We start from the raw sequence: 57,671 nt of genomic DNA on the forward strand, positions 1-57,671 counted from the left end.
CTTTAGGTATTTTAGCTACTTGTACGCAAGAGCGTGCCGGAAATGCCGCATTGTTCTCAGTAAAAAATGACTCATAAATAGCATTCACTGCGGCAAAATCATTCATATCTGCTAAAAATATAGTTGTCTTGACAATATTATTGATCTGATAACCCGCAGCTGTCACAATTGCTTTAACATTAGCTAAACTTTGTTTGGTTTGCTCCTCAATAGACGTTGCCATTTGACCAGTAACAGGATCGAGTGGAATTTGCCCAGATGCAAATAACATATTACCTAAATCAACCCCTTGAACATATGGACCAATTGCAGCAGGCGCTTTATCGGTACTAATCACTTTTTTTACCATGTTTGATTTTCTCCTTTTTCATCTTGTCTGGTTAATCATTCATCTCAATACATTCATTTATATTGTCTATTGCCATTTCAACAGTAACCTAATTTACTGTCAAGTTTGTACTTGATTATGATCGTGGGACTTCTGACAAATTTCTGCTATGATAAACATAATTTTTCTATTTATTGAGAGTTAACATGTTTGAGAATTTAACCGACCGTTTATCACAGACATTTCGCAATATCAGTGGGCGTGGGCGTCTGTCTGAAGATAATATTAAAGAAGCACTACGTGATGTGCGCATGGCATTACTTGAGGCCGATGTTGCTTTGCCTGTTGTTCGTGAGTTTATAAATCAAGTTAAACAAAAAGCTGTCGGCTTAGATGTTAGTAAAAGTCTAACACCAGGCCAAGAGTTTATCAAAATAGTCCAAGATGAACTCACTAGTGCCATGGGCGAAGTCAATAGCTCACTGAATTTGGCAACCCAACCCCCAGCTGTGATTTTAATGGCGGGTTTACAAGGTGCAGGTAAAACGACCAGCGTCGCGAAATTAGCGAAGTTTTTAAAAGAAAAACAGAAAAAGAAAGTACTCGTCGTTTCTGCCGATGTCTATCGTCCTGCTGCGATTAAACAATTAGAAACCTTAGCTAAAGCGATTGATGTTGAATTTTTTCCTTCCGATATTAACGAAAAACCAGTCAATATTGTTAATAAAGCAATTAACCATGCTAAATTACAATTCTTTGATGTGCTGATTGTCGATACCGCAGGCCGTTTACATGTCGATAATGACATGATGGACGAAATCAAAGCACTACATCAAGCAATTAATCCAATTGAAACCCTATTTGTGGTTGATGCGATGACGGGTCAAGATGCCGCTAATACAGCTAAAGCTTTTGATGAGGCTCTACCGTTAACCGGTGTTATTTTAACCAAAGTCGATGGTGACGCACGTGGCGGTGCTGCATTATCAATTCGGCATATTACAGGTAAACCAATTAAATTCTTAGGCATGGGTGAAAAAACTGATGCTTTAGAACCATTTTATCCTGACCGTATTGCCTCTCGAATTTTAGGCATGGGCGATGTGATTTCTCTGATTGAAGAGTTACAAAGCAATGTCGATCGAGAAAAAGCAGAAAAAATTGCTAAAAAACTCAAAAAGGGTGACAAATTCGATTTTAACGACTTCCAAGATCAACTCAAGCAGATGCGTAATATGGGTGGAATGGGCGCCATGTTGGCTAAACTACCTGGCGTTGGTCAACTTCCTGATCATATCAAAGCACAGATGGATGATAAAATCACCATCAAGATGGAAGCCATTATTGGATCGATGACACTAAAAGAACGCGCCAATCCTGAAATTATTAAAGGATCGCGTAAACGTCGTATTGCTAATGGTTCGGGTACGCAAGTGCAAGATGTTAACAAACTATTAAAACAGTTTGAAGATATGCAAAAAATGATGAAGAAGATGAAAGGCGGCGGCATGATGAAAATGATGCGCCAAATGAAAGGACTTATGGGCGGGGGAATGGGCTTACCAAGACGCTAATGCGCAATTATTGCAATATATAATTGCGTCTAACCTATTCAATTTTCTAATCTAAACAACACATCGCACCCAATATTAGTTTTGCGATGTGTTTTCTGAGTTAATGACTGGCTTGATCGATTTAATCTTAGCCGGTCGATTCATCGCCAATACGGTTCCTATTGATGAGATAATAATTAACCCAATAGCAAACCATTGATAATGAGTTAATTGCTCATGCAACACTATCAAACCTGAAAATGCTGCAAATACTGGCGATAAACTCATTAGCGTACTAAATGTTTGAGCCGGTAACCTTGGTAGTGCAACCATATCTAAGGCATAAGGTATAGCCGACGCTAATAAAGAAACGACAAAAACTAACGGTAATAAGTCTATCGAAAACATAGCACTGCCACTTTGCCACACACCAATTGGAAATAGCAAAAATGACGCAATAATAGATCCAATTGCAACACTTGATGAACCGTGAATAGCACCTGATTGACGCCCAAAGAGTATATAACATGCCCAACATGCACCGGCGGATAATGCCAACAAAATACCCATCGGATCTAAATCATTGGATGCTTGATGAATCGGTAATAACATCGCTAACCCGACAACCGCAATGGCTAACCAGACAAAATCAGTCAAACGACGGCCAGAAAACATCGCTACCATAATAGGACCGGTTAATTCAATGGCAACAGCAATACCTAACGGAATACGAGCAATAGCATTATAAAAGCTCAAATTCATACAGCCCATTGCAACACCATAGCAAAAAATATATTTGAAAGCTTGTTTGGTTATTGGTTTACGCCAAGGCTTGAAGATAATCGATAACATAACCGATGAAAAAGTCAGTCGCCAAGCGGTCATCCCTTCTGGACCAAGTACAGGGAACAAGTATTTCGCCATAGATGCACTACCTTGAACCGAAATCATCGAAATAAATATTAAAAAAACAGGCCAAGTACGGTTAAACATAAAGTATTACTCTGACAAAATTTGACAATGATTATTCAAATAGTGAATATCAAACAGTTTAAAGAAAACGATGCTGCTCAGCATCAAACACAAACATGCTCAGTCAGCTTAGTTTTCTCTTTTAACAGATAGCAAAGCAAGATCTTGCAGCGCTTTTTTGTAAGGTGAATCAGGTAAAATTGCAATAACATCAAAGGCTTTTTGGGCCTCCTGCTGTGCAGTTTGTAACGTAAATTCGAGAGATCCACAGTCTTGCATAATCTGTAAAATACGATCTAATAAATGTCGCCCATTACCTTGTAAAATAGCTTGACGAATTAATTCAGCATCATCACTGTTGCCAGCATTATGCATAGCATGTAACAACGGTAATGTTGGTTTACCTTCATTAAGATCATCACCTAAATTTTTACCCAATTTTTGATTACTATCAGCACTATAGTCCAATAGATCATCAATAATTTGAAATGCGGTACCTAAAAATTTACCATACTCTTGCAAGGCTAATTCTTGCTGCTCATTAGCGCCAGCTAATACCGCAGCAGAATGGGAGGTGGCTTCAAATAAACGCGCGGTTTTGCGATAAATAACTTCCAAATATTGCTCTTTAGTAATGTTTGGATCATTACAATTAATTAACTGTTGCACTTCACCTTCAGCAATAACATTTGTTGCCGCTGACATGATAGTCAACACTTTAAACGATTCGGTGCGTACCATCATTTGAAATGATCGCGTATAGATATAATCGCCAACTAATACGCTAGCGGCATTACCAAAAAGTGCATTAGCGGTTGATTTTCCACGTCGTAAATCAGATTCATCAACCACATCGTCATGTAGCAATGTCGCTGTATGAATGAATTCAATAAAAGCAGCAGCAATAATGTGTTTATCGCCCTGATAATTAAGCGCCTTAGCAATTAATAATGCGATAACAGGGCGAATACGTTTGCCGCCGCTGCTAATAATATAATTACCTAATTGATTAATTAAAGCGACATCAGAGCTAAGCTCTGCCTGTATTGCTGCGTTAACTTTTACTAAGTCATCTTTTATAAGATCGAGAATTTGATTCATTGATGGATTATTCATCAGCCTAACCGCTAAAAACAATAGAAATTTATTGACTATTATCTGATAAATCTTTTTGTGCAACAAGTTATTGATATATCATCTTTAAAAAAAAACTACAAATGATAAGCATTTTCATTTAAAATACCATCCTTAAGTAAAAAATGATAATTGTTATGAAGATTAACTTTGATATTGATATCAATACTGAAAAAGATCCGCAAATTGTTGCTCAGAAAAAGCCGAAAGGTACTTATTTATTTACCTCCCTTTCGGTCGCTTCACACTTATGCTTATTCGCCTTATTATTTAGCTCTGCACTATTTGCCAAAGATATCATTGTTGAAGAAGGAGACAACTCAATCAAAGCTGTGATGGTTGATTTATCACAATTAGCAGCGCCTGAACAATCTTTAGTTGAAGACAAACCTGAAATAAAAGGTGACAATAACAGTGATGTTATCGACAATAAACCTATTGAAGAAACACCAATAGAACCAGTTGTTGAGCCAGAAGTTATTGAAGAAAAAAAACCAGAGCCAGAACCCGTTAAAATACCAGATAAACCAGTTATCACACCTGAAAAAGAGGTGGTAAAGCCACAACCCAAACCAAAGAAAAAACCACAACCGACACAAAAATCATCACAACAACAAGTTAGACAAGAAGTTGCAAGTGAAAATATGGCTAGCACTTCGGTCGCACCTAAAATATCGGATAATCGCCAATATTCGGCAAGCGCTTCTCCAATTAGTCGAAATCAACCAGAATACCCTAGACGAGCACTCGATATGCGTTTAGAAGGATATGTCATTGCTATGTTTGATGTTAATAGCGAAGGGCGTGTTGAAAATATCAGAATTATTGAAGCTCAACCCAATAATATTTTTAACCGATCGGTAATTAATGCCATGAAGACATGGAAATACAAACCTATTGCTGCACAAAATTTAAAAATCAAAATTGTATTTAATCGGGATAAATCAATTAATTTAGACTAATAATCAAACGCTAGACTATATACAATTCATTAACAATAATTAAACTAAAAGCCATAATCTTTTTAAACAATGATTATGGCACTTTTTATCACTCAATAACCGATGCTTTATTGGCCATCAGCTTTTCAATTTCACTAGGCTCTTTAGGTACAGCAGAAGTGAGCACTTCGTTACCCGATGAAGTAATTAAAATATTATCTTCAATACGAATCCCAATCCCTTTATATTGATCAGGTACATCGGCATTTTGGTTAATATATAATCCTGGTTCAACAGTCAACACCATACCTGGTTTTAAAAGATAAAGGCGATCACTTCCTACATCGTGAACATCAATGCCTAACCAATGCCCTAAACCATGCATATAAAATTCAGTATACGCCTTATCAGCGATCAATTTATCCACATCGCCTTGCATAATACCTAATTTTACCAATCCCTCGACCATAATTTTAATCACGGTCTGATTAACTTGGTTAATTGAGTTTCCGGGTTTTAAGAGCTTAATTGCGGCATATTGTGATGCCAGAACAATATCATAAATTTCACGTTGAGCCTGACTAAATTTACCGTTTATAGGGAATGTTCGCGTAATATCACCCGCATAATGCTGATACTCACATCCCGCATCAATGAGTACCAAATCACCCTCTTTCAATGGTGCACTATTATTTTCGTAGTGTAAGATACAGCCATTATTACCGCTTCCAACAATAGTATTATAAGCAGGATATCGGGCACCATGACACGCGAATTCATATAAAATTTCTGCCTCTAAGTGATACTCATACAAGTTTGGCTTACATTTTTGCATAGCCCTTCGGTGAGCTTGAGCACTGATATCACAAGCCTGCCGTAAAATATTTATCTCAAAATCTGATTTAAACATTCGCATTTTATGCACAACAGGCCGCCAATCACTGATTGAAATTGGTTTTAAACCAGTGGATTTACCTTCTTTGATTAAAGCTCGTAATGCTTTTTTAATAATCTTATCCGCGTATTGATACTGCTCATCGGCATAATAAACGATATCTTTTCCCTTCAAGATTTTAGGTAAATTAGCATTAATGCTATCAAAACAATAAGCCTCATCGACCCAAACTGTGTCTAAAGCAAGCGCTTGCCCTAAACGATAACCGGTCCATGTTTCAGCTAAAGGATCTTTTTTTCGATTAAATAAGACATAACGTGCCTGATTATCATGTTGTTTAATTACTACAAAAACCGCTTCTGGCTCATTAAAACAAGTAAAATACCAAAAATCACTATTTTGCCGATAAGGGTAATGCGTATCGTTACTTCGAACAACTTCTGGCGCTGCAAAGAAAAGTGCCACACTATTGGTTGCCATTTTAGCAAGTAATGTTTCACGACGATTACACAGTTCAGTTTTAATATCTGTATCTATCATTTTAATGATCCTAAAAAGAAATGATTATTCCAATTAATGAATAGTCGGTACAATATCTGATTCATTAAATTCATCGTAGCACAACATTGAGGTGATACGGACATACTCTTTAATTTCTTCAAAAGCAAAACCAAGTTCTTGCTGATCCTCATTTTCATCATAACCAAGCTTGACTATTTGACGTAAATCATAAATCGCTTCGCCAACATCACCTTTTAATCGGTTAATCGTTGGTTGAACTAAACCTATTCCCAGTAAAAAATGATTAACCCAACCAACTAATTCATCGATCTGCGAAAACAGATCATGCTCACTAAGTAATAACTCAAACTCAAAATTTTCATTAGAAAATTGCTGTTTGGTTAAATCATAAAGCTTTTTAATTTGTTGCTCTAATGGTTCTGCAATCGCCTCTCCATTATTTAACATATCCTTGACTAATGGACGCCAACTTTCATCATGATTACCACCCGCTAAAATCCCGGATATAAAACCATGTAATTCAGCAGCATTAATCCCAATGTTACATTCGATTAATTGACGATTTAATTCGTCATAGTTAATAGTATCAGTCATTACCCCACCCTGATCTTGTCACGTCAATAAAATGCACCCTGCACTTTCACTAATAATTAGTATATAATTCATACCTAGTTATAAATAATAAACAGGTTACCAAGCTTTATAAAGGAATTATTTTGAACATTGCAAGTTTATTCATCAAATTTCCCCTGCTATTTATCACGTTTGCTTTAACATTAACAGCCTGTAGTTCATGGTCATCAAACAAAGGTGTTATTATTCTCGATCTACGTGATAAAACCCATACCTATGTAAAAAGCCAAGATTTACCAAACCATTATAAATTAGGAACGAGTGAACAAGAACTGCAACGATTTGAAACATTCTGTGAGCAAGAAATTAAAATTTCAAAGCATGATGGTAGCGAAGAGGCCGTTTTTGAAAACATTAAACATGGTGTTCATGGGCAAGTTGAATTCAAAAAGTGTAGTGATAAGATCACTCGAATTTACCAATATTGATAAAATATGACTAATCTTGAGGTATTACTAAAAATAATATTAACTGTTTCAAAGTTATATTAAATCTTACTGGCGTTTCTGGCAGTTTTTATTTATATTGTTCGCGTAAATGATAATATTTTTGGGAGTAAAAATAACTATGTACAAGCAAGATGTCACAATTACTGCATCGAATGGTCTTCATACCCGTCCTGCTGCACAATTTGTCAAAGAAGCAAAAAACTTTAACTCTGAAATTACAGTTACATCCAATGGTAAGAGCGCAAGTGCTAAAAGTTTATTTAAATTACAAACTTTAGGATTAACACAAGGAACAACAATTACAATTTCTGCTGAAGGCGAAGATGAAAAAGAAGCAGTACATCATCTAGTAAAATTAATTCCAGAATTAGAATAATAACTCCCAATTAGCTATGAACAGTTTTAAAATTGAATAAGGATTAAATGTTATGGTATCAGGTATACTTGTTTCTCCCGGTATCGCTTTTGCAAAAGCGTTATTATTAAAAGAAGAGCCTATTGTTATTAATAATAAACAAATTCTTGATAACAAAATCGATGCAGAAATTGAACGTTTTAAAGAAGCTCGTCAAAAGTCTAGCGAGCAACTTAACGCTATCATGGAACGAGCTAAATCAACATTAGGTGAAGATAAAGCGGCTATCTTTGAAGGTCATATTATGCTTCTTGAAGATGAAGATCTTGAACAAGAAGTTATTTCACGAATCGAAAGTAAACACTCAAGCGCCGATGCGGCAGTACAATCTGTATTTGAAGCACAAGCAAAAGAGCTTGAAAATTTAGACGATGAATATCTAAAAGAACGTGCAGCAGACATTCGTGATATTGGTAAACGATTACTAAAAAATATTTTAGGCATCGAAATTGTCGATTTAAGTGCAATAAGCCAACCTTGTATTTTAGTTGCAACGGATCTTACACCCTCTGAAACCGCTCAATTAAATTTAGAAATGGTGTTAGGCTTCATCACTGATGCAGGTGGACGCACTTCACACACATCAATCATGGCTCGTTCATTAGAAATTCCAGCAATCGTGGGGACATCTAATGCAACACAAGAAATCAAACAAGGTGATTTTGTAATTTTAGATGCCATCAACAATGCAATTTACATCAATCCGGATCATTCAACTCAAGAAAAGCTAAAACAAGTTCAAGCAAAATATCTTGCCGACAAAGAAGAACTCGCTAAATTGAAAGATTTACCAGCTGTTACCCTTGATGGGCATCAAGTGGAAATTTGTGGCAATATTGGTACCGTACGCGATATCGCTGGTGCAGAACGTAATGGTTATGAAGGTGTTGGTCTTTATCGTACTGAATTTTTATTCATGGATCGTGAAAGTTATCCTGATGAAGAAGAACAATTTAAAGCGTATAAAGAAGTAGCACAAGCCACTAATGGTTTATCTGTCATCGTCCGTACTATGGATATTGGTGGTGATAAAGATGTTCCTTATATGCATCTTCCAAAAGAAGAGAATCCATTCCTAGGCTGGCGAGCGATTCGTATTTGCTTAGATAGAAAAGAAATACTTCATGCTCAGTTGCGCGCTATTTTACGTGCATCAGCATTTGGTAAACTCCGCATTATGTTCCCAATGATTATTTCTGTTGAAGAAATTCGTTTATTAAAATCAGAAATCAATATTCTAAAAGAACAATTAAATGCAGAAGGTAAAGCATTCGATAAAAATATCGAAATTGGTGTCATGATTGAAACGCCAGCTGCTGCGGTAATTGCACATCATTTAGCGAAAGAAGTTGATTTCTTTAGTATTGGTACTAATGATCTAACACAATATACATTAGCCGTTGATCGTGGTAATGAGCTTATTTCACACCTTTATAATCCACTTTCACCATCGGTATTAACTTTAATTAAGAAAGTTATCGATGCGTCTCACCAAGAAGGTAAATGGACAGGTATGTGTGGTGAGCTTGCTGGTGATGAAAGAGCCACTATCTTATTACTTGGTATGGGGCTTGATGAATTCAGTATGAGTGCGGTATCTATTCCGAAAATTAAAAAATTAATTCGTAATACTAATTACCAAGAAGCGAAAAAATTTGCAGATACAGCATTAGAAAAAGCAACAGCTAAAGAAATTCTTGATTTAATACAAACTTATACCGCTGAAAAGCAAATTTGTTAGGAGACAACGATGGGACTGTTCGATAAAATAAAGCAATTTGTGTCCGATGATAGTAAAAATAGCATCGAAATTATTGCGCCACTAAGTGGTGAAATTGTCAAAATCGAAGATGTACCTGATGTGGTTTTTGCTGAAAAAATTGTCGGTGATGGTGTTGCAATCAAACCTTCTGGGAATAAAATTGTTGCGCCATTAAGTGGTAAAATTGGCAAAATCTTCGAGACCAATCATGCTTTCGCCATCGAATCAGACGAAGGTATTGAGCTTTTTGTGCATTTTGGTATTGATACAGTAGAACTTAAAGGTGAAGGTTTTACACGTATAGCTGAAGAAGGTCAGCAAGTTAAAGTAGGTGATACAATTATAGAGATTGATTTACCATTACTGGAAAGTAAAGCAAAATCAGTCTTAACACCGGTTGTCATTTCCAACATGGAAACCATTGCCGAACTAACTAAATTATCGGGCACTGTCGAAGCAGGAAAAACACCAATAATGCGAGTTAAGAAGTAATTACTTATCTTGTTAGCTATAAAAAAAACCTTCAGTCCAAAAACTGAAGGTTTTTTATTGATTCAACTATATTGAATCAATAAAATCAGATTAACGCCACTTTTTATACTGATTAATTAAGTTATTGGTTGATTGGTCGTGAGAACTTACCGGCTTATCATCAGCCAATTCAGGTAAAATTCGACCCGCTAACTGCTTGCCAAGTTCAACGCCCCATTGATCAAAACTAAATATATTAAGGATAACACCTTGTGTGAAGATTTTATGTTCATACATCGCAACTAATGCACCGAGAGTATAAGGCGTAATTTTTTTCACTAAAATTGAATTAGTCGGTTTGTTACCTTCAAATACTTTAAATGGCACAACGGATTTAACTTCATCTAAACGTTTACCTGCTGCAATAAACTCTTGTTCAACTTGCTGCGCTGTCTTACCAAAAGCCAATGCTTCTGTTTGAGCAAAAAAGTTAGATAACAATTTTGGATGATGGTCCCCAACCGGATTATGGCTGATAGCTGGTGCGATAAAATCACAAGGGATGAGCTTAGTACCTTGATGAATGAGTTGATAAAACGCATGTTGCCCATTGGTTCCTGGTTCACCCCAAATGATTGGACCAGTCGTATACGTTGTTTTATTACCATTACGATCAACACTTTTACCATTTGACTCCATATTTCCTTGTTGAAAATAAGCAGCAAAGCGATGCATATATTGATCATAAGGTAAAATAGCTTCGGTTTCAGCACCACAAAAGTTATTGTACCAAAGCCCTATTAACGCGAGTAATGCAGGAATATTTTTATCAATTGGCGCACTTTGGAAATGTTTATCCATAGCATGACCGCCAGCTAAAAATTGTTTGAAATTATCAAATCCAATGGATAAAACAATCGATAACCCGATTGCTGACCACGATGAGTATCGCCCACCGACCCAGTCCCAAAATTCAAACATATTTGCCGTATCAATGCCGAATTTTTCAACTTCTTTGGCGTTAGTTGATAACGCGACAAAATGTAATGCAACCGCTTTATCATCTTTTGCAGCATCAAGTAACCATTTACGTGCAGTTTGCGCGTTGGTCATGGTCTCTTGGGTAGTAAACGTTTTAGATGCAACTAAAAATAAGGTTGTTTCAGGATTTAATCCTTTGAGCGCTTCAACAATATGCGTACCGTCAACATTCGATACAAAATGCATGGTTAAATGATTTTTATAAGGGCGTAAAGCTTCTGTAATCATATGTGGACCAAGATCCGAACCACCAATACCAATATTGACAACATCGGTAATTGCTTTACCGGTATAACCTTTCCACTCACCGCTAATCACTTTTTTACTGAATGACGCCATTTTTGCCAGTACGGCATTAACATCATCCATGACATTTTTTCCATCGACATAGATCGGGTTATTTTCTACATTACGCAATGCTACATGTAAAACAGCACGGTTTTCAGTACGGTTAATTTTTTCACCACTATACATCGCTTTAATTGCGCTATTTAAATCACATTCTTGCGCCAATTTGTAGAGAATGTCCAATGTCTCTTGTGTCACACGATTTTTTGATAAATCGACCAAAAATTCATCTTCAAATGGAATACTGAGTTTTTTAACACGATTAGGTTCATCTTTTAAGATCTGTGCAATAGTTTTATTATGGTGTTTTTGGTAGCTTGTTTGCAGTGACTTCCAAGCGGAAGTAGTAGTTGGATCAATTGACTTTAACATAATAAATTCCTTAAATAATATAGCATTACTAACCATAATATAACTATGACTAACATGATGCAAGATAAGGATCTTTTATCTTTTATTTTTAAATTAATCACGCTAAAAATTTATAAAAAGCGCTATCTAATGGTCCTTTCAAACAATTTTTCAATCTTCCTTCTGCAACATTGTCTTCTGACTTGGCTTACCAAATATTCAGTTTTTGGGTTGCGAAGTTCGGGAAGTTCTTGTACTGAGTTTGACAGCGTTCTTAATGGGGATCAAATACCACAAAATCGGTGACACCACCGGCTACCTATCATCCCTTTGCCCCATGCGCCGACTTTTTGCAGTATTTTACTAAACTTACTTGCCTTCACTATAGGTATATACAAGATAACAAATTGACTCATGCCATTAGTTAACGCGCCAGCGATGAAACCTAAGTGAGGTGTATGGAAATTTAGCGTTTCACCAATCGATTTATCATGGATAATTTCTGCATAGACCCGAGGTAAAAAAACGGAAATACCCAATTAATTAAGGTGCTATCCCATAAAAATCAAAGTTGTTTTCTACCCATCTCGTATCCCACCCAATGACAGAAAAATTCAATTTATAAAATAGACATCAAACGACATTACATAGATAGTGAATGATTAACACCAAACCAGTTAATTTATTACTATTTCTTTAAATGAAGACATGATTTATTTTCACTTAATCATCAATAGTTAAATTACGTGTGGTTAAATCATATGGTGTTAATTGATAAACGTAATAGTTCAGCCAATTACTAAATAATAAATAAGCATGGCTACGCCATGTCGCTTTAGGGGCTAACTCAGGATTATTGTCAGGAAAATAGTTATAAGGTATTTGTGGATTAATACCGGCTTTTAAATCACGAAAATATTCATTAGCTAACGTGAAAGAATCATATTCCGGATGGCCAGTCACAAACGCCATACGTTTATCGGCTGTTGCCATTAAATATGGTCCGGTTATCTCAGATTCTGCCAAAATGGTTAAATCAGTGTAATGTTTAATTTTATCAACAGGAAAATCAGCATAACGCGAATGAGGGGCTAAGAAAGTATCGTCAAAACCGCGTGTTAAAATGGCATTAGGCTGAGCGATTTGGTGCTGATAAACCCCAGATAGTTTTTGGGTGCGTGTAAATTTTGGCAAATCATATAAAACATTTAACGCTGCTTGTACCGCCCAACAAACAAATAAGGTGGAAGTCACATGATCTTTCGCCCATTTGATAATTTCAGTCAATTTAGGCCAATAAACAACATCTGAAAATGCAACTTTGCCTAATGGCGCACCGGTAATAATAAGCCCATCAAAATTCTGATCTTTTATATTATCAAAATCACAATAAAAACTATTTAAATGCTCAGCCGGTGTATTTTTTGATTCGCGTTGATCAATACGTAATAGCTGGATATTAACTTGTAAAGATGAGTTGGAAAGTAAGCGTAAAAATTGATTTTCAGTCTCGATTTTTTTAGGCATTAAATTAAGAAAAAGAAGCTTGAGTGGACGAATTTCTTGAGTATTGGCCCGAGATGAAGTCATAACAAATACATTTTCATTACGTAATACATCAACCGCAGGTAATGAGTCAGGAATACAAATTGGCATAACAAAAGCTCCTAAAAACAATGAGTTATTTTTAAACACCTAAAATAGACGTCTAGAAATCCATATAGCTAAATATAGAGTGTTTTATATTATTTGTCGAGATTTTTATTTAATCAATTAGCTAACATAATTCACAAAAAATCATGAGAATAGTTAACCGTTATTATAGGATAGATGAAAGCTTATCGAGCTAAAGATGATATAAGAAAAATCAATACACGTTAAAAAGCTCGGGTATCAGTTCGCCAGCTATCTGCGGTTAACGCTTCACCAAAATAACTATTAATTAATTTTTGGGTAATATCGCTTAACGGCGATGCTAACACTTCTGCTGTGTTACCATACTCAACAACATCCCCATTATGCATAACTAAAATTTCATCACTAATATGCTTCATCATACCAATATCTTGTGTGACATAAACATAAGAAATATTATGCTCGGCTTGTAGTGATAACATTAAGTTAACAATTTGAGAACGCATTGAAATATCTAACGCCGCCAAAGCTTCATCAAGAATAATGACTTTAGGTTTTAATATTAATGCCCTAGCTAATGCGACTCGCTGTTTTTGCCCCGCCGCCATAACCGAAGGATAATAAGCAGCATGCTCAGGTAATAACCCAACTTGTTTTAATACATCACTAATTAATCTTTCACGCTCATAGGCATTATATTTAGTATTATGTTTTAAAGGTATTTCTAACAATTGACCAATGCGTAATCTTGGATCAAACGAACTTTCAACATGTTGAAATATCATGCGAATAAGTTGACAGCGATAATGATAATCGCCATATTCAACCTTATTACCGTCAAGCCAAATATCGCCACTATCTGGTTTTATCATACCAACCAACATTTTAGCCAACGTCGATTTTCCCGATCCATTTTGCCCAATAATGGCTAACGTTTTTCCTTCATTTAACGAAAAAGATACCGGATTAACAGCATTAATTAGCAGCGTACCCAACAAGCCTTTAGGTATTTTAAAACGCTTCGATAAATTACGCACTTTCAGTATTGGATTCATGATCTGTTCCTATTTTATATAACTACTCATCCATATTTAACGGAAAATGACAAGCAACAGAATGATCTTTTATCGAGATAAGGTCAGGTGCTTGAATACATTTTTTTTGAGCATAAGGACATCGTGGACCTAAACGACAACCGATAGGTAAGTGTTCGAGTGATGGAATTACACCCGGAAGTGTATTTAATGGGCTTTTGTGTGGCATAGCTTTACCAAAATCAGGAATAGCATAAATTAAAGCTTGAGTATAAGGATGATAAGGCGATTTAATTAAATCTTCGCTGTCAGCAATTTCAACCGTTTGCCCACAATAAAGAACATTGATCCGGTCGGTCCATCTGGTGACCATCTGTAAATCATGACTAATAAGTAAAATCGTCGTACCAATATTTTGATTCATACTGGCAAGTAATCTAAATATCTGCGCTTCTGTGGTTGCTTCCATCGCATTAGTTGGTTCATCCGCAATTAATAGTTTAGGTTGATTGGCTAACGCAATAGCAATCATGACTTTTTGACACTCACCTTCTGTTAATTCAAACGGGTAAGATTTTAATATCTCTTTATGGTGTTTAATCCCTACTCGGTGCAGTAATTCAACTGCACGATTTTTGCGCCAAAATAGCCGCTGCCACCAATGTCCTTTAAACGTTCGCCTTGGAATTGCATCAACTAATTGCTGGCCAATTTTCATAGACGGATCTAAACAAGATTGTGGTTCTTGAAATATCATCGAAATATGTGCGCTAATGACCTTGCGACGTTGCTTTGTCGTTAGTTTAAGTAAATCAATATCATTAAAATAAAAACGATCGGCTGAAATCTTCCAATTATGATTCGTCACACCCAAAATAGCTTTAGCAATCAGACTTTTACCTGAACCCGATTCACCCACTAATCCACGAATTTCACCTTCTGATAATTTCAAATTAACACGATCTATCGCGCGTAATAGTCCATCTGGGGTGATAAATTCAATGGTTAAATTGCGAATATCTAACAAAGCCATAATTAATGTCCTGCTCGACGGCCATATAAACCAAAATTGAATAGATAAACAAACGTAATTGTCGCAGACACCGCTAAACCTGGAGCTAGAAATGCTAAATAATTACTATCAATAATATCTTTCATTTTAAACATCATCATACCTAAATCTGGGCGTGAAAGATCGTTGGCAAAGCCTAAAAAAGTGATAGTCGTTATGGCTAAAATAATTGAACCAAATAGCGAGACAATCTCAGTCAAATATACAGGTAAAATATTAGGTAAAATATAATGATTTAAAATTGAAAATGGCGATAAGCCATCAAGACGATATGCCGTGATATAAGTTTTATTCCATTCATTAATCGCCCGTTGATGAATATTATAAATAAAACGTGGCGTATAGGATAAGCCAACGACAAATAACATATTGGTGATATCATCTTCCCATAATAAGCTAATGACAATCACACCTAATAGTGGTGGAACTACCATACAAAATCGAAAAATAAATATGACAAATGGGCGTATAAACGAAACAAAAAACATAAGGTAATTAATTAAACCACCAATTACTACCACATAAAATACCGCTTTTAGTGTCATTGATATTGTGGAACGATATCCAATAAGCAGATAATCAAAAATATCTTGCCCATTAGCATTGGTACCTAAAATATGATTCAAATCCCCATTTGCCCACCAAGCTGGCGGTAATAATGTTGGATAAATAGGATTTAAATTGGCATGAAAAAACCACTTCGTTGATAACGCCACAAAAGCGATAGCTAATATGCCATAAAATCCGACAATTGAATAAAGATTACTATGCAATCGATTAAAGCATAATTTTATGTTTTTAAATAATTGTGCAACCTTAGACATAGTGTTCCTTATGGCGCAAAGGATAGATAGCAATTGCCGTAATATCGCCTAATAAGGTGAGTAGGCTTATTACAGTACCACAAGCAAGAATCGCAATAGAAATAATAAAATAATTATGGTGATGATAAGCAATCATCACCCATTGCCCTAATCCCACTCGATTGAATAGAATTTCAATCACCATCGTTGAAAATAATAGTGTTGTTGTATTGTAAGTCAATTGTGGAATTGTCGCAGGAATGGAATTAGGTAACAAATGGCGACGTAAAATTTTAAAAGGTGATCGCTCCCGAATTATCGCCATTTTAATATAATTTTGTCGTGAAGTACTTTTAACATTTTGACTGACTAACTGAATCGTCATAATGCTCGGTTGAATGGCTAAAATAATGATAGGCAATAACAAATAATGCAACTGATCAAGCAGAGCGGGTAATTTGACTTTTTTAGATGAAATTAATATATCCAACAAAGAGGTACCAGTAATAGATGGTGATACATTAAAATTCATTGATACCGACCAAGTAGGCGATAACAAGTACATAATAATGATAACCAGCATAACGATTGGGCAAGAATATAGCAATAAACTCACTAAACGAATGGCGGTATTTAACCAGTTAATATTGCTTAAACCCAGAAAGATACCTAAAGGTAATCCAACAAACAAAGCGACCAATAAAGCCAAAATACAAAGTTCAAATGTTGCCAACAGTGTATGAAAAAACGGCACAGTTTCACCTGTTATCAATTTAAACTGCCCTTGAAGCAATTGCTTAAAAAAAGCACTGTAGGCATCAACAAAACTTAGACTATTGAAATTAAACATTGAATTAGGCGCAAAATAGACTAAACAGAAGCTAATCTGAGCCAATACGCAGATAATAAATAAAAACGTCACTATTTTTTTGAAAATATAGATAATCATTGTTTATCTTTATCGCTAGTATAAATAAAACACGGTAGTAGCTATTACCGTGTTTTATTTAGTTGATTGATTAATCAGGTATAACCGGTTTACTTGCTGCGGCATAAGCATGATCTTGCGCACTTAAACCGCCAGCATTACCTTTTCCTTGATATTGATAATCCGCTTCTTGACGTGATTTTATACCCGTTTCCGATATCACATAATCAGGTGCAGGGGCTTTTGTCATCACTGACGAAGAGTAGCCGGTTGAATGCGTAATTGTATTATCCAATTTACTCTCATTGGTATTTTGTTCGATATCATTAAAATCAAACTGCAAATTACCTTCAGGTTGATTCGATACTGACACCGTATCATTAACCACTGCACCATCACTTGCTACTTGATCTTCTTTAATAATAATCGGCAATAATAATGAAGGTATCACTGCCACAGCAGCATTAGGTTCATCCTGAGTCAATTGACTATAATCAATCGATACGCGTCCTAAAGCTAATTCTAATGATGCCGCAGCAAATGGCAACGGCATTGGTGACTGCTTAAGTTCAGTATTTTTAACTCGTCGCTTATTACGTTGACCGTTCATACGTAAATGCCTTGATGTACGTCGTTGGCGTTTAGGTTGTACATCAGCAATAACATTATTATCCGTTGGTTCAGCGGCAATAACTGGCAACAATAAAGTTGGAATAATCACTCTTTCATTTGTTGTTCCGCTTTCAATTTGATGTTGAGTAATTGTCTCAACATTTTTCACGCGAACGCTTTTGGTTAATGTGCGCTGTTGTCGTCTTGGTTTAACCTCTTTTGGCTTACTTGGTGCTGTTTCGTTCGCCACTTTATCTGCTTTCGTTGCATTAACAGTAGTTGCCGAATTTGCATGACTATTTTGTTTACTTCGACGATGATTAGTTTTATTACTCGCTTCTTTTACTACAGCTTCAGAAGAAGATGGCGTTGTCACTAACTCATTATTGGCGTTATTGACGGTATTATTTTGACGATTATTACGTTGACGCCTGTTATTTGAACGCTGATTATCGCGTCGTTTGGCCGGTTGAGGTTTGACTTCTGGCTGTGGTTTTTCTTTTTCACCTGCAAATAATTGGCGTATCTTACCGAATAACCCACCGAAAAAGCTTCCTGAATTTTCAGCTTTTTTAGTTTCAACCTTAACTTTTGTAATGGTACTAGCTTCGACTTTAGGACCTGATAAGACCGCTTGTTCAACAACCACTTCCGTTGCCTGATCTTCTTCCTCTTCTTCAAGTTCACGGATCAATTTAGGCAGATTATAACTTAGTACATCAGTCTCTTCGCCACTTCGTTTACGAATCACTTTATAAAGTGGCGTTTCCATCTCTTCATCACCTGCTATGACAATTTTCACATCTGGGTGCATTCTTTCAATATTAGTGATGGCGCGACGTTTTTCATTAAGTAAATAACTGGCAATAGGAACAGGAACAATTACATCAATCTGAACAGTATTATCCTTCATTGCCTCTTCTTGGATTAATCGCAAGATAGAAAGTGATAATGAATTATTATCACGAACCGTACCCGTCCCTTGACAGCGAGGACAGATATGATGCGTGGCTTCTCGTAATGAAGGACTTAAACGTTGACGTGACATTTCAAGTAAACCAAAGCGCGAAATACGAGTGGTTTGAATCCTTGCACGGTCAGTTTTCATCGCTTCTTTTAAACGATTTTCAACTTCGCGTTGGTTACGAATTGGGGTCATATCAATAAAATCGATAACAATTAACCCACCTAAATCGCGCAAACGTAACTGACGGGCGATTTCCTCTGCGGCTTCAAGGTTAGTATTAAACGCGGTTTCTTCAATATCACTACCACGGATTGATTTGGCTGAGTTAATATCTATCGCGGTTAAAGCTTCGGTTGCATCAATAACAATCGAACCACCAGAAGGTAAGCGAACTTCTCGCTGGAATGCTGATTCAATTTGTCCTTCGATTTGGAAATGATTAAATAACGGCACATCACCATCATAAAGTTTTAATCGGCTAACATATTCTACTCGCCCTAAATCAACAAGCCGTTTTTTAGCAATTTCAAGCACTTTAGGGTTATCAATTAAGATATCGCCCACATCATCACGCAAATAATCACGAAATGCCCGAGTAATAATATCACTTTCTTTATGAATTAGGCTCGGCGCTGGATGATTTTTCGATTCGTTTTGGATCGCTGTCCAATAGTTAACTAATGCATCTAAATCTTGCTGTAACTCTTCTTGGCTTTTACCTACACCAGCAGTTCTAGCAATAACGCCCATACCTTTAGGTTTTTCAATCGCATCAATAATCCGTTTTAAATCGGCTCGCTCTTCACCCTCTATTCGTCGTGAAACCCCACCTGCACGAGGATCGTTTGGCATTAAAACTAAATAACTTCCCGCTAAACTAATGTAAGTGGTAAGCGCTGCACCTTTTTTGCCACGAATTTCTTTTTCGATTTGAATTAAAACTTCTTGGCCTTCTTGTAAATTTTTAATACTTCGACGACCAGTCACATTAGAGGGGAAATAGCTATCAGCAATCTCTTTTAGGGGTAAAAATCCATCACGTTCACCACCATAAGAAACAAAAGCCGCTTCCAAACTTGGATTAATTTTAGTAATTTTGCCTTTATAAATATTGGCCTTTTTTTGCTCATGCCCAAGACTTTCGATATCTAAATCATATAAGCGTTGGCCATCAACAAGAGCAACACGCAGCTCTTCTTGCTGGGTTGCGTTGATTAGCATTCTTTTCATTATTCTACACTCTTAATTAATCTTAATTAATTGTAGGTAGAACCTTACTATTAATAAGTGCTTATTTTCACAATGATCATTAATGGTACTTAACTAAATATTTTGATACGGTATTCATTATTTTAGTTGTGTTATTTTTGTTATTATTTTATGTGAATCCAATATCTGTTACACAATATCTATACAAAATTTTAGGCATCATTAGAATTCAAAAATCTTGCATACTTTTTGAACTATTCCTAAACATATAATTCATCGATATTATTACTTTGGTTAATTTGCAAACCGCAGTGAGGTTATCGACCTTGGCTAACAAACTAAATCTTTATGTGATTGTTTAAAATAAACATATTATTTAATTATAATGATTCTACTTACGCTATTTTATTTTTGATAAATTGTAATGTCTAACGCCATTGCTGCATTACAAGGATAAAAAATCCTGTCTTATTATTAACGTTTCAGCAAAGGATAGCAAGTAAATTAAACTTCAAATTTTATAGATAGTTAGCAAGTTATTTTAAATGCCTTATAAATACTGTTGAGTCAATAGTCAAAAACTAAGCTTATTCCCAATATACTTTATACTAAAACATCATAATAACCTGAAATATTTTTACAGTTTTTTTATTCTGTGATTGATAACACAAAATCGAGAATCAAAGCTCACTCGCTTAGTGCATATCTAAATCGATTGAGTATAATGACTGTCAAACAATGGTTAAAGAGAACACCTTACTTTATGAATAATTGTGAAAAAAATGCATTAGTCGAATTTACTTCACGTTGGATACATCAATTTGATGGCGCGCCGCACAATGACGAACTCCACGCTCTGCCCTCTCCTTGTATCATAAAAACCCAAAATTTATCGGTTTATTGGCAACCTTTTTTATTACAGCCACCGAAAAATCTAATGATTATTGAACAAGTCGTTGGTCTTAAATTACACCCAAGTGCTCATCTTTTTTATGGTAGCCAATATGCTGGCAATATGAGTGCAATCTTTGACAATATTGAATTACTCTTAATACAAGCTTGGAATGATGATGATTTTTCGAATCTGGAACAAAATTTAATTGCGCATCTAACCCAACAAAAAAAATTAAAAAGGATCCCCACTATTTTTATTGCGTCAACCAATGACAGTACCGAAATTATTGCAATAAATAATTTAACAGGGGAAGTCGTCAAAGAGGATTTGATTAGTGGAGAATTGACAACGTTAAGTCAGGATTTAACCGCTTTTTTAAATAAATTAATTGTTACTTGTTAAACAATAATTGTATACCAATAACGCATTAATTATATAGATAATAGACAAAATTAACTATTATCGAAATTGTATCTTACAAAATAATGTGTATATAATGCATTGAAAGTCATTAGATCAGATAGGTGAATTATGTTTGAAAATTTAACAGCAGCTCCCGCCGATCCCATTTTAGGATTAGCAGATCTTTATAATAAAGATGAACGCACTAACAAAATTAATCTTAGCGTTGGTGTTTACAAAGATGAAACAACTAAAACACCTATTTTAGAAAGTGTAAAAAAAGCAGAACACTTTTTATTAACTGATGAAACGACCAAAAGTTATTTACCTATTGATGGTGTCAATGCTTTTAACGTAGCAACTCAAAAACTTCTGTTTGGTCGTGAAAATGAACGTGCAAGAACCGCGCAAGCGCCGGGTGGAACGGGTGCATTACGAATTATGGCCGACTTTTTAGCACGCCGAACTAAAGTAAAACGAGTTTGGGTCAGTAATCCATCTTGGCCAAATCATCGCAGTGTATTCCAAACAGCAGGGCTTGAAGTGCGTGAATATCATTACTATGACCCACAAAACCATGAACTTAATTTTGATGCAATGATGAGTGATTTAAGTCTAGTTGCAGCTGGTGAAGCTGTGCTATTTCATGGTTGTTGCCATAATCCGACAGGCATTGATCCGACCACAGAACAATGGCAAGCCATTGCCGATTTAGCCTTAAAAAATGGTTGGTTACCGCTTTTTGATCTGGCTTATCAAGGTTTTGGTCAAGGCATTGAAGAAGATGTTTACGGATTAAAGTTGTTTGTCGAAAGTCAACCAGAACTACTGATTGCTAGTTCTTATTCAAAAAACTTTGGCCTGTATAACGAACGCGTTGGCGCATTTACCTTAATTGCTGCCGATAGTGAAATTGCCGATCGCGCTTTTAGCCAAGTCAAAACCATTATTCGAGCAAATTACTCAAATCCACCTGCGCATGGTGCAAAAATCGTTTCTTATATTTTAAACAATGATGAATTAAAAGAAGAATGGATAGATGAATTAACCAATATGCGACAACGTATTCACCGTATGCGTCAATTATTTGTCAAAACCTTACAAGAAAAAGGCGCTAACCAAGATTTTAGTTTCATCGCTAAACAAAATGGTATGTTCTCATTTAGTGGTTTAAGTGAAGAACAAGTACTAAAATTGCGTAACGATTATGGCATTTATATTGTCAATTCAGGACGAATTAACGTTGCAGGCATGACGTTAGATAACATGTCAAGACTGTGTGAATCAATTGTAGAGGTTTTATAAAATTTATTTTGCTATAAAATTGGGGTGAATTAATTCAATCTTTCATAAGATAAAATTAGTATCACCTACCGATTTTTTAGCAACTGCACCATATTACTGAAAATATAGCGGCTTGATAGCACTACTTTCTGACCTTTTAAGGCATTGTATAACATCCATCCATAATTATCGTGCCATTATTCACAATATTGCTTCTTAAAATATCTTCTCTACTACAACACATAACACGATATTCCTTTTAGTTATAACAATAGACAAACTGATTATTAGACGATGATCGAATTATTATGAATAATTATTAAACAGAGTAGAGAATAATTATTGAGGGTGATTTAGTGGCATCACACGTTATAGATTTTTTGATTTTAGGTAATAATTTTGGCACGAGTGAAATGCGCGCCATTTGGTCAGAACAACATCGTTTAGAAAAACAAGTACAAGTTGAAGTCGCCCTGGCGCAAGCACAAGGTGAACTGGGTGTGATACCACGCGAGGTTGCTGATGCAATTATTGAAAAAGCCGATGCTTCTCAACTATCTATTGAACAAATAGCCGATGAGGCCGCTAAAGCCAAACACTCCTTAATGTCAACTATCAATGCACTGCAAAAACAAGTCGGCGAAGCAGGTCAATTTATTCATTATGGCGCAACGACCCAAGATATTGTTGATACGGCGACAGTTTTACAACTAAAACAATCATTTGCAATAATTGAGCGTGATACCAAACTGATCGCGAATGAACTCAAACGGTTAGCCAAACAATATCAATATTTACCGATGGTTGGGCGTACTCATGGTATGCAAGCACTTCCAACAACGTTTGGCTTTAAGCTTGCAGTTTGGTTAGATGAGTTTGTTCGCCACTTACAACGGTTAAATGAAATTAAACAACGAGTACTGGTCGGTAATATCAGTGGCGCAATTTGTACCTATGCATCAATGGGTGAGCTAGGGCCGAAAATTGAACAGCAGGCATTAACCTTACTCGGTCTTAATACTCCGAATATTGGCTGGCAAGCAGCTCGTGATCGGTTTTCAGAATACGCATCAGTCATCGCCTTAATCAGCGGCACACTCGGTAAAATTGGTAATGAATTTTATAATTTAATGCGTACTGAAATTAATGAGGTAGAAGAGCCTTTTTCAGACGGAAAAATTGGCTCAACGACCATGCCACATAAACGCAATCCAGCAGCACTAGAAGGTCTTGCCAGCTTAACGGCGCCATTATTAAAAAGTGTGGCGCTAATTCATGAATCGATGAAAGTTGAACATGAACGTGACGCCATGAGCTGGCGAGCTGAGTGGATCGCCCTGCCTGAAATTAACCTTTATATTTCTGCACAATTACAAACAGCATTAGCTGTTTTGAAAGGTTTAAAAGTCAATGCCGAACAAATGCTCACCAATTTGTCATTACAAAATGGCTTATTACTGTCAGAGAAGGTCATGTTTGAAATCGGTAAACGGTTAGGTAAACAGACAGCACATCATTTAGTTTATCAAAATGCAATGAAGGCTTTTGAACAGCATCGCCCCTTTAAAGCGGTATTATTAGAAGATCCCAACTTGAACCAAGAATTTACCGATACTGAGCTTGAAAACTGGTTAAATCCAATTAATTACTTAGGATCAGCATCCGAAAAAGTCCAGCAAGTGATTGATTATGCGGATAAAAGCGGAGTGTTAATATGATTTTTCGCTTGATGACTTATGATGATATTCCTGCTTATCAAACGTTATTACACAATGCCTATCAGGCAGTCAGTCAATTAGGCATTCATTTTGCCGCTGCGACTGTTGACCGATTTACCATTGCCAATCACATTGAATCGAATGCGGTGTATGTTACTGAAAAAGATAGCGAATTAGTATCAACGTTGAGTATTCGCTTTCCTTGGGGTAATAATCCTGGACCTTATGGCTTACCCCATTTAGGCTGGTTTGCAACCAATCCCCAATATAAAGGTCAAGGCTATGGCAATGCATTATGGGACTGGGTAGAAAATCAAATTTTAATCAATCAATTAAAATTACCTGCGGCTACATTAGGTACTGCACAAAATCATCCTTGGTTAGCACAAATTTATATCAATAAAGGTTATCGTCCGATTGGTCAAGCTGACTTAACACCAGATCACACTACACTTTATTTTGAAAAAATACTTAATCATAAAAATTATACTCAATGGAAATCAAGGAGTAATTAACGATGAGAACAATAAAAACGATAGTATCGGCCGTATTATTTGCAAGCTTGACGTTACTAGTTGGTTGTGATGATAAAGCGACCAATCAAGCAACAGAACAAAAGGTCATTAAAGTTGGCTCGACAGGACAAAGCTATCCAAATGGCTTCAAACAAGACGGCAAGTTAATTGGTTTTGATGTGGAAGTGACACAAGCGATTGCTAACGAGTTAGGCTATCAAGTTGAATGGGTCATTGCTGAATTCGGTGGCTTAATGGGGCAGTTCGATTCAGGGCGATTAGATACCATTGCCAATGCTGTTGCAATAACGCCGGCCCGTCAAGCCAAATACGATTTTTCCAATGCTTACAGCTTTTATGGTAGCCAAATAGTTACACATAAAGATAATCAAACCATTAATACTCTTTCTGATTTTAAGGGTAAAACTATTGCTGGCGTGCTGGGTTCAAATCACATTAACAATTTGAAAAAAGCATTCCCAAATAATGAAGTCACAATTAAAACTTACGAAACAAGAGACGGCGCAATGTATGACACTGAATATCAGCGTGTTGACGGTTATGTAAATTCTAAACCAATTTTACTTGCTGAAATTAAACGAAAAAATTTACCGTTTAAATTAGTCGGTGAACCAATAACTATCGAACAAGTAGCGTTCCCATTTAGTAAAGATGAAAAAGGTAAAGCACTACGTGAAAAATTCAATCAAGCTTTAGAAAAATTACGTGCAAATGGAACATTGAAAAATCTATCAATTAAATATTTTGGCGAAGATATTACCTCATGAATTTTAACATAGACTATTTTTTAGGTGTGTTCCCGCAGATTTTACCTTATTTGCCAGTAACACTCTTTATTTCTATCGTATCGATTATTTTCGCCATTGTTTTAGGACTCGCTATCGCACTAGTAAGAAACAATAACATTGTTATTGTCGATTCGATTTTTTCGCTGTTTATTTCGCTATTTCGAGGGATCCCTTCAGTTGTTTTACTATTTATTATCTATTATGGCTTACCCCAAATTTTTCCTGCATTAAAACAGATGGGCGCAACTACAGCGGCCATTATCTGCTTTAGCCTAAAATATTCAGCGTATTTAGCCGAAATTTTTCGGGCAGGATTAACATCAGTCGATATTGGTCAAAAAGAGGCAGGACTTACATCAGGTTTAAGTATCTTTCAAGTTTATCGAGGCATAATATTGCCACAAGCTATGGTCAACGCTCTGCCAAATACTGGTAATATGTTTATCTCTTTACTTAAAGATTCATCCGTGGCTTTTTTTGTTGGTGTGCAAGAATTACTTGCCGCAGGGAAGATGTTAACGGCAAACTCTTTTCTTTATTTTGAAACCTACTTAGCGGTGGGTATTGTCTATTGGCTAACTGTTGTTGCTTATTCTTGGATACAAAAACAGTTAGAACGTAAACTCACCAAGCCCTATCATCGTTAAGGAGCAAAGGAATGATTTCTGTATCTCATTTATCTAAACGGTTTGCTGATAATGAAGTGCTAAAAGATATTAACTTGCAGGTAAAACAAGGCGAAGTTGTCGCTATTATTGGTCCTTCTGGTTCAGGAAAATCAACATTATTACGTTGTTTAAATTTACTGGAAAAACCCAATACAGGTACAATTCGTATCGGTGAGGTTGTTCTTAATTGTAATCAGTACAGCCATAAAGATGAAAGCAATTTACGTAAACAATCTTCCATGGTATTTCAACACTATAATTTATTTAAAAATAAAACAGCGTTAGAAAATATTACCTATCCACTTAAAGTGGGTAAAAAAATGAATAAAAATCAGGCTAAAGAGCTTGGCATATCACTATTAACCCATGTAGGCATGCTCGAATATGCAAATCAGTACCCAAGTACTTTATCCGGAGGTCAACAACAGCGGGTTGCCATTGCTCGTGCATTAGCGGTGAGGCCCAATGTACTATTATTCGATGAACCTACATCAGCGCTCGATCCTGAGCGGGTACACGAAGTATTACAAGTCATGTTACAACTTGCTAAAGAAAACATTACCATGATCATTGTCACGCACGAAATGGAATTCGCCAAATATGTCGCTGATCGTATCATTTTTATGGCAAATGGTATCATTATAGAAGAAGGTGTAGCTAAATCTGTTATCGATAATCCACAACATGCCCTCACGCAACGCTTTTTGCGCCAATTAAGCGACGATATTAATTTCGAAATTTAGTGAATACCTTGTTCATTGAATAAAAGTCAGAAATCATTCTATCGCTTAAAGGGTTAAAGCGTTAACCAATGTCGTTTAACAAATTGGTCAACGCTTAGTCCTGTAGCCAATTGATAGATATCTTTCACTAAATTATCGGCTTTTTGTTCGTTCCCTACTGCTTTTTTTAATTTTAACTGCATCTCAAGCTTGGTATAGGGATTGTTTGGGGAACCTTTAGGGCTATCAATCCGCTGACAAATTGTATTTCCAGAATTAAAATGAATCTCTACCACAACATAGCGTCCAGTATAAGCGCCTGGTTGTGCGGTAACATCTATCTGACAGCTATCTTGAGTTTGATAGGTACGTTGCATTTTTTGCATCAATTTATGGATATTCTTTGGTATAGGATTTGAGGAAAATTGTTCAAAATCAAGTGGGATCCCCAATAGCGTTAACGCTAAAATATATTCAGCAGAAAATCGCCCCTGTTCCGCTAGGGTTGGTGATGAATAAATTAGCGCGGCATCACTGTTCGGTGGTGCAAAGAAAATTGTGATATGAGATATATCATGACAATTAAATTGTGGATGCTGAAACAGTAATTGTCCCGCATCAGCTATATATGCAGCTGCAGAACAGTAAGAATAAGTCTTAAACCATAATCCAGGGTTAGCGATCTTCCAACTTTTGCCCCATTGATTTAATCTAAAATTACCATTACCTTGCCCATAAACCGCTAGAAACCCTAATTTGTCATCGAGAAAATCTTTATCAGCCGATATCCCAATACTTAACCATGCAATAGACTGGATCGCCTGTTGAGCCGCTAATCCTGCATGTAAAAATTTAATCGGTGTGCCCATGAGTAAGCGCATTCCTGACGCTTGAGTTGCCGCTAATGCTAATGCTTGAGATAAAAAAGGCTTATCATACAAATAACAAATTGCTGCCGTTGCTGCCATTGCCCCGAGCGTAATAGTTGTATGCCAACCTTTTTCATAATGCTGTGGATTGACGCTTTTACCTAATAAAGCCATGACTTCAACACCAATAATATACGCGGTTAAAAACCGGTGTCCATTCAGATCAATCGCGTTTCGGTTGTCTAATCGAATACTGGCAAACAGTGCTGATAAAATAACAGCCGAAGGATGTCCTCGCACATCAGCATGCACATCATCATAATCTAAGCAGTGCGCTTGATAGCCATTAAATAAGGCAGCCTGGCGTGCTGTTGCCAATTTTTTTTGCCCAACCAGCCAAGATCGGGCATGCCCACCTTCATCCGCTATCCACGCCAAGAGCTTTTGTGCATCACTATCATCACGTGCTTGTAAACTACATGCAAAATAATCAATCACACCATTAATCGCACATTCAATTGTGTGAGGATCAGTGATTAGCGGTGTATTTTTTATTAAACAACTCAACTGTTTGCCTAAATTCATTCGCTGCTCATTAAAACGGTTTGATTTACTTACTCATTAAAATAACCGATAACCAGTAATAAATTAAAGATTATAAAATTATATTTTTATAACTAAAAATCATTAGATTATACAGTTGCATTGATATAGGCTTTCTTGAGTAAAATTTTATATGTTAAACTAAATCACCTTTGAGTTATCCATATCAGAAACTAGCAAGTTTTATTATGTCAATTTGTTATATTGCCTTAGGAAGTAATTTACAAGATCCCCTTGCGCAAGCAAAACAGGCTATTACAGCTTTAAAACAATTACCCAAGACTCATGTTATCGATGTTTCACCTTTTTACCGGAGTAAACCGCTAGGTCCTCAGGATCAAAATGATTATCTTAATGCCGTAATTAAGCTATCAACGTCCTTATCGCCCATTGAATTATTGGATCAGTTACAATCGATTGAACAATCACAAGGGCGCGTTCGCAAAGAAAATCGTTGGGGAGCAAGAACGTTAGATCTTGATATTTTGTTATATGATGAGTTAATCATGAACACTGAACGATTAACCATTCCACATTACCATATGAAAAAAAGAGAATTTGTTCTTTATCCCTTATTTGATATCGCTCCAGACTTAGTCTTACCTGATAACGATAACTTGTATGACTTAGTCAAGAAATGCCCCGAAAATGGATTAAAAAAGTGGGATAATTGATTATTTCGATTAATAACATAGAGTTGTCACATTTTATTTCGATTTAAGCAAAAAAAAATTAAAAAAAATTTGCCAACGGCTAATTTATTGCTATAGTTTACCGCTTGCAAATAATCTGTACTTAAGGGGATTGCTGTGAAAAAGGAACAAAAAGTAAATACATCTTCTCTAAGCCTGCTTTCAATTGCGGGACTTGAGCCTTATAAAGAGGCCAAAGACGAGGAGTATATGAATCCTAAGCAATTGAAGCATTTCAAACTCATCTTAGAAGCGTGGCTTGCTCAATTACAAGGTGAAATGGGAAAAACTGTTTCACACATGCAAGATGAAGCTGCAAATTTTCCAGATCCAGCTGACCGAGCAACTCAAGAAGAAGAATTTAGCCTGGAATTACGTGCTCGTGATAGAGAACGAAAACTGATCAAGAAAATTGAGAAAACATTAAAGAAAATCGAAACCGATGATTTTGGTTATTGTGAGTCTTGTGGCGTAGAAATTGGCATTCGTCGCTTAGAGGCAAGACCTACGGCTGATTTATGCATCGATTGTAAAACACTTGCTGAACTTCGCGAAAAACAGATGGGTATGTAAACCTATTTGTTAAAACTCACTATTTAACAACTATGTCTAAGCGCTATATTGGTCGCTTTGCACCGTCACCATCCGGACCTTTACATTTTGGTTCGTTGGTGACCGCCTTAGGTAGCTATTTACAAGCAAAATCAAAGCATGGTAAGTGGCTCGTTCGAATTGAAGATATCGATCCGCCAAGAGAAGTAAAAGGTGCATCATCCTTAATATTAAAAACGTTAGACGCACTCAACTTATATTGGGATGACCACGTCCTTTATCAGTCCGCATGCAGTGAACGCTACCGAGCTGCATTAAACCAGTTACTACAAAACCAACAAGCCTACTATTGTAATTGCACAAGACAACGAATACAGTTATTGCCTAACGGATTTTATGATGGTTTTTGCCGCCAACAACACTTAACGCTAAAGGATGATCAACCATATGCGATACGTTTAAAGCAAAATCACCCTATTTTTGAGTTCACGGATAAAATTCTAGGTTTACAAAAAATTGCAGCAATAAATGCGAATGAAGATTTTATTATTCATCGCAAAGATGGTTTATTTGCTTATAATTTAGTAGTGGTACTCGATGACCATCAACAAGGCATCACCGAAATTGTCCGCGGCGCAGATTTATTGCCCGTTACCGGTAAACAAATATCACTTTATCAGCTTTTTGGTTTTAACGTTCCCAGCTACTGCCACCTGCCTTTAGTGCTGGATAATAATGGCAATAAATTATCTAAACAAAATCACGCTAAAGCCATTGAACTTAGCAATACTCAATCAATCACTGCGCAAGCATTACAATTTTTAGGTCAACCTTTACCGCTTGATTGGCAAGATGCAACTCAGCAACAGCTACTTGATTGGGCAATCAGCCATTGGAATCTCGCATTAATACCGAAACAAAATAAGCCATTATCCACCAATGTAGGATAAATTCGGCGTAATACCAACTTTATGTTGGTGCAATAGATGTTTTTCAGGTTTTATCATTAGTGAGGCTAAAATTCGTGCTTTTAATTGTGCTTTTTGTTCAGAACTAGTGAGCAAATCACGCAAATCTACTGCGGCATCACCAAATAAACAATAATGCAGTTTACCGATTGAAGAGACCCTTAAGCGATTACAACTTTTACAAAAATCTTTTGAATAAGGCATAATCAAACCAATTTTACCCAAGTATTGAGGATGAAAATAAACTTTAGCCGGTCCAGATAAAGCTTGTTTAGGCTGTAACTGCCAACCTTGTTCAATGAGCTGTAATTCAATGGAGTGACCCGCTAAATGATAACGATTAAAAAGGTCTTGGCTTTCACCGGTTTCCATAAGTTCAATAAAACGTAACTCTATCGGACGCTGTTTTATCCAAGCTAAATAATCGCTCAATTTATCATTCATATTTTTCATTAATACAGTATTAATTTTAACTTTTTTAATACCTACTTCTAATGATTTTTCCACCCCTTGCAATAGTTCTTTAAGTTTATCTTGGCCTGTAATTAATTTAAATAAATGGGGTGAAAAACTATCAATACTAATATTAATCGAACTCAGTCCAGCTTGATGCCAATGATGAACATTTTTTAATAAACGCGAACCATTAGTTGTCACCGCCACATCGCGAACACTAGGATAAGAAGCGATCATTGATAAAATATCGATAAAATCTCGACGTAAGGTCGGCTCTCCACCAGTTAAACGAATTTTATGCACACCAAGTTCAGTAAAGGTCGATACAATATTATCGATCTCATTGAGCGTTAAGAAGTGATGATCTTTATTCGGGCGATAACCATTGGGTAAACAGTATTGACACTGAAAATTACACAGTTCGGTAATCGACAAGCGTAGATACTGAAATCGACGCTGATAATTATCCATTAATTGCATATATAACAAACACCTTATCCAAATCGGGAAGCATAGCCATTTCTGCGCTATACCGCGGCTAAGTTACCATATGAAACAAAAAATTCACTTAGGTAAAATAGCTTCAGAGTTTGTTTTAGTCTAGCATAGACTCGATTTTTTGACTATGAACAATTAATCAATATCAACATAATAAATAACAATTTAGTACTCAAATTATTGATTCGTGCTAGTCATTGCCATTTTAGGTATTGATAACTGTAATGTAATTTGGAATAGATGGAGCATGACGATAAAGATAAACCCACCGCATACCATCTTTATGAAGTTTTAGGTAGTGCTTAACTAATTTATCAATTTCAGTATCGTCAGCTGATTGTTGATTTTTATATTGATCAATAAATTCTTGCACAATATCTTCACCCTCGGTTAAAGGACCTTGATATGCTACCAAATAATCTTGACTTAACTGCTCTAATTTATTAAAGAAAAGATAATGCTCTTTTTCGATATCAAACTGTTTAGGATTGTTATAACCTAAAGTGGTAAAAATCCTGTCTGCTATAGCAGACCCTGCATTTATTTCCTTTTTTAAGCCATAAAATATTTTTAAAGGAATAAGTAACATTGCACCAAAAAAAACGAGTAACAACGGCACCCATGAACTTTTTAAATAGGCTTGTATCACGCCAAAAATGCCGCTTAAAATAGCTATTAGTCCAATTACCTTTACAATTAGCGGTGTATGAATGCTAGGTTCATTAAGTTTCGCTTCTGTTCCCTCTGTGGCATAAGGATGTAACCATAGTAGATGATCAATGGGGCGACGTAGCGCATAGGCAAAATAAGTCCCACCTGCAATTTGATCAACGACAACTTCAACATAGTCACCTTCAGCAAAAGCTACTCGACAACATACCCCTTCAATTATATTATCGCCTAATTTAAAACGAAAATATTGTTCAATATCGGAGGTCGGGCAATCTAATTCATTTCTTGTAGCGTACATAGCTAATCGTTTATTTGCCGTAAAAACTAAGCTTAAATGTCCAATCATGTATAGATTAAGGTCAGAACAACCAGCTAATTTCCGAGCATGAGTAAAACTCTCTACTGTATCGTATACCTCAAGATTGGTTATATGACCGGTGATTATTTGAAAACATTCACTATTTGTTGTTAAACTCGATTGCATATCAGTGCCTTTTTTATCTAATTTATCCATGGTTACTAATCAATAATTTTAAGCCAATTGGGTAATATCGGTGTTGTGCAATAGTAATTGTATCCACCTTTGAACTGTTGTAATTTTTTAAACTGAGGTGTTTGTGGATCATTAAATAGTTCAGAAGCACCAGCACGATGTAATTTTTTAAAGCGTTCTGTTTCTTTATTAACACTATGCTTCCAAGCCTCAGAATAACCAAAACAGGTTAAAATCTGATTACAAAAAAATGTGTATCCGCCACCGGCAGCATAAAAAAAGAAAACTGTTGAAATAATCAAACCATAAAAACTAAATTTGAAAACATTAAGATAATAATCTAATGATTCACCACAAAAAATGCCGATGATTGAGACCATAATGCAGATTATAACAACAAAAAATGTCAACAAAATAAAGTTTACTTTCACGCATTCAAATGCAGTTTCCTCCATAAAACTAGGAAAAATTAACGCATGTTGCTCGGGAATTCGAACTGCATAACATTCATAAACATCATCATCCCGCGTTGGTTTTACAAGCATTTCAACATAATCACCATCATTAAAACCGACTTGTTTAAGTCGCCCTTCAACTTGATGACTGCCAACATAACAATTAAAGTATTTTCCTTTTAAAAACGGACGCCAATTAAATAAATAGCAAAAAAAGGCGAATATAGATGAAGCGAGTATCAATCCTTTTTCATCAATTTCTCCCTTTCTCAATTTACTTACAGTGCCTTTAAGTAAACAAAAATCTTTTTTCATAATTGTCACATTTCCTTATGGCTTAATCTATGTAATTGATAATTTAATCATCATAGTATAAAAATCTAATTTATATCAATATTACTTATACCTTTTAGGATATATCAATTTATTAGAATATTATATTATTCTTAACTTTACTTATTAAAAGTTCTGGTTGAATATATAATGATTTTTTGTCGATAAAACCGTCAAATGGAGGTGGTAATGATTACCCATATTAGCCCGTTAGGATCAATGGATTTGCTTGCGCAAGCTGAAGTTGATATGTTAAAAAAATCTGCTAATAGTGAGCTTTATCAATTATTTAGAAATTGTTCTTTAGCGACCCTTAATGCGGGTAGTAAAACCGATAGTACCAAAGAGTTATTAGATAGATTTAAATCGTTCGAAATTAATGTAATTAGTAAAGAACGCGGGGTGAAATTAGAGTTGATTGATGCGCCCGAAAGTGCTTTTGTCGATAAACGAATGATTCGCTCTATTCAAGCCAATCTTTTTGCTGTACTGCGCGATATTCTCTTTTTAAATAGCCAAATCAGTGCCGTTAAACAATTAGTGTCTAATGTTAAATTGGATAGAGATCACTCATTTTATATCACCAATCTGGTTTTCTCTATTTTACGTAATGCTAACGCATTACATGTCGGCGAAGAGCCCAATTTGGTTGTTTGTTGGGGGGGCCATTCAATTAACGAAAGTGAATATTACTATGCCAGACAAGTAGGAATGCAACTTGGCTTGCGTGAACTTAATATTTGCACTGGCTGTGGACCTGGCATTATGGAAGCGCCAATGAAAGGGGCTGCTGTTGGCCATGCTCAACAACGTTATAAAGACAGCCGTTTTATCGGTCTAACCGAACCATCAATTATCGCGGCAGAACCACCAAATGCGTTAGTTAACGAACTCATTATTATGCCGGATATCGAAAAACGACTCGAAGCCTTTGTACGTATTGCTCACGGTATTATTATTTTTCCAGGTGGGCCTGGCACCGCTGAAGAATTGCTTTATATTTTAGGTATTATGCTCAATCCAGAAAATAAACATCAAGCACTCCCTCTTATTTTAACCGGTCCCAAAGAGTGCGAAGACTACTTTGCTGCGATTGATAGTTTTATTCGCAATACCTTAGGTGATGAAGCAACTAAACTTTATCAAATTGTCATTGATTCGCCAGAACAAGTTGCTCGTATAATGAAAGAAGGGGTAAAACAAGTGAAAGCTTCGCGTTTAGCTACTGGCGATGCTTACGGCTTTAACTGGCTATTAAAAATAGATGAATCGCTACAACACCCATTTGAGCCAATACACGAAAACATGGCTTCGCTCAATTTACATAAAGATCAGCCAGTTGAATTATTAGCTGCTGATTTGCGCCGAGCGTTTTCTGGTATTGTTGCAGGTAATGTAAAAGAGTTTGGTATGAAACAGATTGCCGAGCATGGTCCCTATAAATTGCAAGGCGATAAAGAGATCATGACACAACTTGATAATTTACTGCGTAGTTTTGTTAAACAAGACCGCATGAAGTTACCTGGTGGTACTGCTTATAAACCTTGTTACGAAATCTGTTATTAACTGAGCCAATAAAATAAAAAAACATAATTTGTAGGTCACTTTAACATTTAAAAAGAGTAATCATCACAACTAGGGATTAGTTGTTAGTGTTAAAGTGACTGATAAATTAGTTCAATAATGACTTTATTTGTAATCAACAAATCTACCAACAACTCTGGATTTTTATCTAATTAAGATGTCGGTAAACCGTTATTTTAATTATCCAAAAGGTCAAAAATCATTTAAAATATCTAACGCTTCTGAGACTTTTTTGACGCCAAAAACTTGCATATTTTCAGGCTTCTTTTTAGGCATATTGGCAAAAGGTACAATCGCTTTTTTAAAACCATGTTTTGCAGCTTCAGCAATTCGTTCTTGTCCACTCGGTACTGGGCGTATTTCGCCGCCTAAGCCAATCTCGCCAAAAATCACCACATCTTGTGGTAATGGGCGATTACGAAAACTCGATACCAATGCAGCAATTAATGCTAAATCGGCGCTAGTTTCAGTGACTTTTACCCCGCCAACAACGTTAACAAAAATATCCTGATCAGCCATTTGTAACCCACCATGACGATGTAAAACAGCAAGTAATAGTGCTAATCGGTTTTGCTCTAGCCCTACAGTAACTCGTCTTGGATTACCATAAATTGAGTGATCAACAAGGGCTTGAATTTCAACCAATAAAGGTCTTGTTCCTTCCCATAGCACCATAACAGAGCTACCGGGTAACATTTCATCACCGCGACTTAAAAAGATTGCTGATGGGTTACTCACCTCTTTCAGACCCTGTTCTGTCATGGCAAATACACCTAACTCGTTGACCGCACCAAAACGATTTTTATGACTACGTAGTGTTCTAAAGCGAGAATCGGCATCACCATCTAATAAAACTGAGCAGTCGATACAGTGCTCAAGCACTTTTGGTCCAGCTAGTGATCCATCTTTAGTCACATGACCAACCATAATAATGGCAATACCTTTGGTTTTGGCAAAACGAGTCAAATAAGCAGCGGTTTCACGCACTTGGGCAACGCTACCGGGTGAAGATTGAATATCAGCAAGATGCATAACTTGAATAGAGTCAATAACCATTAATTTAGGTTGTGACTGTTCTGCCAGTAAACAAATTTGTTCAATGCTGGTTTCAGACAGCATATTGATGTTATCGGTGGGTAATCCTAATCGATGTGCACGCATAGCAACTTGTTGCAATGATTCTTCACCAGTTACATACAGCGTGTTCATTAGCGTAGAAAGCTTGCTCATGGTTTGCAGTAATAATGTACTTTTGCCTGCTCCGGGATTACCACCAATTAAAATAGCGCTGCCAGGGACAACTCCACCACCAAGTACGCGGTCAAATTCAGAAAATCCAGTTGAAAATCTTGGTAGCGCTTCCAAACTAATTTCAGATAATTTTTGGATTTTAGTTTGTCCTGCACCACCGGCATAACCGGATAATCGATCATTACGTGATGAAGTGCTGGCTAATCTAACTTCCGTAATAGTATTCCATGCATGACAAGCGCTACATTGACCTTGCCAACGAGGATAGTCAGCACCACAATCATTACAGACATAAGCACGCTTTACTGTTTTTGCCAAACTCTTCTCCTAACCTTCACTTAATAAACTGGTTGATAAAATACACCACAATCCGGTTAAATCCGCATAATTAATGCTAATCCGTGCTTTTTCCACCACTTTGGGTTTTCCATGATAAGCTACACCAAGACCCGCTATACGTAGCATCATTAAATCATTAGCACCATCACCGATAGCAACAGTTTGCTCTATTGGAATATCTAGTGATGTCGCTAAATGCTGTAAGGTTCTGGCTTTGTATTTTGCATCAACAATCGGCCCGATAACCTTACCGGTTAATTTACCGTTTTTAATTTCTAACTCATTGGCATAAGCATCAACTAACTTTAACTTTTGTTTTAGATGATCAGCAAAATAGGTAAAGCCACCTGAAGCGATTGCAACATGCCAATTTTTTTTATGTAATTCTCTCACTAAATAAGATAAGCCTGGCGTAAGAGGTAACGTGTCTTTCACCTGTTGCAAAATAGTTTGCTGGGCACCTTTAAGTGTTGCTACTCTTTTACGTAAACTTGTAGCAAAGTCAAGTTCGCCACGCATGGCTTGTTCCGTCACAGCAGCCACTTGTTCACCAACCCCCTGTAATTTAGCCAGCTCATCAATGCATTCAATACCAATTGCGGTCGAATCCATATCCATAACAAGTAGTCCCGGTGAATGTAATGATGGCAAATTATCAATGGGCGCAACATCAATATTTAAAGCCAATGAAATGGATTTAGCCTTTTTAGGCATAACTCCCGCAATTCTAACGATCTGATATGTTTTAATTTTCCACGATGACACAATTACCATGGGCATAGCAAGTTGGTTTTGGAATTTTGATAAAACAGTTTTATTTAATTTTTTGCCATAAATAATCCAACCTGTTTTACCCGCATTATAGTCAAGGGGTACCACTTCGCATCCATTCAAAGATAGCGGTAAACCTTGCCAAGATTGAATATTTTCAGGTAAATCATTGTAGGTAAGTGTGTAAGCCATATCAGAAAATCTTTATAACGTGAAACGAAGCCAGAATTTATCATATCTAAAAAAGATTGTCCAAATGGGTAAGGTGTTTTATATTCAGTATCTAAACATAAATTAAATTCGTCAAAGTGTCTTTACCTTTTTAAGTTTGATAATTGTATTTGGTTGAATTTCAATTTATCAAAACCATTTTAATACTTACCCATATCATTATAAGATGTCATAGCGTTAATGCCCACAAGCAAAGTTGTTCTAATGCAGGACGTATCCGTTCACCCTGTGGGGTCAATCTATATAACACTTTTAATGGCGGTTTATCCCCAAAAACAGTGCGAGTAATTAAGCCATCCTCTTCAAGCTTTTTAAGTTGAAGACTTAATGTCATATCGGTAATTTCTGGGATGATGGTTTTTAATTCACTAAAGCGTTTTTCGCCAGAAAGTAAATAATGAAGTATCACCCCTTTCCATTTTCCACCAACTAAATCCATCGCTAAACTGATAGGGCAATTATACGTTTTATTGTTATACGTTTTTACAGTGCTTTGCTTGTCTAATTCCATTTAACTACCTAACGCTTTAAGTTTATAACTATCTAATTTGATAGATATTGCCATAAACCTATTAAGGCATAAACTAATAATAGTCACTCATATTTTTATAGTATAAATCCAAAAGGAATCATCATGGCATTAATTATTTTAGGTCATCCCAATATTGAACAATCTATTGCAAACAAAACCATTATAGAATCATTGCAAAAACAGATTACGGATTTAGAAATTCGTAATATTCACCAACTTTATCCAGATTACAAAATCAATGTACAAGAGGAACAAGCCGCTTTACTGAGGCATGATCTTATCGTTCTACAATACCCTATGTATTGGTTTAACATGCCAGCAATACTTAAAATATGGTTTGATCAGGTATTAACCTACCAATTTGCTTATGGCTCACAAGGCGATAAATTAAAAGGTAAAAAGTTATTACCAAGTTTAACAATTGGGCAAGCTGAGCAAAATTTTCAAGAATATAGCGCCGATTTAATCAAAAATTTACTTGAATCGGTTAAGGTTTCAGCACGCTACACACAAATGGAATATCTTCCACCGGCATTACTCTATGGTGTTTCTCCAATTATGAAAGGTGAAAGTGAAATAAAAGCAAATGCCTTAGAACATTCAAAACAGTTAGCTCAAAGAATAAAAAAATACAGCTAATCGGTAAAGGATGATATGTATTAATAATATATATCATCCTATTTGATGCGTTAATCAGTTTGATTTAATTAATACTACAAAAACTATCAATCCCAATTTGATTAATAAAAATAGTTTAACCTTGCCTTGTTATTTAGCTCAAAATTCTTTTACTCAGGTATTTTTACTAAAAAAATCCCAATAGAAATAACGATCACAATTTGCTATATCTAAAAGCAAAAAATCCTTTTTAAAAATAGAAAAAACAATCATCTACCATCACCTTGCTAAACGGTTCACATCTGTTAAAATTAACGTTTAGCACAATTAACACTTTGATCTCGTCGTTATTATTAAATGGTGAGTTGAGTTTAATTGTTTTAAATGATGCAAAATTTACATACGAATAATATCAATATGATAACATCAAACCAACCTAAAAAACGCTTACCTTCGATTCTCGTATTCATAGTGATCTACCTTATCTGTCAAGCAGTGGTTTTTTTGTCAAAACCAACATTTCGTTTGCTCGAAAAGCTTGCTTACGTGATTGATGATTTTCTTAATTATACGGGTATTGCTTTAGCTGACGGTGAATTTGATCCTGCTGGGTTGTGGGTAATTTTGGGTGTGCCATTTTTGTGTGCGATTGTAATTTTTTATCTTCTCAAAAAATTAACCAATAAGATAAAGCCTTTCTCGTCAATAAAATAGGAAATAAATCACTATGCTCAGTTGAGCATAATAAGTCATAAAAAGCTTTATTTCTTATCATAAACTCTAAAGACCCTATCTATGAGCAAAAAACAGCGCTCACCTTTAAGCGTTAAATTTTCTGCAATACCGCGTAGAAGAAGCCGTCGCCGCCATGCTCACTTGGTAGTAGTTGTTTAATTTCACCTTTTAATTGGGCATCACGATATTCATTAAGAAAACGCGTGATCTGTGCACTGTTTTCATCTGGTAAGATTGAACAAGTAGCATAGACTAAGGTTCCCCCTATTTTCAAATAGGGCCAAATTTGAGTTAAAATAGCGTACTGTAACGCAACTAATTGAGCAATATCGCTATCACGACGTAACCACTTGATATCAGGATGTCGCCGAATCACCCCTGTTGCCGAACAAGGTGCATCAAGCAAAATGCGATCAAAAATTCGTCCTTTACACCATTTTTCAGGGGTTAAACCATCACCTACTTTGACTTCGGCGTGCTGTTTTAAACGTTGCAAATTTTGTTCAATACGTTTTGCTCGATTAGCATCAACATCAACAGCCAATAGGTGAGCTTGTGGCGCTATTTCTAAAATATGCGTAGTTTTACCGCCTGGTGCTGCGCACATATCTAATATCTGTTCACCATTTTGAGGTGCCAATAAGTAAGCGGCATATTGGGCAGATAAATCCTGTACCGTTACCGCACCGTCTTCAAAAGAAGGTAATTTGTTCACATTAACCGGTGTAATTATCTGTAATGCACTTGGCATTGATGGATAAACTTGTGATTCAATGTTTATGTCAGCTAATCGTTGCTGGTAATCAGCTACACAATAGTGATTTTGATTAACACGCAACCACATAGGTGGTTTTTGATTATTAGCAGCAATAATTGCTTGCCATTTATCAGGATAAGCTTGCTTAAGGCGATTAACTAACCAACTTGGGTGTAATGTTCGGCTTGTTTGCTCTTTGCTGCTTTGACTAAAAGTTTGTTGTAACGAGGCTTGTTGGCGTAAAAATTCACGTAATACACCATTAATCAAACCCTTTAGTGACGATTTTTTTAAAACATTAACCGCATTGACCGTTTCACCAACTGCGGCATGTTCAGGAATACGGGTATAAAGAATCTGGTAAATCCCGACGAATAATAGATAATGCAAAACGCTATTTTTGCCAGTCATGACTTTAGCCATGAGATGATGAATATAAAAATTGAGCTCAGGTAATACTCGCATTACCCCAAAACAAATCTCTTGAACTAAACTACGATCTTTATCAGCTATTTTATCATGTTCAGCAGTTAACGCTGTATTGAGTGATTGCCCACCTTCCAATACATTGAAAATGACCTGTGCACAAACTGCACGAATGTTAGGGTATAATTTTTTATTCATACAAGAGAATAACCTTGCTCAATTAGAGAGCGACTTATTATAAAATTAATGAACCCACCCAACCCGCAATAAATAAGGGGATATTAAAATGGGTGAAAGTTGGAATAACACTATCACGAATATGGTCGTGCTGCCCGTCACTATTAAGCCCAGCTGAGGTTGCTAAGATAGTATCAGATGGAGGAGAACCAGCATCGCCAATAGCGCCTGATGCACCAATTAAACAGACTGTTGCAATCGGTGAAAAACCAAGTTGAACACAAAGTGGTACATAGATAGCAGCAATAATTGGCACAGTTGAGAATGAAGAGCCAATACCTAATGTAATCACTAATCCTACTAACATCATCATAAATGAGGCTATCACTTTGTTGCCAGCAAATAAAGCTGCACTATTAATAACTAAAGGCTCAATTTCGTGAGTTTGTTTTAAAACTTCGGCAAAACCTTGTGCAGAAATCATCACAAAACCAATCATTGCCATCATTTTTATACCATCAGTAAAAACACCGTCGGCTTCGCCCCATTTAATTGTGCCTGATACAATAAAACAAATAAAACCAATTAAGGCGCCTAGAATCATTGAGCCAGTATAAAGTTGGATACTAAACGATAGCACTATTGCTAAAAGTGAAACAAAAAGTGAACGCTTATTCAGATTATTTAACGCGGATAAATTGGTCTCTTGGCGAATAATTTTATATTCACGAGGTTTTCGGTAACTGACAAAAATCGCCCATAATAAACCGATAAACATACCTAGAGCAGGTATTGCCATAGCATGCATGACGTTGACATGGCTCACATCCATACCTGATGAGATAATATTTTTTAATAAAATCTGATTTAAAAAGATGTTGCCAAAACCTACGGGTAAAAACATATAAGGTGTGATAAGACCAAATGTCATAATACAAGCAATCATTCGTCTATCTAATTGCAAACGTGACATAACATATAAAAGCGGTGGAATTAAAAGTGGTATAAAGGCAATATGAATAGGAATAACATTTTGTGAGGAAATACTCACTAATGCAATAATAATGATTAATAACCATTTAATTCGGGTTTTCGCGCTGCTTGATGTCAGCTGCTCAATAGCTTTATCGGCCAATAACTCTGGTAAGCCTGATTTTGATATTGCAACCGCAAAGGCACCAAGCATGGCATAAGATAGGGCAATATTAGCACCATTACTAATACCGGTATTAAAGGCATCAATGGTTTCTTTTAATGATAAATGACTAAATAGCCCACCTATAAATGCCCCAATAATTAAACTAATTACGACATGAACACGGCAGAGCGATAAAATTAACATGCAAACTACCGCGACAACAACTGCATTTATGGACGAAAACAAATCAAGCACTATATTCATAAAAAGATTTTCGGTTAATCAGGAAAGCTTAGCATTTTAGGTGATCGATACTGAAAGTGCAATTGATAGTGTACACTCACTAATTAGCAGATTTAACAGTAGCAATGTAGATTTGCGCTTAGTTTTAACGATTTATGATAGGCTTAACTTAAAAAGACTAGCTTAATTAATCAACGATTTTTTTCAATTTGGTTAATTTAACTCTTTGATTTTAAGCATCAGTTATCAAACTTATACAATTATTGATAACATTCGACACGTTACAGAATCGACTATAAATGATTGTTGAGATTCGACAATAATGGCTAAGCGATAAAATAATCGGTATAAGCTCAGCGCAATAATTTCATAAAATTTATCATTTATATAAATTAACTTTTCAATATAAAGTACAACACATTAAATTGGTTATTAGCACACAATAAGATACCGATTATTCAATGTGTTATAGAATAACTTTCTTATCATTGTCACTCAATCCAGTTATAATGGTGTTTAATGCAGTTTTAATTGTATAAAATAAAAACCTAGGTAATAGAATTGATTACTTACTCTATTTAAAAATTAAGTTCTGCGATCTACAAAAGTTTGTTATGGAGTGTTGCTAATGAGAAGTAATATAGACGGTCATTTTTTACTGATTGGTTTAATGGCATATCCTATTCGTCACAGCTTATCCCCTCAAATGCAAAATACCATTTATTCTAAATTGGATATTCCTTATGTCTATTTAGCTTTTGAAGTCGATCAAGAAAAGCTAGCCGATGCTATAAAAGGGCTTCGTGCACTAGGATTACGTGGTAGCGCTGTATCTATGCCAAATAAACAATTGGTTTGTAACTATTTGGATAAGTTGACTCCTGCTGTTGAAATGAGTGGCGCTTGTAATACTATCTCTAATGATAATGGTGTATTGACCGGTTATAACACAGATGGTATTGGTTATATGCGCATGCTCAAAGAAGCTGGGGTTGATGTTATTGGCAAAAAAATGACAATACTTGGAGCAGGTGGTGCAGCAACAGCAATTGTGGTTCAAGCAGCGCTCGACGGAGTAAATGAGATTGCTATCTTCAATCAAAAAGATGATTGCTATGCTAAAATTGAAACTGTTGCTAAAAAATTGAATGAAAACACCAAGTGTAAAGTTCAGGTTTTTGATCTTGCCAATGAAACGCAATTACGTAAAGCAATAGCTGATAGTGCCGTACTATGTAATGCGACTGGGGTTGGCATGAAACCACTAGAAGGACAGAGTTTAATAACCGACCCTACTCTACTAAGGCCTGAGCTTGTCGTCACTGATTGTATTTATAGCCCTCGCAAAACCAAATTATTAGAAATTGCTGAAAAGCAAGGTTGTAAAACCTTAAATGGTATTGGCATGATGTTATGGCAGGGTGCTGCTCAAATAAAAATTTGGACGGGTGAAGATGCCCCCATTGAGTATGTAAAAGAGAAAATCGGATTTAATGATTAATAGATAGCAAGATTTTTTTTGGATTGAATTACTAGCTAATTATAACGATTTAAATGACTAAAAAAAGATAGTATCAATTTATTGAGCTTCAAATTGCTATCTGACTTAATATCAAAGAAAAGCGATACATTATTACTTTCTATTAATAAAAATTTATTGCTAATAGGATATGACATGAAAACAATTACTATAAAAAATATAGAGATAGGTAAAGGTGCCCCTAAAATCATTGTGCCACTAGTTGGTAAAACTGAAGAAGAACTGCTTGAAGAAATTACCTATCTACAAGATATCGATTTTGATGTTTTAGAATGGCGTGCCGATCATTATTGTCACGTTGATAATCTCGACTCGGTAAAGGCCATGGCAAAAAAAATGGCTGATTTATTACCAAATAAACCGATTTTATTTACCTTTCGAACTGCAAATGAAGGGGGGGTAAAACCTTGGCCGTTAAGTGCTTATGTTGAGTTAAATAAAACAATGGCATCAAGCGGTTTAGTTGATTTAATTGACGTTGAGGTGTTTATTGGTGATAGCTATGTTAAAGAAATTATCGATGTTGCCCATAAAAATAATGTCTTTGTTGTGGCTTCAAATCACGATTTTGAAAAAACACCGACTAAAAGCGGTATTATTTATCGATTACGTAAAATGCAAGATTTAGGTGCAGATATCCCTAAAATTGCGGTTATGCCCAAAAAGACTGAAGATGTATTAACACTTCTTGCCGCCACCACCGAAATGAATGAAATGTATGCCACTAAACCAATTATCACTATGTCAATGGCTGGTCTTGGCGCAATTAGTCGAATAGCTGGCACAATATTTGGTTCAGCAATGACATTTGGTGCGGCTAAAAATGCATCAGCCCCCGGACAGCTTGATGTTAAACAATTGCGTTATATCTTAGATGTGTTATATCGCTGTAAACAATAGCTCCATTATGCAATAAAATGTAAGATTCATTCCTATGAATAGCAGACACTTAGACTACCTAGCTTCATAAAGATAGGGGCAAATTTTACATTGTTTTTAATAAGTAATAACAAAAAATCAATTTATTCGTAGTGTCATGATTAATAAATATTTATAATACTGGATAATATCGTTATAACTTATCTTTTAAGTTATTAAAATAATACGGTCTAAAGATTGTGCAAATTAACTAACGATAAAATGCTAACAAGTATATACTCAATACATTGCTCTTTTCTGGTGTTAAAGATGCATTATTTAGCTTTACCAACAACATACTTATTTTAAGTTTGGTTGATAAGTTAAAAATTAAAGAGATTAAAGTATATCAATAACACAAAAGTATGAGGTTTATTTTTTTATGTTCTCTTGGTGGACAAAAGCTTATTTTTTTCTTATCCAGATCCTAGTGAAACTTTTTGTCAAAAGTAAACCGATTCCAACAGATCCAATTACAGAACTAGGTTTAGATACGCACCGACCTGTTTTATATGTACTACCGTATAATTCACAAATCGACTTAATGGTAGTTCGGTCACTATGCTTACAATATAAGCTACCCGACCCTTTAGATAGTATAGAGGTTAATGGTAAAACTGTACCAGCCTACATTTATATCGACAAAGGTCCTGGTATTTTTGCATCCAATCGCCAACAAAATAAAACCATCGAAATTTTAAAAGATTATATTTCGGCTCATCAACAAAATCCTAATCTTGATATACAAATGTTGCCCGTTTCGGTTATGTTTGGGCGCCGACCAGACAAAGAAGGCAAAAAAATGCCTTCACTACAAGTATTAGGTGCAACCTATAAATTGTTTAAGATTATTATTTCTGGGCGTGATTGTTATACTCGTTTTTCTAAAACAGTTTCACTTAAGACTATCGAATTTGATGATAAACAAGATATTTCTGTTTTAGCACATAAGCTAGCTCGGGTAGCACGTATTCATTTTGCAAAACTACGAATGGCATCAGTTGGTCCCAAATTACCCGTTCGGCAACAGATGCTAAATAAGTTACTAAATAGTCCAAGACTGGCCGAAGCGATACAAGAAGAAGCAAAAAGTAAAAATATTAGCTTAGATAAAGCTAAAAAAAATGCATTAGCCAATTTAAACGAAATTGCCGCTAATTTCTCTTATCGTATGCTAAGAGTGACAGACTTTGTTCTTACTTGGGCTTGGCATAAACTTTACCAAGGGCTGAAAGTCACCAATGCAGATCCTGTGCGTGAACTGGCACAAAATGGGCATGAGATTGTTTATGCGCCTTGTCATCGTAGTCATATGGATTATTTATTACTCTCCTACGTACTTTACCGACAAGGATTAGTCCCGCCACACATAGCAGCGGGTATAAACCTGAATTTCTGGCCTGCAGGTCCAATATTTAGACGACTTGGCGCTTTTTTTATTCGTCGCTCATTTAGAGGAAATAAGTTATATACAGCAGTGTTTAGAGAATACTTAGCCGAACTGTTTATCCGTGGTTACGCTGTTGAATATTTTATTGAAGGTGGACGCTCACGTACAGGTAGATTACTTGATCCTAAAACAGGCATGTTAATGATGACAGTACAAACATTGTTACGTGGTGATGCAAGACCAATTACGGTTGTACCTGTGTATATAGGTTATGAACATGTTTTAGAAGTCGCAACTTACGCCAATGAACTACGCGGCGCACAAAAAGAAAAAGAAAGCTTATGGCATACACTTAAAGCTTTCTTAAAATTGAAAAAGTTAGGTTTTGGCTATGTCAACTTTGGTCACCCTATTTTGCTTAATCAATTTTTAAACCAACAGATACCTGAGTGGCGTGACGCAATCGAGCCAACAGGCACAGTTCGCCCTAACTGGTTAACGCCTACAACCAATTTACTCGCCAAGCAAATTATGGAACGGATTAATGCGTCAGCAGCAATTAATGCGATGAATTTATGTTGTTCAATACTATTGGCCGCAGATCAACGAGCGTTAACTAAAGTCAGACTACTTGAACACATCGACTATCTTCTAAAATTGTTAAAGAAAATCCCTTATTCCGATTTGATAACCATTCCCGATCAAACGCCAGAAGAGCTGTTTGAACACGCTAAAGAAATGGGAAAATTTGTGATTACAACAGATGAAGTGGGTGAAATGGTTGGCTTAACAACAGAGCAAGCCGTGCTAATGACGTATTATCGTAATAACATCCAGCATTTGCTAATCATCCCAGCGTTAGTTGCCAGAATTTTAATAAAGCATAATCGGATTTCTTCAGAAGAAGTGATTAATCAAATCAAATTATTATTCCCGTTAATCAAATCAGAGCTATTTCTTTATCATAATGATGAACAACTTACTCAATATGTGAATAAAATCATTGAAACTTACGCTGAGTTAAATTTAATTAGTTATTCACCTGATAAATTAACCTTAAATTATTTAAAAATGTCAGCATTACAATTACTTGCTTCATCCTCAAAAGATACTTTGCAGCGCTATATGATTGCGTTTTCTTTGTTACAAAAAGATCCGTCTATTAGTCGTGCTACTTTAGAAAAAGAAGGGCGGCTTATTGCCGAAAGATTATCGGTTTTACATGGTATTAATGCCCCAGAATTTTTTGATAAAGGCGTATTTGCTACATTAGTCAGCTCACTACGTGAACAAGGTTATTTAGATGATCAAGGTGGTGCTAATTTAGCTAAAATTGCCAGTATGCATGAAACGCTTAAACCTTTGATTACGGCAAGAGTGATGCAAACTATAGATGAGATAAATCCTTTAGTAGCTCAATAAAATAGTCAATAAGTTTCAGAAAATCAATGATTACGATTAAGTAAAAATAAAGATTTATATCGAATACTTTTCTGAAGCTTATTTCAAAAAATAATTTTTTTATATCTTTTTTACTAAGCTTAAAACCTTTATTTTTGTCTTTTTTGACCTATGTCAAACTTTGTCAGTTCATTTCCGTTTTTTCCTTTATTTCTATTAAATAAACGATTATTATTAGTATAAATAGGGATGTTTATAGCCTCAAACATAATAAATCAAATAATGTAATGTCAGCTTTTTTAAGGAGTTCATATGCTATTGAACCGTAGACAGTTCTTTAAGATCTGTGCTGGTGGTATGGCAGGAACAACGGTAGCTACACTCGGATTAGCGCCAACTGTAGCACTCGCACAAACTCGCCAATATAAATTAATCAAATCAAAAGAAACGCGTAATAATTGTACCTACTGTTCGGTTGGATGTGGAATGTTACTCTACAGCCGTGGAGATGGCGCCAAAAATGCCGAATCGTCTATTTTTCATATCGAAGGCGATCCTGATCATCCTGTTAGTCGTGGTTCACTGTGCCCAAAAGGTGCCGGTGTCCTTGATTATATTAAAAGTGAGCAACGGGTTAAATATCCGGAATATCGCGCACCGGGCTCAGATAAATGGCAACGTATTAGTTGGGATGAAGCCATTGATCGCATTGCGCGTTTGATGAAAGCTGACCGAGATAAAAATTTTATCGAAAAAAATGAGAAAGGTACAACGGTTAATCGCTGGACAACTACCGGTTGGCTTGTCACATCGGCAGCAAGCAATGAAACGGGTTGGTTAGCTTTTAAAGTGGCGCGTGCGTTAGGCATGTTAAGCCTTGAAACCCAAGCAAGGGTTTGTCATGGTCCTTCTGTATCAAGCCTAGCGGCCACTTTTGGACGCGGCGCAATGACAAATAACTGGAATGATATCAAAAACGCAAATGTCGTTATTGTCATGGGGGGAAATGCAGCTGAAGCCCATCCAGTTGGATTTAAATGGGCTATTGAAGCCAAAATTACTAACGGAGCAGAACTGATCGCCATCGATCCGCGTTTTCATCGAACGGCTTCTGTTGCTGACCATTATGTCCCAATTCGTTCAGGAACAGATATCACATTTTTACTGGGTGTGATTAATTATTTAATTACCCATAACGAAGTCAACTTTGAATATTTGGTAACCCACAGTAATGCAAGTTTACTCGTACGCGATGATTTCAATTTTGATACCAATACCGGTTTATTTAGTGGTTATGATTCATCTAACCGCCAATACGATCAAACAACATGGGCCTATCAAAAAGATGAAAATGGTTATGCCCTCAGGGATAAAACACTGAGTCATCCTCGTTGTGTTTGGAACCTATTAAAACAACATGTTAGTCGTTATACACCTGAAATGGTCAATAAAGTAACCGGCAGTCCTATTGACAATTTTTTACATGTTTGCCGATCTTTAGCCAGTACTAAAACTAATGATAGAGCTGCGACGTTCTTATATGCTTTAGGGTGGACTCAGCATACTTATGGTTCACAAATTATCCGCACTGCAGCTATGATACAACTTATTTTAGGTAATATTGGTGTAATGGGCGGCGGAATTAACGCCTTACGTGGTCACTCCAATATTCAAGGTTTAACTGATGTCGGTTTATTATCTAACCGTTTACCTGCTTATCTTGATTTACCAAAAGAATCACAAATCACGCTCGCACAATATTTAGAAGAAAAAACACCCAAACCGCTTGGTCCGAGCGAAGTTAACTTTTGGGGCAATTATCCAAAATTCTTTGTCAGTTTTATGAAGTCAATGTACGGCGATAAATCAACAAAAGAGAACGATTGGGGTTTTGATTGGTTGCCTAAGTGGGACAAAACGTATGATGTTTTAAGATTTAGTAAGATGATGCGTGATAAACAAGCTAATGGCTTTATTTGTCAAGGGTTTAATCCACTTGCAGCGCTACCTGATAAAAACAGTATTCGTGAAGGTTTATCCAATCTAAAATTTTTGGTAAGCATTGATCCAATGCCAACAGAGACAGCCGAATTTTGGAAAAACCACGGTGAATCTAATGATGTCGATCCAAGTAAAATCCAAACAGAAGTTTTTAGATTACCATCAAACTGCTTTGCAGAAGAAAATGGCACCATTGTAAACTCTTCTCGATGGTTACAATGGCATTGGGCAGCGGCAAGACCACCTTATGAAGCAATATATGATCCAGAAATTATTGCACGTATCTTCTTAAGAATAAAAGAGCTATATGCCGAAGAAGGTGGTGCGTACCATGAAGCTATCGATAATTTAACTTGGGATTATCAAGACCCTGAAGGTCCAGCTGCCGAAGAGTTATCCAAGGAGTGTAATGGTCGAGCATTAGCAGATTTAACCGATGCTAATGGCAATGTCATACTTAAAAAAGGCCAGTTATTAAGCGGTTTTTCCCAATTAAAAGCCGACGGAACTACGTCTTCAGGTATTTGGATCTTTTGTGGTTCCTGGACAGAACAAGGTAACCAAATGGCAAGACGCGATCCTAGCGATCCATCAGGTAAAGGCGTTCATGCTGGTTGGGCTTGGGCGTGGCCAATGAATCGACGAGTCTTGTATAACCGCGCATCAGCAGATGAAAATGGTAAACCTTACGATCCTAAACGCGTTTTAGTCAAATGGAATGGCTCAAGTTGGGTAGGAAATGATGTACCTGACTTTACCGCAACCTTATCACCAAGCACTGGTGCGGGTGCTTTTATCATGAATAATGATGGTTTAGGTGGACTATTTTGCTTAAATCGACTAGTTGATGGACCATTCCCTGAACATTATGAACCATTTGAAACACCTATTACGACCAATCCTCTGCACCCAAGTCAAATTAGTAGTCCTGTGGCTCGTGCATTTAAAGAGGATTTAGCGCGATTAGGTAATGCTGAACAATTTCCTTATGTGGGTACGACTTATAGTATTACCGAACATTTTCATTTTTGGACTCAGCATGCAAGACTAGCATCAATTACTCAACCTGAACAATTTATAGAGCTGAGTGAAAATCTAGCCAATAAAAAAGGTATTAAACTTGGCGATACCGTAAAAGTCACTTCATACCGAGGCTATATTAAGGCTAAAGCGGTTGTGACTAAGCGCCTTCCAACATTGACTGTTGATGGTAAAGAAATCGAAACCATTGGAATTCCGATCGTTTGGGGATTCACAGGTCAGACTAAGAAAGGATTTTTAGTGAATGAATTAACGCCACATTTAGGTGACGCTAATTCACAAACTCCAGAATATAAATCATTCTTAGTCAATATCGAGAAAGTTACCACTGCGGCATAAAAGGAGGGAAAATTATGTCATTACAAACTCAAGATATTATTCGCCGCTCTGCAACAAATGCATTAACTCCGGCTCCACGAGCTCGAGATTATCAACAAGAAGTGGCTAAATTAATTGATGTAACTACGTGTATTGGTTGCAAAGCATGTCAAGTCGCTTGTAGCGAATGGAATGATTTGCGAGCCGAAATTGGTCATACTGTCGGCGTATATGATAATCCAGCAGATTTAGAACCTAAAGCATGGACGGTAATGCGCTATTCAGAAGTTGAAGTCAATGGTAAATTTGAATGGCTTATTCGTAAAGATGGTTGTATGCACTGTGCCGATCCTGGTTGTTTAAAAGCTTGCCCATCTGAAGGTGCAATCATACAGTATGCGAATGGAATTGTTGATTTTCAATCAGAGCATTGTATTGGTTGTGGTTACTGTGTGGCGGGTTGTCCATTTAATATTCCTCGGGTCAGTAAAGAAGATAATCATTCTTACAAATGCACTTTATGTGTCGATCGCGTAGCGGTTGGTCAAGAACCCGCTTGTGTTAAAACCTGTCCAACTGGCGCTATCCATTTTGGTACAAAGCAAGATATGATTCGCCATGCAGAACATCGAATCGAAGATTTGAAAAAACGCGGTTTTGAACACGCAGGTCTTTATGATCCTCAAGGTGTAGGGGGAACTCATGTTATGTACGTCTTACATCATGCTGATCAACCTGAGCTATACCATGGTTTACCAAAAGATCCACATATTAGCGAAGTTGTTAAATTCTGGAAAGGTGCATGGAAGCCACTTTCAGCTGCTGCGTTTGTTGCAACATTTGGAGGTTTATTGTTCCATTATATGGGTGTTGGCGCAATTGAAGTGGATGAAGAAGACATTGAACATGAAAAACAGGCTGATGCACAAGCCCGAAAACGACTAGGTTTGCCAGCTTTTTCACGAAAAAATACAGCAAATTCATCACAACAGGAGAGCCATCATGAATAAGAAAGGCATGATACTTAGAACACCACTTATTGTTCGCTTCTGTCACTGGTGTATGGTATGTCTGTTTATTTTAACTGCACTATCTGGACTGTCATTATTTTTTCCTTCAATAAAGTTATTTGGATTAGTGCTTGGTACCCCGCAATTAGTTAGGGCATTACACCCAATTATTGGCTGCATTGTGTTTGTCCTTTTAATGTTTATGTTTGTAAAACTGGCTCACCATAATATTCCTAATAAGAATGATCTTATCTGGATAAAAAACTTCAAAAAAGTGATTATGGGTAAAGAAGAAGGTATTCCTATTGGCAAATATAATGTGGGTCAAAAGTTTCTATTTTGGTGCATTATGAGTTTAATTTTTGTGTTATTTGTGACAGGAATGATCATGTGGCGCCGATATGTTTCTGATTACTTTCCAATACCAATTGTTCGTTTAGCTATCTTTTTCCATTCTTTTGCGGCAATTTGTTTAATCTTACTTGCTATTGGCCATGCTTATATGGCAATTTGGGTTAAAGGTTCGATTAAAGGAATGATAACAGGCTACGTTTCACGTGCTTGGGCACGAAAAAATCATTCATCTTGGTATGAAGCAGAAATGTCAAAAATATACCAAGAAGAACTTAAAACAAGTACCGAAGCTAAAGAAGCTCAATCGACTAAAATAGAACAAAAGCCCGCTTAATAAAACTTTGTAGATTAAACGCCTAATCTCCGCTGATACTGATCAGCGGAATAAGCTAATTTGGCATTAAGATTTAGATAAAATAATAATTATGGTCATTAATAATGAGTATTAAAATCATCCCTCAGCAGCAACTTGAACAACAAACTATAAACTCTGTTATTAGGCAAATTCCATTATTATTTTATCCCTCACCTAAAACACTGTATATTCGTCGTGCAAAACGACTAAAAGAGTTAGCCGCAAAAAGCACATTCAGTGATTATCTTAACTTTTGTGCAGCAATAGCAGAGCAACAAGCTAATTTAGTTAAACACAATCCAATTAATATTGATATTGTAAACATCAAAAACAGTGAATATCCGCCATTAAGTTTAGCCAATCTTCCTTTATCGACCTTTTGGCAAGATTATCTAAATCAGTTATTCACGCTAATGACTAACACAACCGAACAAGTTACTTCAGTTATACACCAGCTGAAACAAAATAGTACACAACAATTACAAGAAAAAGCACTTCATTTACTCAATGGTGAGTTTGAATGTGTAGCAGGGAATGAAGCAGTATTTATCTGGTCTGCTTTATCGGTTTATTACTGCCAACTTGCCAGCCAAGTTAAAGGTAAAGCGATAGCAGAAAGCACAGATAAAAATTGGCTATGTCCAGTCTGTAATAGTATGCCTGTTGCCAGTATTATCCAATTAGGTAGTAATAATGGTTTACGATATTTACATTGCAGTTTATGTGAAAGCGAATGGTATGTACCTAGAATAAAATGTACTAGCTGTGACAATATGAAAGATATTCAATACTTTTCATTAGATAATGAATTAGCTGCAACAAAAACGGAGTGTTGTGATGCTTGTCACAGTTACTTAAAAATTTTAGATCAAGATAAAGATCCTCACATTGAAATCGTTGCTGACGATATTGCTTCCTTAATATTAGATATTAAAACTGAAGAAGAAGGATATGCCAAAAGTGGGATAAACCCATTTATATTTGCCCAATAAAAAACCAAGTGTAAAAGCGTTATTCATTAAAGTTATCTAAGCTAGATTTCTAATATAACTTACATTTTTGAGGATTTTATAAATACAACTTAACTTTTTTTATTAATAACGCTAGAATGACACTATTGTACTAGTTGATGAGTGTATTTTATGAAGCGCTTTATTTTATTGATAATATTGTTTTTACTTACGCCTTTTTTTAGTTTTGCCGATTCGATAAAAAATGTAGCTATTACCGCGATAGTTGAACATCCCTCATTAGATCAAATTCGTGATGGTGTAAAAGATGAGTTAACTAATAGTGGCTTTAAATTAAATGAGAATTTAACTGTGCAATATAAAAGTGCACAGGGTAGCAGTGCAACAGCAGCTCAAATAGCACGGCAATTTGTCGCGGCAAAACCTGATGTGATTGTTGCTATTGCCACACCTAGTGCCCAAGCAACTGCGGCAGCGACTAAACAAATCCCAATCGTTTTTGCTGGCATTACCGATCCGATTGCAGCTAAATTAGTTAAAAATTGGCAGCCTACAGGTACCAATATTACCGGTGTTTCTGATTACCAAGAAATTGGACCACAAATTGATTTTATGAAGAAGATCGTTCCTAACATGAAGTCAGTTGGTTATATTTATAGCCCAAGTGAAATTAACTCAACTGTTGTATTAAAAAATCTTCAAACACAGCTAGCCGCACAAAATATGATACTTTTTGCAGTTCCCGCACAGCGAACAGCAGATATTTCAACAGCCGCAAATACGTTAAAAGGTAAAGTTGATTTAATCTATACAACTACCGATAACAATGTCGTTTCAGCCTATGAGTCGTTAGTTAAATTTGCGAATGAAAATAAAATTCCACTTTTAGCATCATTTCCTGATGCCATAGAGCGAGGAGCCGTCGCCGCTTATGGTATGAGTTATTACGATGTTGGTCGACAATCGGGAAAACTTGTGGTTAGAATATTAAAGGGCGAAAAACCAGGTAACATTGCTCCCGAAATAGGGCAAGCATTACAGTTAGTGATTAACCTTGATGCGGCTAAAAAACAAGGCATTACGTTACCAACCGACGTTATCCAATCTGCTTATAAAGTTATTGGGCAATAGCTAATTCCTACAATAAATTTCTTCACAATATTGCTCACTATAGTGAGCAATAATCATGCAAAAACTCATTGATATTCAATATAGAATGTAACATATATAATTAATCATCATCTATAGATAATAACTAAGATTAGAGAAAATAATTAAGTTTTGCACTTAACTTGTAATGAAATATTTACACTCATAACTATTTTTCAGTGTAGATATTTATTCAGTTTTGCTTTATAGTAACTGAATATTCAGTTTGGTTGTAAAAAAAATATTACAGGAGTACTCATATGCGTAATTCTATTATAAAAATTTGTATGCTACTCGGTTTATCGGCAGTCGCTTTTTTATCTTCGGCAGAGCCACAAAATGAACAAAAATACGTTGCTATCACTGCAATTGTTGAACACCCAGCATTAGACAATGTTCGTAAAGGGGTTGAAGATGAATTAAAAGAGAGTGGTTATATTGCAGGTAAAAACTTGAAATTACAATTTGCCAGCGCACAAGGTAGTAGTGCTAATGCTGCCCAAATTGCTAAACAGTTTGCTGCAAGTAAACCCGATGCTATTGTGGCAATTGCCACACCTAGCTCGCAAGCGTTAGTTGCAACAACGAAAACGATTCCGATTGTTTTCACAGCAGTTACCGATCCTGTCGCTGCAAAATTAACGCCAAGTTGGGAAGCGTCAAAAACAAATGTCACAGGTGTATCTGACGCGCTATCATTAGATTCTCAAATAGAAATGATGTTAAAGATTAAACCTGATGCAAAAAATATTGGTTACGTTTATAGCCCAAGTGAAGTGAACTCAACAATTGTTCTTAAAGCATTGCAAGTGGCTTTAGATAAACGCGGAATGAAAATTATTGCCGCCCCAGCCCAGCGGACTTCTGATATCTCAACTGCAGCTAGAAGCTTAAAGGGTAAAGTTGATATGATTTATACAACAACCGATAATAATGTTGTTTCCGCTTATGAAGCTTTAGCCAAAGTTGCTAATGAAAGTAAAATTCCTTTATTGGCATCCGATCCCGATTCTGCTGAGCGAGGCGCGATTGCCGCTTTGGGTATGAGTTATTACGATCTAGGTCGACAAGCTGGTAAAATTGTCATTCGTATACTCAATGGAGAAAAACCAGGTGATATTCCACCTCAAATTGGTAATGTTACCCAATTAACAATTAATAAAAAAGCTGCAGAACGCCAAGGCGTGACATTATCTGAAGATGTATTAAAATCTGCAGCAAAAGTTGTCGAAAAATAATTTTTTACTCTTTCAACACCTAACCGCCAACTTTGGCGGTTACTTTTAATGGATCGTTTTCATGTCTTTTGAATTTTTATTAGGCTCAATTGGAATTGGACTTATTTATGCACTGGTTAGTTTAGGTGTATTTATCTCATTCCGTTTACTTGATTTTCCTGATCTTACTGCCGATGCCAGTTTTCCACTTGGCGGTGCTGTTTGTGGATTATGTATCTATATCGGTATCGATCCTTGGATAGCTACGTTATTAGGTATGTTTGCTGGTTGTATTGCAGGTGCAATGACAGGCATACTGTATGTCAAACTCAATATATTACAGTTACTTTCTAGTATTATTGTTATGATTGGACTTTACTCGATCAATTTACGAATTTTAGGTATTGGACCTTATATCATGGGTGAAACACCTAAAATGGCTGGTTCGCCTAACCTCTCTTTATTGGATGCTAGAACAATATTTTCGCCTTTCATTACCGAAGATTACAGTAATCAATATATCGTCCAACCATTGATGGTATTAGGATTTGTCATTGTGTTTTGGATAATACTAAATTTATTTTTAAACACACAGATGGGGTTAGCATTACGAGCAACCGGAACAAATCAAAGAATGGCCAAATCTCAAGGTATTCCGACAGGAGGGATAACTATTTTAGGCATGGCTATATCAAATGGTCTAATTGCACTTGGTGGATCGTTGTTTGTGCAAACTCAAGGGGGTTCTGATATCACCATTGGTGTGGGAACAATTGTTATTGGACTTGCTTCTATTATCATTGGTGAAAGTATATTTCCAACTAAACGCATTTGGGCTGTCATGCTTGCGGTTATTTTTGGTTCTATTTTGTATCGATTATTTATTGCCTTTGCCCTAAGTAACGAATTTTTACAAAATATAGGTGTAGGTACAGAAGATTTAAATCTTATTACTGCAATATTAGTTGTGCTTGCTTTAGTTCTACCTAAACAGCTAAAAAAGCATTCAAAGAAAAGAGGAAGTAAACATGATTAAAGTTGGAGAATTGCAATTAACTTTTAATCAGGGTACGCCGATTGAAAATCATGTATTACGCGGATTAAATCTTAATATTAGTGAGGGAGAATTTGTTACTATTATAGGAAGTAATGGTGCGGGAAAAAGCTCACTACTTAATGTAATTAGTGGCGATTTATTTGTTGACTCAGGTAGTATTATTATAAATGGACAAGATGTTACGCGTTGGCCAGCATGGAAAAGAGCGGGTATGGTTGCTAGAGTATTTCAAGATCCGATGGTAGGGACTTGTGAGAATTTAACTATCGAAGAAAATCTCGCTATTGCCTACAACCGTGGACATCGTTTTACCCTATCACCAGCGCTAAACCGTAAACTACGTATCTTATTTAAAGACAAATTAGCTACTTTAAATTTAGGGCTTGAAAATCGATTATCCGATATGATGGGTTTGCTATCTGGTGGACAGCGACAGGCAGTGAGTTTATTAATGTCAACATTACAACC

At 36.1% G+C, this 57,671-nt stretch carries 52 protein-coding genes and 1 riboswitch (2 of these 53 cut by a window edge); of the genes, 30 read left to right on the forward strand and 22 right to left on the reverse strand.

Features of this window, described 5'->3' with window-relative positions; all coding sequences use genetic code 11:
- Window positions 1–349, reverse strand: partial view of a RidA family protein gene (locus J3U66_RS10205; protein ID WP_065634104.1) — the 5' portion only. 38 nt of this gene lie to the left of the window's left edge; only the first 349 of its 387 coding nucleotides appear in the window; its start codon is at window positions 347–349; the stop codon falls past the left edge of the window.
- Between the two features lie 185 nt (window positions 350–534).
- Here J3U66_RS10205 and ffh point away from each other — a divergent pair, with 185 nt between their 5' ends.
- Window positions 535–1,902 carry a signal recognition particle protein gene (gene ffh / locus J3U66_RS10210; RefSeq protein ID WP_267348883.1) on the forward strand — a complete coding sequence of 456 codons (1,368 nt, stop codon included), beginning with the start codon at window positions 535–537 and terminating at the stop codon, window positions 1,900–1,902.
- Window positions 1,903–1,977: 75 nt separating this feature from the next.
- Here ffh and J3U66_RS10215 read toward each other — a convergent pair whose 3' ends face one another.
- Together J3U66_RS10215 and ispB are read right to left on the reverse strand one after the other, a co-directional pair.
- A complete protein-coding gene (locus J3U66_RS10215; protein WP_267334148.1) occupies window positions 1,978–2,874 on the reverse strand; it encodes an EamA family transporter in 897 nt (298 codons plus the stop codon).
- A 108-nt stretch (window positions 2,875–2,982) separates the two neighbouring features.
- Window positions 2,983–3,969 (reverse strand): octaprenyl diphosphate synthase, encoded by a 987-nt coding sequence (gene ispB / locus J3U66_RS10220; RefSeq protein WP_267334147.1) that lies wholly within the window; start codon window positions 3,967–3,969, stop codon window positions 2,983–2,985.
- A gap of 155 nt (window positions 3,970–4,124) precedes the next feature.
- On the opposite strand from ispB, the gene J3U66_RS10225 reads away from it, so the two are divergent.
- The gene (locus J3U66_RS10225) at window positions 4,125–4,949 is read left to right on the forward strand and encodes a TonB family protein (RefSeq protein ID WP_267344540.1); all 825 of its coding nucleotides are present in this window, start codon (window positions 4,125–4,127) and stop codon (window positions 4,947–4,949) included.
- 88 nt (window positions 4,950–5,037) lie between these two features.
- On the opposite strand, the gene pepP is transcribed toward J3U66_RS10225, so the two are convergent.
- Window positions 5,038–6,363, reverse strand: a complete 1,326-nt coding sequence (gene pepP, locus J3U66_RS10230; RefSeq protein ID WP_267334145.1) for a Xaa-Pro aminopeptidase — start codon at window positions 6,361–6,363, stop codon at window positions 5,038–5,040.
- A gap of 33 nt (window positions 6,364–6,396) precedes the next feature.
- The gene (locus J3U66_RS10235; RefSeq protein WP_267334144.1) at window positions 6,397–6,939 is read right to left on the reverse strand and encodes a UPF0149 family protein; all 543 of its coding nucleotides are present in this window, start codon (window positions 6,937–6,939) and stop codon (window positions 6,397–6,399) included.
- 122 nt (window positions 6,940–7,061) lie between these two features.
- On the opposite strand from J3U66_RS10235, the gene J3U66_RS10240 reads away from it, so the two are divergent.
- The 4 genes from J3U66_RS10240 to crr all read left to right on the forward strand — a co-directional run bounded on the left by J3U66_RS10240 (window position 7,062) and on the right by crr (window position 10,096).
- Window positions 7,062–7,406 carry a hypothetical protein gene (locus J3U66_RS10240; RefSeq protein ID WP_267334143.1) on the forward strand — a complete coding sequence of 115 codons (345 nt, stop codon included), beginning with the start codon at window positions 7,062–7,064 and terminating at the stop codon, window positions 7,404–7,406.
- 139 nt (window positions 7,407–7,545) lie between these two features.
- A complete protein-coding gene (gene ptsH, locus J3U66_RS10245; protein ID WP_065634096.1) occupies window positions 7,546–7,803 on the forward strand; it encodes a phosphocarrier protein Hpr in 258 nt (85 codons plus the stop codon).
- 52 nt (window positions 7,804–7,855) lie between these two features.
- On the forward strand, window positions 7,856–9,583 hold the full coding sequence (ptsI, locus tag J3U66_RS10250) for a phosphoenolpyruvate-protein phosphotransferase PtsI (RefSeq protein WP_267334142.1): 1,728 nt from the start codon (window positions 7,856–7,858) through the stop codon (window positions 9,581–9,583).
- A gap of 9 nt (window positions 9,584–9,592) precedes the next feature.
- Window positions 9,593–10,096: a PTS glucose transporter subunit IIA gene (crr, locus tag J3U66_RS10255; RefSeq protein ID WP_065634094.1), complete on the forward strand. Its 504-nt coding sequence runs from the start codon at window positions 9,593–9,595 to the stop codon at window positions 10,094–10,096.
- 90 nt (window positions 10,097–10,186) lie between these two features.
- Here crr and pgi read toward each other — a convergent pair whose 3' ends face one another.
- From pgi to rne, 8 genes are all read right to left on the reverse strand, one after another.
- Window positions 10,187–11,836 carry a glucose-6-phosphate isomerase gene (gene pgi, locus J3U66_RS10260; protein WP_267348885.1) on the reverse strand — a complete coding sequence of 550 codons (1,650 nt, stop codon included), beginning with the start codon at window positions 11,834–11,836 and terminating at the stop codon, window positions 10,187–10,189.
- A 263-nt stretch (window positions 11,837–12,099) separates the two neighbouring features.
- The gene (locus J3U66_RS10265) at window positions 12,100–12,354 is read right to left on the reverse strand and encodes a hypothetical protein (RefSeq protein WP_267334140.1); all 255 of its coding nucleotides are present in this window, start codon (window positions 12,352–12,354) and stop codon (window positions 12,100–12,102) included.
- Window positions 12,355–12,538: 184 nt separating this feature from the next.
- Window positions 12,539–13,471 (reverse strand): homoserine O-acetyltransferase MetA, encoded by a 933-nt coding sequence (gene metA, locus J3U66_RS10270; protein ID WP_267334139.1) that lies wholly within the window; start codon window positions 13,469–13,471, stop codon window positions 12,539–12,541.
- 221 nt (window positions 13,472–13,692) lie between these two features.
- On the reverse strand, window positions 13,693–14,508 hold the full coding sequence (locus J3U66_RS10275) for an ATP-binding cassette domain-containing protein (RefSeq protein WP_267334191.1): 816 nt from the start codon (window positions 14,506–14,508) through the stop codon (window positions 13,693–13,695).
- Window positions 14,509–14,527: 19 nt separating this feature from the next.
- Window positions 14,528–15,517: an oligopeptide/dipeptide ABC transporter ATP-binding protein gene (locus tag J3U66_RS10280; RefSeq protein ID WP_267334138.1), complete on the reverse strand. Its 990-nt coding sequence runs from the start codon at window positions 15,515–15,517 to the stop codon at window positions 14,528–14,530.
- Window positions 15,518–15,519: 2 nt separating this feature from the next.
- A complete protein-coding gene (locus J3U66_RS10285) occupies window positions 15,520–16,380 on the reverse strand; it encodes an ABC transporter permease subunit (protein WP_267334137.1) in 861 nt (286 codons plus the stop codon).
- The gene (locus J3U66_RS10290; RefSeq protein ID WP_267348887.1) at window positions 16,373–17,308 is read right to left on the reverse strand and encodes an ABC transporter permease subunit; all 936 of its coding nucleotides are present in this window, start codon (window positions 17,306–17,308) and stop codon (window positions 16,373–16,375) included. The genes J3U66_RS10285 and J3U66_RS10290 overlap by 8 nt, the downstream gene beginning before the upstream one ends.
- A 70-nt stretch (window positions 17,309–17,378) precedes the next feature.
- A complete protein-coding gene (gene rne, locus J3U66_RS10295) occupies window positions 17,379–20,096 on the reverse strand; it encodes a ribonuclease E (protein ID WP_267348889.1) in 2,718 nt (905 codons plus the stop codon).
- Window positions 20,097–20,838: 742 nt separating this feature from the next.
- Here rne and syd point away from each other — a divergent pair.
- The 7 genes from syd to J3U66_RS10330 all read left to right on the forward strand — a co-directional run bounded on the left by syd (window position 20,839) and on the right by J3U66_RS10330 (window position 27,109).
- Entirely contained in the window at window positions 20,839–21,372 is a 534-nt protein-coding gene (gene syd, locus J3U66_RS10300) for a SecY-interacting protein (RefSeq protein WP_267344536.1), read from the forward strand.
- Between the two features lie 129 nt (window positions 21,373–21,501).
- Window positions 21,502–22,677 carry an aromatic amino acid transaminase gene (locus tag J3U66_RS10305; protein WP_267344534.1) on the forward strand — a complete coding sequence of 392 codons (1,176 nt, stop codon included), beginning with the start codon at window positions 21,502–21,504 and terminating at the stop codon, window positions 22,675–22,677.
- Between the two features lie 335 nt (window positions 22,678–23,012).
- Complete coding sequence (purB, locus tag J3U66_RS10310; protein WP_267334132.1) at window positions 23,013–24,374, forward strand: adenylosuccinate lyase; 1,362 nt, start codon at window positions 23,013–23,015, stop codon at window positions 24,372–24,374.
- Complete coding sequence (locus J3U66_RS10315; protein ID WP_267348891.1) at window positions 24,371–24,889, forward strand: GNAT family N-acetyltransferase; 519 nt, start codon at window positions 24,371–24,373, stop codon at window positions 24,887–24,889. The genes purB and J3U66_RS10315 overlap by 4 nt, the downstream gene beginning before the upstream one ends.
- A gap of 2 nt (window positions 24,890–24,891) precedes the next feature.
- On the forward strand, window positions 24,892–25,677 hold the full coding sequence (locus J3U66_RS10320) for an amino acid ABC transporter substrate-binding protein (RefSeq protein ID WP_267334130.1): 786 nt from the start codon (window positions 24,892–24,894) through the stop codon (window positions 25,675–25,677).
- Window positions 25,674–26,345, forward strand: coding sequence for an amino acid ABC transporter permease (locus J3U66_RS10325; RefSeq protein ID WP_267334129.1), 672 nt, complete (start codon window positions 25,674–25,676; stop codon window positions 26,343–26,345). The genes J3U66_RS10320 and J3U66_RS10325 overlap by 4 nt, the downstream gene beginning before the upstream one ends.
- Before the next feature lie 11 nt (window positions 26,346–26,356).
- Window positions 26,357–27,109, forward strand: coding sequence for an amino acid ABC transporter ATP-binding protein (locus tag J3U66_RS10330; protein WP_267348893.1), 753 nt, complete (start codon window positions 26,357–26,359; stop codon window positions 27,107–27,109).
- 53 nt (window positions 27,110–27,162) lie between these two features.
- Here J3U66_RS10330 and J3U66_RS10335 read toward each other — a convergent pair whose 3' ends face one another.
- On the reverse strand, window positions 27,163–28,542 hold the full coding sequence (locus J3U66_RS10335; protein WP_267348895.1) for an MmgE/PrpD family protein: 1,380 nt from the start codon (window positions 28,540–28,542) through the stop codon (window positions 27,163–27,165).
- A gap of 206 nt (window positions 28,543–28,748) precedes the next feature.
- Here J3U66_RS10335 and folK point away from each other — a divergent pair, with 206 nt between their 5' ends.
- The 3 genes from folK (at window position 28,749) to gluQRS (ending at window position 30,754) form a co-directional block, all read left to right on the forward strand.
- On the forward strand, window positions 28,749–29,234 hold the full coding sequence (gene folK / locus J3U66_RS10340; RefSeq protein WP_267348897.1) for a 2-amino-4-hydroxy-6-hydroxymethyldihydropteridine diphosphokinase: 486 nt from the start codon (window positions 28,749–28,751) through the stop codon (window positions 29,232–29,234).
- Between the two features lie 135 nt (window positions 29,235–29,369).
- Window positions 29,370–29,825 carry an RNA polymerase-binding protein DksA gene (gene dksA, locus J3U66_RS10345; protein WP_065634076.1) on the forward strand — a complete coding sequence of 152 codons (456 nt, stop codon included), beginning with the start codon at window positions 29,370–29,372 and terminating at the stop codon, window positions 29,823–29,825.
- Window positions 29,826–29,857: 32 nt separating this feature from the next.
- The gene (gluQRS, locus tag J3U66_RS10350; RefSeq protein ID WP_267334125.1) at window positions 29,858–30,754 is read left to right on the forward strand and encodes a tRNA glutamyl-Q(34) synthetase GluQRS; all 897 of its coding nucleotides are present in this window, start codon (window positions 29,858–29,860) and stop codon (window positions 30,752–30,754) included.
- Here gluQRS and moaA read toward each other — a convergent pair.
- The 3 genes from moaA to J3U66_RS10365 form a co-directional block, all read right to left on the reverse strand.
- Window positions 30,734–31,708: a GTP 3',8-cyclase MoaA gene (moaA, locus tag J3U66_RS10355; protein ID WP_267348899.1), complete on the reverse strand. Its 975-nt coding sequence runs from the start codon at window positions 31,706–31,708 to the stop codon at window positions 30,734–30,736. The two genes, gluQRS and moaA, sit on opposite strands and share 21 nt — an antisense overlap.
- Window positions 31,704–31,828, reverse strand: a riboswitch (molybdenum cofactor riboswitch). Its footprint overlaps the gene before it by 5 nt.
- Window positions 31,829–31,931: 103 nt before the next feature.
- On the reverse strand, window positions 31,932–32,912 hold the full coding sequence (locus J3U66_RS10360; RefSeq protein WP_267344526.1) for a hypothetical protein: 981 nt from the start codon (window positions 32,910–32,912) through the stop codon (window positions 31,932–31,934).
- A gap of 5 nt (window positions 32,913–32,917) precedes the next feature.
- Window positions 32,918–33,661, reverse strand: a complete 744-nt coding sequence (locus J3U66_RS10365; protein WP_267348901.1) for a hypothetical protein — start codon at window positions 33,659–33,661, stop codon at window positions 32,918–32,920.
- Between the two features lie 207 nt (window positions 33,662–33,868).
- Between J3U66_RS10365 and ppnN the strand changes: the two genes are divergently transcribed.
- On the forward strand, window positions 33,869–35,245 hold the full coding sequence (gene ppnN / locus J3U66_RS10370; RefSeq protein WP_065634073.1) for a nucleotide 5'-monophosphate nucleosidase PpnN: 1,377 nt from the start codon (window positions 33,869–33,871) through the stop codon (window positions 35,243–35,245).
- 210 nt (window positions 35,246–35,455) lie between these two features.
- Here ppnN and radA read toward each other — a convergent pair whose 3' ends face one another.
- The 3 genes from radA to J3U66_RS10385 all read right to left on the reverse strand — a co-directional run bounded on the left by radA (window position 35,456) and on the right by J3U66_RS10385 (window position 38,366).
- Entirely contained in the window at window positions 35,456–36,832 is a 1,377-nt protein-coding gene (gene radA / locus J3U66_RS10375) for a DNA repair protein RadA (protein ID WP_267348903.1), read from the reverse strand.
- Window positions 36,833–36,841: 9 nt separating this feature from the next.
- Window positions 36,842–37,816: a phosphoserine phosphatase gene (gene serB, locus J3U66_RS10380; protein ID WP_267334121.1), complete on the reverse strand. Its 975-nt coding sequence runs from the start codon at window positions 37,814–37,816 to the stop codon at window positions 36,842–36,844.
- 208 nt (window positions 37,817–38,024) lie between these two features.
- A complete protein-coding gene (locus J3U66_RS10385) occupies window positions 38,025–38,366 on the reverse strand; it encodes a winged helix-turn-helix transcriptional regulator (protein WP_267348905.1) in 342 nt (113 codons plus the stop codon).
- Window positions 38,367–38,489: 123 nt separating this feature from the next.
- Here J3U66_RS10385 and J3U66_RS10390 point away from each other — a divergent pair, with 123 nt between their 5' ends.
- Window positions 38,490–39,026 carry an NAD(P)H-dependent oxidoreductase gene (locus J3U66_RS10390; protein ID WP_267334120.1) on the forward strand — a complete coding sequence of 179 codons (537 nt, stop codon included), beginning with the start codon at window positions 38,490–38,492 and terminating at the stop codon, window positions 39,024–39,026.
- Between the two features lie 483 nt (window positions 39,027–39,509).
- Window positions 39,510–39,719: a hypothetical protein gene (locus J3U66_RS10395; protein ID WP_267348907.1), complete on the forward strand. Its 210-nt coding sequence runs from the start codon at window positions 39,510–39,512 to the stop codon at window positions 39,717–39,719.
- A 112-nt stretch (window positions 39,720–39,831) separates the two neighbouring features.
- Here J3U66_RS10395 and rsmB read toward each other — a convergent pair whose 3' ends face one another.
- Window positions 39,832–41,121, reverse strand: a complete 1,290-nt coding sequence (rsmB, locus tag J3U66_RS10400) for a 16S rRNA (cytosine(967)-C(5))-methyltransferase RsmB (protein ID WP_267348908.1) — start codon at window positions 41,119–41,121, stop codon at window positions 39,832–39,834.
- A gap of 37 nt (window positions 41,122–41,158) precedes the next feature.
- A complete protein-coding gene (locus tag J3U66_RS10405) occupies window positions 41,159–42,502 on the reverse strand; it encodes a Na+/H+ antiporter family protein (protein WP_267334117.1) in 1,344 nt (447 codons plus the stop codon).
- Between the two features lie 607 nt (window positions 42,503–43,109).
- On the opposite strand from J3U66_RS10405, the gene J3U66_RS10410 reads away from it, so the two are divergent.
- From J3U66_RS10410 to J3U66_RS10460, 11 genes are all read left to right on the forward strand, one after another.
- Window positions 43,110–43,982, forward strand: a complete 873-nt coding sequence (locus J3U66_RS10410; protein WP_267348909.1) for a shikimate dehydrogenase — start codon at window positions 43,110–43,112, stop codon at window positions 43,980–43,982.
- 174 nt (window positions 43,983–44,156) lie between these two features.
- On the forward strand, window positions 44,157–44,921 hold the full coding sequence (gene aroD, locus J3U66_RS10415; RefSeq protein ID WP_267334115.1) for a type I 3-dehydroquinate dehydratase: 765 nt from the start codon (window positions 44,157–44,159) through the stop codon (window positions 44,919–44,921).
- A 400-nt stretch (window positions 44,922–45,321) separates the two neighbouring features.
- Window positions 45,322–47,751 carry a glycerol-3-phosphate 1-O-acyltransferase PlsB gene (gene plsB / locus J3U66_RS10420; protein WP_267348910.1) on the forward strand — a complete coding sequence of 810 codons (2,430 nt, stop codon included), beginning with the start codon at window positions 45,322–45,324 and terminating at the stop codon, window positions 47,749–47,751.
- Window positions 47,752–48,042: 291 nt separating this feature from the next.
- Complete coding sequence (gene fdnG, locus J3U66_RS10425; protein WP_267344519.1) at window positions 48,043–51,111, forward strand: formate dehydrogenase-N subunit alpha; 3,069 nt, start codon at window positions 48,043–48,045, stop codon at window positions 51,109–51,111.
- A 14-nt stretch (window positions 51,112–51,125) separates the two neighbouring features.
- Window positions 51,126–52,100: a formate dehydrogenase subunit beta gene (gene fdxH / locus J3U66_RS10430; protein WP_323849464.1), complete on the forward strand. Its 975-nt coding sequence runs from the start codon at window positions 51,126–51,128 to the stop codon at window positions 52,098–52,100.
- A complete protein-coding gene (locus tag J3U66_RS10435) occupies window positions 52,093–52,788 on the forward strand; it encodes a formate dehydrogenase subunit gamma (protein WP_267334112.1) in 696 nt (231 codons plus the stop codon). Before fdxH ends, J3U66_RS10435 begins: the two co-directional genes overlap by 8 nt.
- A gap of 104 nt (window positions 52,789–52,892) precedes the next feature.
- Window positions 52,893–53,801, forward strand: coding sequence for a formate dehydrogenase accessory protein FdhE (gene fdhE, locus J3U66_RS10440; RefSeq protein WP_267348911.1), 909 nt, complete (start codon window positions 52,893–52,895; stop codon window positions 53,799–53,801).
- Window positions 53,802–53,951: 150 nt separating this feature from the next.
- Window positions 53,952–54,911 (forward strand): ABC transporter substrate-binding protein, encoded by a 960-nt coding sequence (locus J3U66_RS10445; protein ID WP_267334110.1) that lies wholly within the window; start codon window positions 53,952–53,954, stop codon window positions 54,909–54,911.
- A gap of 278 nt (window positions 54,912–55,189) precedes the next feature.
- Window positions 55,190–56,167: an ABC transporter substrate-binding protein gene (locus J3U66_RS10450; RefSeq protein ID WP_267334109.1), complete on the forward strand. Its 978-nt coding sequence runs from the start codon at window positions 55,190–55,192 to the stop codon at window positions 56,165–56,167.
- Window positions 56,168–56,228: 61 nt separating this feature from the next.
- Complete coding sequence (locus J3U66_RS10455; RefSeq protein WP_267344516.1) at window positions 56,229–57,182, forward strand: ABC transporter permease; 954 nt, start codon at window positions 56,229–56,231, stop codon at window positions 57,180–57,182.
- Window positions 57,175–57,671, forward strand: partial view of an ABC transporter ATP-binding protein gene (locus J3U66_RS10460; protein WP_267334107.1) — the 5' portion only. Its footprint extends 298 nt past the window's final position; the window shows 497 of its 795 coding nt (coding positions 1–497); the start codon lies at window positions 57,175–57,177; its stop codon lies beyond the right edge, outside the window. The genes J3U66_RS10455 and J3U66_RS10460 overlap by 8 nt, the downstream gene beginning before the upstream one ends.

The organism is Gilliamella sp. B2969 (assembly GCF_026536195.1).
Taxonomy (GTDB): domain Bacteria; phylum Pseudomonadota; class Gammaproteobacteria; order Enterobacterales; family Orbaceae; genus Gilliamella.

What these genes read in the sequence shown, in the direction of transcription:
- ffh (WP_267348883.1), top strand. Translation starts at nt 535, where the DNA reads ATGTTTGAGAATTTAACCGACCGTTTATCACAGACATTTCGCAATATC.
- J3U66_RS10215 (WP_267334148.1), bottom strand. Translation starts at nt 2,874, where the DNA reads ATGTTTAACCGTACTTGGCCTGTTTTTTTAATATTTATTTCGATGATT.
- ispB (WP_267334147.1), bottom strand. Translation starts at nt 3,969, where the DNA reads ATGAATAATCCATCAATGAATCAAATTCTCGATCTTATAAAAGATGAC.
- J3U66_RS10225 (WP_267344540.1), top strand. Translation starts at nt 4,125, where the DNA reads ATGAAGATTAACTTTGATATTGATATCAATACTGAAAAAGATCCGCAA.
- pepP (WP_267334145.1), bottom strand. Translation starts at nt 6,363, where the DNA reads ATGATAGATACAGATATTAAAACTGAACTGTGTAATCGTCGTGAAACA.
- J3U66_RS10235 (WP_267334144.1), bottom strand. Translation starts at nt 6,939, where the DNA reads ATGACTGATACTATTAACTATGACGAATTAAATCGTCAATTAATCGAA.
- ptsH (WP_065634096.1), top strand. Translation starts at nt 7,546, where the DNA reads ATGTACAAGCAAGATGTCACAATTACTGCATCGAATGGTCTTCATACC.
- ptsI (WP_267334142.1), top strand. Translation starts at nt 7,856, where the DNA reads ATGGTATCAGGTATACTTGTTTCTCCCGGTATCGCTTTTGCAAAAGCG.
- crr (WP_065634094.1), top strand. Translation starts at nt 9,593, where the DNA reads ATGGGACTGTTCGATAAAATAAAGCAATTTGTGTCCGATGATAGTAAA.
- pgi (WP_267348885.1), bottom strand. Translation starts at nt 11,836, where the DNA reads ATGTTAAAGTCAATTGATCCAACTACTACTTCCGCTTGGAAGTCACTG.
- metA (WP_267334139.1), bottom strand. Translation starts at nt 13,471, where the DNA reads ATGCCAATTTGTATTCCTGACTCATTACCTGCGGTTGATGTATTACGT.
- J3U66_RS10280 (WP_267334138.1), bottom strand. Translation starts at nt 15,517, where the DNA reads ATGGCTTTGTTAGATATTCGCAATTTAACCATTGAATTTATCACCCCA.
- J3U66_RS10285 (WP_267334137.1), bottom strand. Translation starts at nt 16,380, where the DNA reads ATGTCTAAGGTTGCACAATTATTTAAAAACATAAAATTATGCTTTAAT.
- J3U66_RS10290 (WP_267348887.1), bottom strand. Translation starts at nt 17,308, where the DNA reads ATGATTATCTATATTTTCAAAAAAATAGTGACGTTTTTATTTATTATC.
- rne (WP_267348889.1), bottom strand. Translation starts at nt 20,096, where the DNA reads ATGAAAAGAATGCTAATCAACGCAACCCAGCAAGAAGAGCTGCGTGTT.
- syd (WP_267344536.1), top strand. Translation starts at nt 20,839, where the DNA reads ATGAATAATTGTGAAAAAAATGCATTAGTCGAATTTACTTCACGTTGG.
- J3U66_RS10305 (WP_267344534.1), top strand. Translation starts at nt 21,502, where the DNA reads ATGTTTGAAAATTTAACAGCAGCTCCCGCCGATCCCATTTTAGGATTA.
- J3U66_RS10315 (WP_267348891.1), top strand. Translation starts at nt 24,371, where the DNA reads ATGATTTTTCGCTTGATGACTTATGATGATATTCCTGCTTATCAAACG.
- J3U66_RS10320 (WP_267334130.1), top strand. Translation starts at nt 24,892, where the DNA reads ATGAGAACAATAAAAACGATAGTATCGGCCGTATTATTTGCAAGCTTG.
- J3U66_RS10325 (WP_267334129.1), top strand. Translation starts at nt 25,674, where the DNA reads ATGAATTTTAACATAGACTATTTTTTAGGTGTGTTCCCGCAGATTTTA.
- J3U66_RS10330 (WP_267348893.1), top strand. Translation starts at nt 26,357, where the DNA reads ATGATTTCTGTATCTCATTTATCTAAACGGTTTGCTGATAATGAAGTG.
- J3U66_RS10335 (WP_267348895.1), bottom strand. Translation starts at nt 28,542, where the DNA reads ATGAATTTAGGCAAACAGTTGAGTTGTTTAATAAAAAATACACCGCTA.
- folK (WP_267348897.1), top strand. Translation starts at nt 28,749, where the DNA reads ATGTCAATTTGTTATATTGCCTTAGGAAGTAATTTACAAGATCCCCTT.
- gluQRS (WP_267334125.1), top strand. Translation starts at nt 29,858, where the DNA reads ATGTCTAAGCGCTATATTGGTCGCTTTGCACCGTCACCATCCGGACCT.
- moaA (WP_267348899.1), bottom strand. Translation starts at nt 31,708, where the DNA reads ATGCAATTAATGGATAATTATCAGCGTCGATTTCAGTATCTACGCTTG.
- J3U66_RS10360 (WP_267344526.1), bottom strand. Translation starts at nt 32,912, where the DNA reads ATGGATAAATTAGATAAAAAAGGCACTGATATGCAATCGAGTTTAACA.
- J3U66_RS10365 (WP_267348901.1), bottom strand. Translation starts at nt 33,661, where the DNA reads ATGAAAAAAGATTTTTGTTTACTTAAAGGCACTGTAAGTAAATTGAGA.
- ppnN (WP_065634073.1), top strand. Translation starts at nt 33,869, where the DNA reads ATGATTACCCATATTAGCCCGTTAGGATCAATGGATTTGCTTGCGCAA.
- serB (WP_267334121.1), bottom strand. Translation starts at nt 37,816, where the DNA reads ATGGCTTACACACTTACCTACAATGATTTACCTGAAAATATTCAATCT.
- J3U66_RS10385 (WP_267348905.1), bottom strand. Translation starts at nt 38,366, where the DNA reads ATGGAATTAGACAAGCAAAGCACTGTAAAAACGTATAACAATAAAACG.
- J3U66_RS10390 (WP_267334120.1), top strand. Translation starts at nt 38,490, where the DNA reads ATGGCATTAATTATTTTAGGTCATCCCAATATTGAACAATCTATTGCA.
- rsmB (WP_267348908.1), bottom strand. Translation starts at nt 41,121, where the DNA reads ATGAATAAAAAATTATACCCTAACATTCGTGCAGTTTGTGCACAGGTC.
- J3U66_RS10405 (WP_267334117.1), bottom strand. Translation starts at nt 42,502, where the DNA reads ATGAATATAGTGCTTGATTTGTTTTCGTCCATAAATGCAGTTGTTGTC.
- J3U66_RS10410 (WP_267348909.1), top strand. Translation starts at nt 43,110, where the DNA reads ATGAGAAGTAATATAGACGGTCATTTTTTACTGATTGGTTTAATGGCA.
- aroD (WP_267334115.1), top strand. Translation starts at nt 44,157, where the DNA reads ATGAAAACAATTACTATAAAAAATATAGAGATAGGTAAAGGTGCCCCT.
- plsB (WP_267348910.1), top strand. Translation starts at nt 45,322, where the DNA reads ATGTTCTCTTGGTGGACAAAAGCTTATTTTTTTCTTATCCAGATCCTA.
- fdnG (WP_267344519.1), top strand. Translation starts at nt 48,043, where the DNA reads ATGCTATTGAACCGTAGACAGTTCTTTAAGATCTGTGCTGGTGGTATG.
- fdxH (WP_323849464.1), top strand. Translation starts at nt 51,126, where the DNA reads ATGTCATTACAAACTCAAGATATTATTCGCCGCTCTGCAACAAATGCA.
- J3U66_RS10435 (WP_267334112.1), top strand. Translation starts at nt 52,093, where the DNA reads ATGAATAAGAAAGGCATGATACTTAGAACACCACTTATTGTTCGCTTC.
- fdhE (WP_267348911.1), top strand. Translation starts at nt 52,893, where the DNA reads ATGAGTATTAAAATCATCCCTCAGCAGCAACTTGAACAACAAACTATA.
- J3U66_RS10445 (WP_267334110.1), top strand. Translation starts at nt 53,952, where the DNA reads ATGAAGCGCTTTATTTTATTGATAATATTGTTTTTACTTACGCCTTTT.
- J3U66_RS10450 (WP_267334109.1), top strand. Translation starts at nt 55,190, where the DNA reads ATGCGTAATTCTATTATAAAAATTTGTATGCTACTCGGTTTATCGGCA.
- J3U66_RS10455 (WP_267344516.1), top strand. Translation starts at nt 56,229, where the DNA reads ATGTCTTTTGAATTTTTATTAGGCTCAATTGGAATTGGACTTATTTAT.